We start from the raw sequence: 44,516 nt of genomic DNA on the forward strand, positions 1-44,516 counted from the left end.
TTAACTTTCGGTAGGGCAAGTTCTTTAGATATTTTTCATACCTTACATCTTGCAAATATTAATGTGGTTACAGAACCAACCCTTCTTAGTTTACAAACCGGAGAAGGTAATATTCAGGTCATAGGAATACCCTGGCCAACTAGAAATCAGTATCTTCAGAAAGAGGAATACAGGGATAGTGGTTTAAATTTAATTAATAAAAGGATACAGAAATGCCTCTTAAAAAAGATAAATGAGCTGATAAATCAACTGGACAATCAATTCCCCAAAATATTAGCAGGTCATCTGACAGTAGCTGAGGCAGTTTTTTCTGGTTCGGAAAACTATGCCTCTATCGGTAATGAACCAGTCATACCATTGCAGTTTTTTCAAAACACACCCCTTGATTATATTGCCCTGGGACATATTCATCGCTATCAGAATTTAAATACAACTGGCAATCCACCTATTGTTTATTGTGGTAGTATGGATCGAATTAATTTTGGAGAAGAAAAAGATGAGAAAGGGTTCTGCATAGGTAGTATTGATAAGCAGGGGAAAGTAGCTTATGAATTTATTTCCCTACCGGTTCGTAATATGTTGACTATTGAAGTAAAAATTGAATATAGCTCGGATCCTACCGAGGATTTTATAGCAGAAATTAGCAAGTACGATTTAAGAGATGCTATAGTACGAATAAATTATGAAGCTACTGAAGAGCAGAACCAAAGAATCGATTTTAAAAGGATTGAAGATATTCTGCAGGAAGCTTTTTTAGTAACAGGTATTAACAGAAACATTCAGAAAAAGTCGTCATTAAGAAGAAGCTCGCTTTCTGAAGAAATGGATTTATCTTCTGCTTTGAAAGAGTACATTCAATTGCAAAACTGGCAACCATGGGAGAAAGATTTGAATTACTTTACTCAAATATTAGAACAGGAATTATACCAGAAAGATATATCTTTGGGAAAGGATAACAAATGATCCCAGTAACTTTACAAATATGTAACTTTTTAAGCTATGGGAGAGATGTTCCTCCGCTGGATTTTACCCAGTTTAATATTGCCTGTCTTTCAGGTAGAAATGGCCAGGGGAAATCAGCCTTGCTGGATGCATTAACCTGGGCTCTATGGGGTGAGGGTAGAAAGGCGCAGCAAGAAAAAAAAGCAGATAAAGGCTTGCTGAAAATAGGGGAAAACCAGATGTGGGTTGACCTGGTCATTGATCTGGAAGGAGAGCGTTATAGAATTATCAGAAAATTTTCTCTGGTAAAAAATCGGAGTCATAGTGAATTAGAATTAATGGTGTTTGATTCACAAAAGGAGGAATTTATTTCTTTATCTGCTTCTTCCCTTCGGCAAACTCAACAAAGAATTAATGGTTTATTGAGAATGGATTATGATACTTTTATTAATTCTGCTTTTATTTTACAGGGAAGAGTTGATGAATTCACTCGCAAGAGTGCTCGTGAACGGAAACAAATTCTATCAGAAGTGTTAGGCCTTTCTCGTTATGAAGAGCTCTCGGTATTGGCTCGCAGGCATATAAGAGAGCTGGAGCAAGAGATTATTGCTTTAAGAAGTAGATTGGAGCAAATAAAAAAGGAAGTGTCCCAGAAATATATTGTGGTAGAGGAAATTAAAGCAATAGAGCAAGATGAACAAAAACAGATGACCATAATAAGAGATAAAAAAAATATTTTACAAAAATTGGAACAACAATACAATGGATTGCATCATGACCAGCAAAAGGCAGAAGAAATGGCTAGCAGGATTATAACCGAGCAAAGAGAGTTGCAGGAATTGGTAAAGAGAAAAGAAAGGATAGAACAAATCATTAAGGAATACAAACTGCTCTTATCTCAAGAGAAGGATATTTTATCTGCTTATGATATTTATGTAAATCTATCTCAGCAAAGCAAAGATATGTTAGAGCTAATGCAACAGTATCGCCAACTGGAGAAAGATAAAAGAGAAGTAGAGAATCACATTGAAAATTATAAAAGCCGCCTTTTACTACAAATAGAACATAAACAAGAAAAATATCATGAACTTCGCGAAAAAGCAATCTCCTTGGAATCAATGAAACAGGAAGTTAAGAACTTAGAGTTACAAATGAAAAATTTTCATGATTTACAGGAAAAGAAAGAGCAGATTGAACAGGAAGGTAATTTAATAAAAGTAACTATAGAGGGTAAAAACAACCAAGTAAAAAGATTGGGAGAGGAAATTGCTAATAATCAGGAGAAGGTAGCCTTGCTTAAAAAGGGTACCCAGGATTCCTGTCCCTTATGTCACTCACCTCTTGATAAGCAGAAAAAAGAACAGATAATATTAACTATAAAAAAGGAAATTACAAAAAATGAACTGGAAATAAGAGAATTAAGCAAAGATATTACTAACTTAAATGATAAAAAGAATGTCTTACAGCAAGAGTGGAAAAGAGTTCGTGATGAACTTACCAGAAAAGACAATATTCAAAATAGGCTTAATACCTGTAATTTATTGGCCAAAGAAGGAGAAAAAGCTTCCGAACAAATTAAAGAACTGGCTCAGGCTATAAAGACTCTCCAAATACAGATTAGTGAACAACATTTTGCTCTGAAGGAGAGAAAAAGACGATCTGAAATTGAAGAGGAGATTAGTAAGCAAAACTATAGTGATAAAAGATTTCTTGAGATTAACCAAAAATTAGAAATACTGAAAGAAATTCCGCTACAAAGGGGAAAATTGTTAGAGGCAAAAAAACTACTGGTCAAATTGAAACAGGAAAAAATGGAAATAAATGGACAATATGAGATTAAAGAAAGAAGCATTAACAAATTAAAGGAAAATCAAGAATCCTTAAAAAGGAATATAGATAAAATTTCTCATTTAAAAAAGAAAATAATAATAGAACAGGAAAATTTAGCTCAGTTGCAAAAAGCACAAGACCAATTATTTTTAAAAAAAGGAGCCAGTCAGGAAAAGTTATTAAAAATCAATCAATATCAGCAGGAACAAAAAGAGGTTGAAGAAACTGAAAAGAAACTCTCTTATCAGAAAGATATTTATGAAAGATTGACCATTGCCTTCGGTAAGAATGGTATCCCCTCTATGATTATAGAAAATGCTATACCTGAACTGGAAGAGGAAGCTAATGCTATTTTAGCCAGATTATCTGATGAACCTACTACAATTAGTCTGGAGCCATTAAGAGAATTACAGAGTGGAGAGAATAGAGAGACCTTAGACATCAAGATTCATGATGAAATAGGTATCAGGTCTTATGAACTCTATAGTGGGGGAGAGGCATTTCGTATTGATTTTGCCATCCGTATTGCCCTTTCTAAGTTATTAACCTATAGGTCTGGAGCTCGCCTGAGGACTCTGGTTATTGATGAAGGATTTGGAACCCAGGACGAGGAGGGATTACAGAAATTAATACAAGCTATCAATGCTATTCAGAGTGATTTTGATAAAATCCTGGTAATTACCCATCTTCCCATTTTAAAGGATACTTTTCCAGTAAGAATTGAAGTCTGGAAGGATCCAGTCTTAGGGTCGCAATTTCAGATGATTCATCTATAATTTTTGGTAATAACACTTTCTCTCTCTTTTAAGAGGGTAGCGCGCTGGATTAAGTAGGAGCCGTGTTTTTCACGAATTTTATCTACAGAAGAAATCAGTTTAGCCCATTTTTCTTCCCAATCTTGATTATCCAGAAAACTGAGTTGCCTTGGTTGATTTCCCTGTTGAAGTGAGGAGAGCTTGATGCCCAGTAGTCGTATTCCCGGTTGCTTGATACTAATGGAAGCTAAGAGTCCTCTAGCTTTTTGAAAGATTATATTATCAAGATTGGTAGTCCTCTCCAGAGTGATGGATTTTTGGATAGTTTTATAGGGAGCAAAGCGTATTTTTAAGGTAATAGTTTTACCTGAATATCCCCTTTTGCGGGCAGTATAGCCGATACATTGACTCAGTGCCAGGAGAATTTTTGTTAGTCTATCCCGGTCTATTATATTTTCTGGGAAGGTCATTTCTTTGCCGATTGATTTTACTTCCTCGGAACACACCACCGGGCTATGGTCGATACCCTGTGCCAGTAGTTTTACTTTAGGTCCATTCTCCCCTAAAATTCCCTGCAGGATAATATCCGGCATCATTATTAATTGCTTGATCTTAAAAATACCTGCCCGATTGAGTTTTTGTGCTGTTTTTTGTCCTATACCCCATAATTCGGAAATGGGTAGATTAGACAAAATGTCCATTGCTTTTTCATCTGGCAGAATGAAAAAACCGTCCGGTTTACCCAGATTGGTAGCTATTTTAGCCAGGAATTTATTAGAGGCAATTCCTGCTGACACTGGAAGATGCAGTTCTTCTTTAATTTTTATTTTAATCCTGTGGGCGATTTCCTCTACTGTACCAAACAGGGTTTCACAACTGGTAACATCCAGGAAGGCTTCATCAATGCTTATTGGCTCAACAAGAGGAGTATAGGCACTGCATATGCGGAAAAAGTATTGAGAGGCAATCTGATAGCGATTAACGCGTGCTGGAGTAAAAATTGCCCCGGGACATTTTTGTTGAGCTTCCCAGATAGGCATACCGGCACGAATACCGTATTTTCTAGCCTGATAGGAGGCAGAGCAGACTACTCCCCGTCGGGATAATTCCCCATTTTTCTTAAAAATACCACCTACAATAAGTGGTTTATGGCTATATACAGGATTATCCCGTTGTTCTACCGAAGCAAAGAAGGCGTCTAAATCCAGATGAATAATAGAGTGTTTTTTAGCAATAGCCATATGGTATTTATTCCTTTCTTAAATATCATAAGTTTATTCCTGGTATGTTTATCTGCAGGCAGGAATGGAGATTTTTAATTTCCTGGATTATTATTTTTTCTTCGCCGTTTTTATCACCGACCTTACCTTTGATAAGCAACAACGCCTCTTTAACCAAAAAGGAGAAATAATTCCGGAATACTTCAGGGAAGGCAATAGCTTCAAAGAGGCCTGTTTCGTCTTCCAGTAGTAAGAAAGCCATTACCTGCTGATGTCTGGTAAATTGTCTCCGGACCTGGATTAAGAGACCAGCAATCAGAATAGGTAGTCCTGCTCTTAGTTGCTCAATATGGTGACTCTGGATAAGAATTTGCCCCCTTCCCTTCTGGCTTGCTAACTCTTCTCGATAGAGGGATAGGGGATGAGCATGTGCATAGATACCCATTATTTCTTTTTCTATCTTCAGAAGCTCGGCAGGAGAAAAATGGTGAGCGGGAATAGAATTTTTAGGCAATGAATCAATAAGGCTGGTTTTTGTTTTAACTTTTATAAGGTTTGACATTGCTTTTCCTCCTTTTTAGTTTCCTGGATAACGAGTGGGAGCAGGTTTAGCAATACAGATCTAGGGTATCCTGTAAAATCAAAGGAACCGACTTTAATAAGATTTTCAATTACATTTCTGGTGGTTCTTAAAGAAGCAGTCCTGGCACAAAAATCGTAGAGAGAAAGAAAGGGACCATCTGTTTCTCTTATCCTCAAAATGCTATTTATCTGTTTCATCCCCATGCCTTTTATCCTTATCAGTCCGATCCGGATAGCCTTTCCTTCTACAGAAAAGCCAGCTTGGCTCTTGTTAATATCAGGCAGTAGGATTGAAATTCGAAAACGTCGTGCTTCCTGGATGTAGCGATCCAGATCGTAATAACCCATACCATAAGTAAGCAGTGCGGCTAAATAATGTTCCGGGTAATGCACTTTAAGGTAACAGCTGAGATAAGAAAGCAGGGCATAAGAGGTGCTATGAGCTTTATTAAAGCCATAATAGGCAAATTTGGCAATCAGGTTAAAGATATTCTGGGCTTCATGTGGACTGATTCCCTGCTGGGAAGATTTGGTCAAAAAATTCTGGTGCTGCTCTTCCATAATAGCAGGTGAACGTGAACTGATTGCCCTGCGAAATAGATCAGCTTCACCCGGGTTTAATCCGGCAATAGCCGAAACCACCTGCATAACCTGTTCCTGGTAAAGAATAACGCCGTAGGTATCCTTCAATATGTTCTGCAAACGTTCATGGGGATATTCAATCTGGGACTGACCACTTTTTCTCTTTAAATATTGCTCGGTCATTCCGCTGTCCAGCGGACCGGGACGGTAAAGAGAAAGTGCGGCAATTAAATCTTCCAGAGTAGAGGGTGATAGCTGTTTTAACAGGGAAGACATTCCTGAGCTTTCTACTTGAAAAACACCAAGGGTTTTTCCTTTTTTTAAATGGTAAAAAGTTAAGGGGTCATCTAAAGGTATTTGTCTTAAATTAATATGGATATCATGTTTGGTAAGACTTTGTAGAGTTTTTTGCATCACCGTTAAACTTCTGGATCCCAGTATATCAATCTTTAATAAACCCAATTCCTTGATACTCTCTTTTTCATACTGGCTGATAATCTCTCCTTCCGGACTGAGTGTCAATGGCACCAGGTTAGCCAGTGGCTGATCGGTAATAATTAGAGCAGAAGCATGAACCGCAAGATGGCGTGGTTTTCCTTCCATGAACTGGGCATAAGAAAATAGAGAACGCAGTGGTTCTTTTTGGTAAGGAAGCCGCTTTAATTCTGGTAGGTGCTTCAGGGAAGCTCTGATGACTCCCGGCGAAGAGAAGAAAGGCATCATTCGAGCAATTTTATTCAGCTCCTGATAAGAAAAACCCAGAGCCCTACCGGCATCTCTTACTGCAGAACGCGCAGCATAGGTGTTAATGGTGCAGACATGGGTTACCTGTTCGCATCCAAATCGCTGAAAAATATAAGCAATAACCTTATCTCTACCTATTTGTCCGAAATCAATGTCAATATCCGGCATATCAATGCGTTGGGGATTGAGAAATCGTTCAAAAAATAGTTTAGATTTTAAAGGGTCTACCTCGGTAATATTGAGCAGATAGGATACCAGACTGCCTGCTGCAGAGCCTTTACCGGGTCCGACCGGGATGTTGTTTCGTTTGGCAAAGCTTACAATATCTCTAACAATTAGAAAATAGCCGGCAAAATCCATCTGTTTGATAACTTCTAATTCATATTTCATACGGTAAAAAGCTTGACTGGAGGGGTCTGGATAGTATTTTTTTAAACCTTCCAGACATAATTTTTCTAAATATTCTGAAGCAGAATAGGGTTGAGGAGGCTGATAAGAAGGTAGCCTGATTTTACCAAGCTCCAGTTTAAGCTGGCATTGTTCGGCAATCTTTTCTGTATTCTTTAGTGCTTCGGGGATAAAAGAGAAAAGGTCTTTCATTTCCTGTCCTGATTTTAGATAAAACTGGTGATTGGGCAGGGGAGGATGGTGAAAACATTTCCGAGTGCCCTGGTTGGCAATGATATTGGCTATATTCTGAAAGGGAGCTTGTTCTTTTGTCGGATAGTGTACGTTATTGGTAGCTACCAGGGGGATAGTGAGTTTTTCTCCCAGATTGATAAGGTATTGATTAACAACTCTTTCTTCTTCCAATCCGTGAAATGATATCTCCAGGTAAAAATTTTCTGAATTAAATATATTTTTAAACCAGAGGGCAGTTCTTTCTGCTTTTTGATATTCTTTTTGAGTAATAAGCAGTGGAATTTCTCCCTTGAGACATCCGGATAGGACAATGAGGCCTTCCCGATAGCGGGAAAGCAGGTTACGGTCAATGGCTGGGATATTTTGTGGGTTGGACAGGTGTGCCTGGCTGACGAGTTGACAGAGATTGCGGTAGCCAGTATTATTTTCGATCAGAAGGATGAGGTGAGTTAAATGGTTGGGTAAAAAATCACTTTTGATTCGTATCTCACAACCAAGGATTGGCTGAATCCCTGCCTGAAGAGCTTTTTTATAGAATTCAATAGTGCCAATCAGGCTATCATGATCAGTAAGAGCCAGGGCTCTCATCTTTAATTTTTGTGCCAGGTCAATAATCTGGTCAACACTACCCAGTCCGTCCTGTAAACTGTATTGAGAGTGCAAGTGTAAATGGGTAAAGTTCATAAGTTATTCCCTTTCTTAATGTTCTTTAGTAAACATATGTTCGCTCTTTTATGAAAAAAAATAATTAATTTTGATTAATATTCTTTTGAAATATCCCAAATATCTCCGTTCATAGTAGTATTGATTGTCTTTATTTCCTGTCGTAGTAATTTCATCAGTATTAAGGCATTTTTGGTTGCCTTCCCTTTATAGTGATTATTCATAAAGATATACTGGTCGGTAGTTTGATTAACAATCTGTTTAATTTTGGGCAACCACTCTTGTAATTCTTCTTCGCTATAGAGATAATCGTAACGCTGGTAAGCATGTTCATGTTGCCACCATTTTTCTTTGTTGCGTCCGTGAAAACGTATATAACCCAGCTGAGAGGTTGCTATTGCTACTGGAGGGATTAATCCTTTTAAAGGTGGTTGATCTACCGCGCAAAATCCTATTTCATTTTTTTTGAGAAAATCGAGTACCCGATCTTTTACCCAGTAGCTGTTACGAAATTCTACAATCAGGGGAATATCGCTCATTTTTTCCTTTACATAGAGGAGATAGCCAAGGTTAGTACTGTTATAATGAAAAGAGTAGGGAAATTGGGCCAGGATACAACCCAGTTTATTGTTGTCCAAAATTGGTTGTAAGGAAGCTTTAAATTCTTGAAATACAGCATCATTTTTATCCCGGATATGAGTCATAACCTGATTTGCCTTTACTGCGAATTTGAAATTAGCCGGAACCTTACGCTGTAGACGATAGAAAACAGCTGCGGGTACAATTCGGTAATAAGAGGAATTAACTTCTACTGCATTAAATTGGCGGGCATATAGATTTAGCATATCTCCTTTATTAATATTTTCTGGATAAAATGGCCCAATCCAGTCCTGGTAACTAAAGCCGGAAGTTCCTATGTAAAGCATAATATTCTTTATTTCCTCCCGTTATACTTGCGGATAATCCCAATTACCTTGCCTAAAATTTTTATATCCCTGGTAATAATAGGCTGATATGCTGGGTTAGAAGGTTTTAGAGTTATTTTATCTCTGTTCTGGTATAATCTTTTGACAGTTACTTCTTCCTGGTTGAGCAGGGCTATAACAATGTCTCCATTATCAGCATAATTCTGGGGCTGGACTATCACATAGTCTCCATCCAGGATATGGTCACCGAGCATGCTGTCTCCCTCCACTCGAACCAGAAAGCTCCCTTCTGTACCAGCCAGTTCTTCTGGTACCGGAATTACCTCCGTGTATTCCTGTAAAGCTAGTAGGGGATTGCCGGCAGCAACTTTGCCGACTAGAGGGAGATTACGGGTCTGGGGCATTAATTTTATAGCCCTTGTTTTTTCTTTTTCCCTCTTAATATAGCCTTTCTTTTCTAGAATTTTTAAATACTTAAAGGCAGTGGCAGAGGAATGGACCCCCAGAGCTTTGCATAATTCCCGAACTGTTGGCGGATAACCAGTCTGTTGTATCTTAATACGAATAAGTTCTAAAGCTGTCTTCTGTTTTTTGGTAAGCGTTTCTTTCTGTAATATCATAACCTGTATTCCTCATAAATTTTTGGCCAATATCAGGTAATTTCATTATAAAGCAAACATATGTTTCCGTCAATAGCTCAGTAGAAAAATATTATATAATTTAATTTTCTATGAATCAGCAGTGAAACTAATATGGGTTATATTGTTATATTATTGAATAGAAAAAGAACCTTGAACATTAATAGGATGGATGAAATTATCATACATCGGTGAAGCCCTTAAGGCCAGGTTATGAACTTTTTCTATTTCTTCGTTAGAATGTTTTGTATTAACTATGATATTGTATTGAACGTTTTTAAAACCGGGTCTTTTATTTTTCTGTTCATCAAGCCAACCTCCAGGGACTGTTTCACCTTCAATATTTACTTTTAAGCCATCAATAGTGATGTTTAATTTATTTGTGGCATAAAGATAAGCAAAGATAAGGCAGCTACCCAAAGCCTGCAGCGAAACCTCCGCTGGCTTAGGTCCTAAATTTGTACCGTTTTCTTCTTCTGGTTTATCCATAAATATTTTAAATTCCCTCGTTTCACTATTAACCTGAGTTCCTCCTAACCAGGTTGCCTGTACTTTAAATAATTTTGACATGATGAAATACCCTCCTATTTTTAAATTTAGTTTCTATTTAATTATATATTATTTCCATAGCATTTGATAGAAAAAGCTATTCTTTAAAGAGAAGAAAAAAGGGGAATTCTTTGCTTAAAAAAATTTAATCTGCTTTTAGTTAAATAAGATATGTGTTTAGAAATAATATTTGCATGTGAGATAGCTAAAGTCCCGGATAATTGTTAAAATAAAATAAGAAATATTATAATAGATCAAAAAAATGAGCATATTTTTACCAATAAGGAAATTTTTATCTGGAGGATAGCTATGAAAAAGGAAGAAGGAAATATAGTGAATAGTTATACCGCCTGGAAATTATTAGAAGAGCACTATGAAAAGATAAAAAAAATACATCTGCGACAACTCTTTGTTGAGGATCCCCAACGCGGTGAAAAGATGGTATTAGAGGATGCAGGAATATATTTTGACTATTCCAAACACAGGATAACCACTAAAACTTTAAATTTACTGTTGCAATTAGCAGAACAAGCGGGTTTGCCTGATTATATTGAGGCTATGTTTCGGGGGGAAAGAATTAATGTCACGGAAAATAGAGCTGTTTTACATATAGCCTTACGTGCACCCAGAGAACATTCTCTTGTGGTTGATGGTAAAGATGTTGTAGTTAAGGTTCATGAAGTATTAGATAGAATGATACACTTTTCCAATCAGATTCGTAGCGGGCAATGGAGAGGATTTACCGGGAAGCCTATCAGAAATGTGCTTAATATCGGAATTGGAGGGTCTCATCTGGGTCCGGAAATGGCTTACGAAGCCTTACGTTATTACAGTTTACGTGATATACACTTCGCTTTTATCTCCAATGTGGATGGAACTGATTTTGCCGAGGCTGTAAATAGCCTTGATCCGGAAGAAACACTATTTATTATCTCCTCCAAAAGCTTTGCTACCACTGAAACAATGGCCAATGCCTATACTGCTCGAACCTGGCTTCTCAATCACCTCAAAGATAGTAAGGCAATAAGTAAACATTTTGTAGCAGTTTCCACCAATATTCGCCAGGTACAAGAATTTGGTATTGCACCTGAAAATATGTTTGTCTTCTGGGATTGGGTTGGTGGTCGATACTCACTTTGTTCGGCAATTGGTCTTTCAACTATGATTGCCATTGGTCCGGAGAATTTTTATTCCTTACTGGAAGGTTTTCACCAGATGGATGAACATTTTCACCACACCCCCCTGGAAAGAAACATACCTGTGCTCATGGCACTATTAGGTATCTGGTATAATAACTTCTTTGGAGCACAAACTACCACAGTCCTTCCCTATGAGCAATATCTAAAACTCTTTCCTGCTTATCTTCAACAATTAACTATGGAGAGTAATGGTAAAAATATTGACATTGAAGGCAGAAAGGTTTCTTATCAGACTGGACCAATTTACTGGGGAGAGGTTGGTACCAAAGGACAGCATTCTTTCTATCAATTAATTCACCAAGGAACCAAACTTATTCCCTGTGATTTTATTACTTTTTTAACACCATTACATAAAATAGGTAATCATCATGAACTTCTTATTTCTAATGTATATGCTCAGGCGGAGGCACTGGCTTTCGGTAAGGTAGAGGAAAAGTTAAGGGAAGAAGGAGTGAGCAAAGAGCTAATTCCTTATCGAACTTTTGAAGGAAATCGTCCTTCCAGTATAATAATGTTAAATAAGTTGACACCTGCTAACTTAGGCAAACTAATTGCTTTATATGAGCATACTGTCTTTACCCAGGGAGTAATCTGGAAAATTAATTCCTTTGATCAATGGGGAGTAGAATTGGGTAAGATATTGGCTGCTAAAATCGCAAGAGAACTTAAGGATCCCACTATACCAGAATTATATCATGATAGCTCTACCAATCAACTTATTCGGAAATACTGGAAAAGAAAAGAATGATTCATTCCAAGAAAGAGGATAATATTCATATAATTTTATATAGGATATCTCAGAGATTAACCTATCATGAATATGATTTTATTTAGATTTTTATCAGAGGAAATGGGAAGATTTTGTGTATATTGGGAAAGGTAATATAGAGACTTGACAATATGGTTAGGTAATATATATAATTAATATAGATTAAAATATGCTAATAGCATATATTGTTATTAACATTAAAGGTAGGGCATATGACTGAGAGCATTTTAAATCTTATTGCTAATTTGAAAATGAATAAAATACTCGATCAGGAATATATGCGGGTAACCTGTAATCTATCTATTGCTGAGTACCGGGGAATTATGTCTCAGGAGATAGGACGGGAAATGACCTGTTATGAGATGTCCCAAGTAATGGGATTATCACCTTCGCGTAGCAGTCGGGTTATCGATAATCTAGTCAGGAAAGGATATTTCATTCGCAGAATAGGCACTCATGACCGGCGTTCGGTAGCAGTCGCACTTTCCGAAAAAGGATTAGAGGTGAAGGAAAGGATTAGACAAAATCAGAAGGAGTTAGAGTATAATCTACAAAAAAGGTTTTCTGATGAAGAAGTAAAAATGATAAAGATCGCCTTGAAAATATTACTGGAATACTTTGATTAAAAGTTTTGAATAATATCAAGGATGTTTGAATTATGGATCTGATTCATTGGGGGCCAAGAGATCAACTCATTCGTAGTTTTTTTAATGATTTTTTTGACCTAATGGGAAGAACAGAAAGGTAGAGAAGGGGGAGATGGGAAGAGAGGAGAATCTGGTCCCCAGCTATGGATTTGTTAACCAGAAAGATGAATTAGTGGCTATAATTGAACTTCCAGGAGTTGACCAAAAGGACATAAAGATTTCTCTCAGTGATAATAATCTTACTGTACAAGAAGAGATTGAGCAGGACAAAGATATGAAAAGGGAAGATTATTACTGCTGTGAAAGAGCCTATGGCAAGTTTTCCAGAAGGATTTTTTACCTGTAGGAATAGATAAGGATAAAATTAAAGCAAAATATAAAAATGGAATATTGGAAGTCACCTTACCTAAGAAGATGGAAGAAAAAGCAAAAGAAATAATGATTGAAACAATTTAATAAAATATCTTTTAAACAATAAAGGGGAATTAAATCCCCCTTTATTGTTTAAGTTTCATCTATCGGGATTACTAATTATTTAATATCAATATTATTTATAGTGTAAAATATCTTTTTATTATATACTTTTAGTTTAGTTGGAGAAATTTTTACTATACTCTGACTCGAAGTAGTTTAAAGGGATTTTACTATTAAATTGTTTTAGGAGAGACTAAGAAAATACTGTATCAATAAATATTTGAATTACTTTAGCACCGCCAATAAAAGTACCAACCGAACTGCCGAGGTTGGCTAAAGCAACAACTAAAAGTATTTTGGTAACCCGGTTGCGAAAGAAATCACCAAAGGTGGTAATATTTCCTAAGTTTTCAAAATCTTCTACCTTTGGTTTTCTCATAATTGCTTCTACGATACCAGCAAACCAACCTGCTGCCAATAATGGATTCAAAGAGGTAATAGGTGCTGCCAAAAAGGCAGTTAGAATAGAAAGAGGGTGTGCAGCAGCCATTACAGTTCCAAGAGCAGCTAAAGAGCCATTCCAGATTAGCCACTGTGAGACTTGATTTATTCCACTGGGGGTAGATATTCTAAAGGTAGAAATTACAATTAAGATAATAGCAATAGGAATAGCCCATAAAATCAATTTTATCCAAGCAGCACTCTTGGGAATATAGGTCAATGAATTTAGATCATGATCTTTATATATTTCTTTTTTAATGCCAGGTATATGTCCAGCACCAACTACGGCAACTATTTTCCCACCAGGAGCATTCCTTATTTTTTCTGATAGATATTGATCACGTTCATCAATCAAGGTGTTCTTTAAACGAGGGAAAGAAATGGCTAAGTCATTTAAAGCAGCTGTAAGTACATCTTCAGATTTTAACCTTTCAATTTCTTCTTCCGAGATATCTTCCTTGTTGAATATACTAAGTAATAACATAAAAAATAGTCTTAATTTACCGAAAAAACCCAGCTTTTTCCATATTCTGGTGAAGGTTATCTGAATATCGCGGTCTGCCAAAACCAGGTTAATATTATTCTCTTTAGCTACTTGTATAGCCTCAATCATTTCCTGTCCTGGATTAAGACCTAACTGACGAGCCAGTCTTTTCTGAAAGGCAGAAAGTATTAGATTGACCAGCAATAATAGCGCTTTTTTTTGTTTGATAATGGTAATAATATCCATATTTTTCCATTTATCTGGATCGGTAATGGATTGAAAACGTGACTGGCATAACTCTATGCATACGGAATCTGGTTTTTCTTCAGAAATAAAATTTCTTACCGTTTCAGCGCTTGCTTTGGAAATATGAGCGGTACCGATTAAAAAAATATCTTTATTATCAAAAGAGATATGATGAATATCTTCATTGTTTACCAATGGATTGCTCCCTTATCCTGTTAAATAACAATCAACATTATAACATAACTGAACTTAATGGGGTAGAAAAAGTTGGCCTGTTTTGCTAAAATCAGAAATAAAGTTTTCTTTAACCATAGAAAGCCATCTTTGCACAAGATGGTAATGGTAAAACAAAAGGAGGGAATTGATGAAAAAATCAATAGGAGCAAAAACATTCTTAGCTGCGGTTCCGGTTTTGATTATAGGTAGTTATGATCAGAATGGAAAACCAAATTTAATGGCTTGTGCTTGGGGAGGTATCTGTTGTTCTAATCCTCCTTGTGTCAATATATCTTTGAGAAAAGCTACCTATTCTTATCATAATATTATTTCTCGCAAGGCTTTTACTGTTAATATTCTCTTTAGTGATAGGGTAAAAGAAGCAGATTTTTATGGTATTGTATCTGGTCGTAATTATAATAAATTTGAAAAAACCAGAATTACTCCAGTGAAGAGTGATATAGTGGATGCTCCTTATGGGAAGGAGTTTCCAATAGTTCTGGAGTGTAAAGTCATTCAGAACATCGAAATAGGATTACATACTGAATTTATAGGAGAAATAATGGATGTTAAAGTAGAAGAAAGTCTGCTTGATGAGGATGGAAAGGTGATTATGGAAAAGTTAGATCCAATCCTTTATACTCCTGTAATAGCAGCATATTTTGCTCACGGTAAGTATATTGGTCGAGGCTATACTTTAGGTAAAGACATTGCTTCATAAATAAGCGATGAAGAAGTAAGGAATCAAGCGCAGGATCAGTGATTCTGATCTATTTTTGATCATTCTGAGCCTGCGCTATTTCATCTTTAAAAGAGCCATTCCAATGAAAAATAAAAACCCTCTGAAGGTTTTAATAAACCCAATTTAGAGTTAGTGTCTCCTAACGCAAAAACATAGGAAAATGAGGCTAATATATTTTTACTTATTTGATAATCTATACCAATAACATTTCCCATGCTCATATCTTTCAAACTTAATACCCCGATATAATATGGGCTGAAATCAGAATTCGTAATCTCTTTATCAGCATTAAGATACAGGTAAGATGAGCATTGATCTTCTCTTTCAAAGGGAAGTCCATATATGAGTCCACCATTTAAATATAGATTTGAGTCAGTAGTATAATCTGCACTTAGCACTGCCTTCCAATAAGGTTTTTCTAGTATTGTTTCTCCCTGAAGTTGCCATAATCCCGGGATAATGTATGCCAAATCACCCCTTAAGGTGGCTCCTTCGATACCAGGGAAATTGCCTTGAAATTCCAATCCTAGTACTTGTTTGGCAGGATACCCTAAAGTCAATTCCATAATATTTTCAGAAGCATGTAAAGCTATATTTAAGTTAGCGGGGAAAGGATCCATATAGTATCCATGATAGTAACTCAAAGCTACATCGTAAGAGGAGAAAGAGTGGTGTAATTGCAGCCCCCAGATGAGATCTTTAGCTTTTTGATAGGAAATCTCCACTGAATCAATATTAATACCCTGTTCTTGATAGAAAGGACCATATTGAGTTAGGTAGGTGTCCTTTAAATATTGATCAGGATAGGGAGATGCCTTTAGTGAAGGAAGCAAAATAGCTTGGAGGCTAGTTAAATCGTCTATATAATAAGTGGCATTAATGCCTAATGCACCTAATTTTTCTTGATTATTGGTTAAAGATAGATTGGGAGGCATGGGATTAAAGTTATCAAGAGGACTAAAAAAGTCAGCTGCTCCCCACTTGTTGATAATTTTCCCTACCTTAAGGTCTAAATTGTCCAGGACATCATAGGCATTGAGATAAAGTTCGTTGGGTCCAATTACAAATGGTTTTGAATATTCCTTATTACTTAAGCGGATTATCAGATCTCCCTGAAAAAAGAGATCAGTGGAAATTTCTTCAAAATAGTCTATTTTTAGAGTAACAGTATGATTAAGTTTTTGTTGCTTTAGAGAATAAGAGCTCTGGTATAGTACTTTTTGTGAAAAGTCAAACCCCAGTGCCGATTGGGAAAAAATAAGAAAAAAAGATATAATAAATACAATACCAGTATCTGCTAGAAAATTAATTTTATTTATTCTAATCATACAGCATCTCCTCTAAAATTTATTTCTAAATTGTTAAGTTATAATCTTGGTTTTTGCATGGTGCGAATAGAAAAAAAGTCACCAGCCAGTTCCAGGTCATATTCAATTTCCTTAATATTCATAGTAGTTTTATGATTATCTATAATATTGGTTAATTCTATTTTTATTGGTGTAATTTTATTATTACTATCAAATTTAACTTCTTTAATTTCCAGTGTCTTGGTAAGTTGCTCTTCTAAATTATAAAATTCTACTTTTTCGACATAAAATTGCTCTTTATTAACATAAAGTAAAAACTTGCTATAGGATATATCTTCATCAGCAGGAATCACTTCAATTAAATATTGGGTTTCCGTCTCTTCTTTGAGTTCCTTTTGGTAATCTTCACTTTGATAGTCCATGCCCAAATCTTCGTAGGAAAAATCAGTTCCCATAAAGTTTTCTTTTTTAGAGGAACCGGCAATTCTTCTAGGTTTTTGATAGGCAGGCATGTAGACATATATTTTATCTCCATTTTCAGTACTTAATAGAGTAACGCCCTCTACATTTTTTGGCGATACAAAACGCATTAATATGTTTATTTTGTCATTTTCTTCTTTCTCATACATTATTATTTCTCTTTCTTCTGCCTTTCCATTTTTATCGATGATAATCATTTCTGCCTGTGTTTTACTGTTTTCATATTCAATCTGATTTTCTTTGACTTTATCGATAATCTCATCAGCAGTGAACTGTTCAGCGCAGACATTACCATTCAGAAAAAGAATGAGAATAAGTAAAAATAAAATATGAGAATATCTTTTATAATAACTCATTTAACTTCCTCCTTGATTTAATGCAATTACTTTTTTATATTTATAGTATAAAATATCTTGAATCAAATTTATTTCTTTATAATCCATTAATTCTTCCATTAAAGCTTTTCTGAGATTTTAAAAGTAATAAGATGTAAAAGCAAAGGTAATAAAAGAAGAGTATAGACCACACTTATCAGCATAACGCTACCTATTAATCCGGCGAATTCGGAAATCATGTCAATTTCTGAGAGTGTTAGAACAAATGCTCCTGCTGCTACAGATAAAGAATTAAAGACAACAGCTCTTCCTGTACCAGTTAAAGTGTTTTTCATTGCTTGAGTTGGTTCATTTTTATATTTAGTTAATTCCTGTCTATAGCGGTTAATAAAGTGAATGGTGTAATCAATTCCTGCTCCTATCGATATGCTGGCTACCATCATAGTACCAATATTAAGCGAAATTTTCGCTATACCCATTATACCAAAAGCAGTTAAAACGGTACAGGCAATAGGAATCATAGCCATTAACCCTATTAATAAGGAACTGAATTGCAATACTAATAAAATGAAAACTATTACAAACGCAATTACCATACTTTTTATCTGTCCTTGAAAAACACTATAATTCACTTCATTAATAATAACTGGAATGCCAGTTAATCGATAGGCAAAATGAATATCTCCCTGTTCATCAGGCAGATAGGCATATTCATCAGTAAGATACCATAAATACTCAGAACTCTTCTGTTCTAATTGATTCTTCAGAATATGTTCAATCTGTGTTCTGGCATATCTAATTTTTTCCCGTTCCCCAACAATCGTTAAAGAACTATCAAGGATTTCTTTTAAATACTGAGCATCATCCAAGTAAAGGTCTAATTCTTGCGCAAAGTAATCTATAAATTGGTTATCCCGAGAATGGCTTTCAAGGTACTTTAAGAGAGTAGGCTGCATTTCACTGGTTGATATACCTAGATCTTCCAGTTCAAGTATTGATATCTGCAAAATTTTTGCTATAAATTCATTTGTGGGATAATAAAAGTTTTCTATGGGCATTTTGGCAATTTGAATTAATTCTTCGTATAACTCTCGCTTTATATCTTCATTAATTTCCATACCATTGGCTTGCCAGGAAGAAATGATATCTTGAACAATATAGGGTAAGTATTGTTCCTGCTCCTGTGCCGATAATGAAGATACATCTACTTTCCTAACTCTATCGGGAATATTCTGGATAAATTTTTCTATTTCCTGAATAGCACTATCTACTGCCAAGGAAGTCATTTCTCGGGCGCGAATCTGTATTATAGTAGACCTGTTTTCATCAGCCAGCATAGAGTTTATATACTCATTATCACCGGTAAAAAACCATAGATTATCGATTTTGTCGGAATTAGCTGGAATAATTTTTTTATTTTCCATAGCATTATTGAGCTGAGCTAAAAAAGTAGTAATAGAAGAAGGTTGGGACAGAGAGGAAAGTTGACTGGCATAATTTTGGATTTTATCCATACTTCTTAGAACATAGGGATGTTTAACATTATCTGATGTTAGATAAATATAGAGAAAGTCAACTCCACCAAATTTTTCCTTGAAATAGTTCATAGACTTGGTGATGGGATTGTTAACTCCCAATCTGCTTTCAATAGACGAATCTGGTTTTACCTGCAAGATAAAAAAGCTCGAGATAACAATGGTAATAATAATAATTCCTAAAATTAAGCTTTTCTTATGGAAAATTGATTGAGCAATAATTTTCAGTATTTTGGTTACCAGATCATTAGCTTGATAAGAGAAATTTTGGGGAACTTTCTTAGGTATGAAAATGCTAAAAATTGCTCCTAATAAAAATATTGTTAGGAGGAAAGCTGCAAAAATGCCAATAGTAGCAAAGATACCAAATTCAGTCATAGGTCTTATAACCACAGTAGTTAATGAAGCAAAACCAGCAATAGTAGTAAGGGCACTCATTAGAATGGGAGTAAAAACCGAAACGATAGTTTTTCTAATTGCTTCCTGAGGGGTAAAAAGCTGTCTTTCTTCGTAATAGCGACTGATAAAATGAATGCCATATGCTGTCACCAGGGCAATCATCAAAACTGGAATGGCCGAAATCACAATAGTAACAGCTTTACCTGATGAGGCAACCGAACTTAAAAGCCAGAAAGAGGTAAGTAGGGCTATAGAAATTGGTAAGAAAGTTCCTTGTATGCTCCTAAAACAGTAAAAAAGAAGAGCCAATACCACTATAGTGGCAGTGAAGGCTAAAGACATATTGTCAAGAGCCATTTCGGTGATTTGTACTTCCATAATTGGTAGTCCAAAAAATTCTATATGTTCTATGTTGCCTTTATACTTATTTATAATGCCTTCCAGGTCTTTCCTTAAAAGAGATCCATCGATATTGCCTTGGGATTCTATCATGAGTAAAGCAACTTTACCATCGTTGGAGAGATAAGTTCCCTTTAACATATCATCTTCCAGGGCAGTTTTTTTCAGCTCTTGTACTTCTTTTTCGGTTTCAGGGAAAACTTCCACAAAATCTCTCACTTCGATGCCATAATCTGAAGCAATGATGTTAGGCATATTTAAAAAAGAATTAACAGATAGGATATAGTCAGAATTTTCTAATTGATCGGATATTAATTTAAAGTTCTGTAGGTTTTCTAAGGTGAATAATTCCTGATATTCCAGAGAGACTAAAGTAATGTTTTCATCAAATTTACCAAACTTATCGGAAATTTCTTGATAAAAAAGTATTTCTGGATCGTTTTCTGCAAGGTATTTAGTGATATCGTCTTCTACTTTTAGTTTTTGAATTTGGGTTATACCAAAGAGCGTTACAAGTGCTACAAATATTATAATTATTATAGCGTGCTTGCTAATAAACTGTGCTAATTTGTTCATATGTCCTGAATCTCCTATGATTTTTTCTCGGAAATATTTTTAAACTTTATTAACAAACTTTAGTGAAATTATCCTTAAATATAGCGTTGCTTAATATTTACTATTATCAGCATATAAAATCTATAAGTCTATTGCATTCCCGGGACTAGAAATACCATGCATAACTATTCTAGCCAGCATATCAATAACCTCTTCGGTAGAGTAAGATAGTTGTGATACTACTTCCGGAATAACAACAGATTTAATGGTATTAAGAATCATTAGGACAATAAGATCAAGATCGATATCCTGACAAACTGTCCCTTCTTTCTTCCCTTCCTGTAACAGCTTTCTTAATTCACTATTAATTAGTTTTTCCTCCAACTGGTTTATTATAAGCCATGCTCGGGGATTATTTTTTCGAATATCTTCAAAAGCCCATATGTTAAATTGGGAAATCTGAGCCTGCACTAAAGACATAAACTGTTTTAGTACGCCTATTCTCCTATTTTTTTTAGTTCTGATAATTTTATTTATCTTATTATGAAAATCCTGGAAAAAGTCATAGATAACTGATTCCAGTAAAAATTGTTTACTATTAAAAAATTGATAAAGGGTTTTTTTACTCATATGGAGTTCAGTAGCTAACTCATCCATGGTTGCCTTTGAGTAGCCCTGGGTAAAAAAATATTTCCTGGCAGTAGTAAGTATTCTTTTTTTTATGGGATTATTCTTTTTTTCTATCATTATTTTTTTTCCGAGACTCCAAACTTTATTTTTAGTCATTGTTATCTTCCCACTATTATCATAAAGAAATTAGCCTATGATGAAGTTGACTAAAAACAAGTGGTGTTTAAAATTAATCGTTACTTAATTTTTTGTATAATCTATCTTACCCTAATTTAGTAGTTATAGTGTTTTATTTAAAAAAGAATATTTATCAATAACAAAAGTTAAAAATTGTGGATACTGTAAAATGAAAAAACTATATTAGTTTTAATAGTTTCCTGTTACAATATATTACATTGTAGTATATATGTCAACACTATTCCCTATATTAGTATTTCTGTGCCTTTTTAAAAATCACTTTAGGAAAATATTAACTCTTGATAAAATTATTGGAATCAAAATGTTGATTCAAACAAGAAAAAATGTAAAATAATATAATAAGGAGATAAATATGAAATGTAACATGGACCAGAATAAGAAAAACTGTACCTGTACCTATATATCTTGTTCTCGAAGGGGAAGGTGCTGTGAATGTCTCAACTATCATTGGGAAATGATTGAGTTACCTGGATGCCTCTTTCCCCCGGAAATTGAAAAAACTTATGATCGTTCTTTAAAGAAATTTGTTGAAATATATAGGGATTAGTTAACTGAGATTAGCAATTTATGTTTAACCATATAAAGCAGTCTTCCTGGAATATGGTGATGATGAAAAGAATTGAATCTGTTTTACTGATTGTTCTAGAACTCACAATATGAGCAGACTATTTACTTTTGCAAAACAGGTATTTTTTAAAATAGTTGTTTAATTTTTAATAGATTTAAGTTATAATATAAAATTGTAATAATATATATCAAATATTTTAGCTATTTGCGAAATAGAGGAGTAGCTGTTATGAAAAATATTGGTGTTGTCTTATCAGGCTGTGGTGTAGAGGACGGTAGTGAAATTCATGAAGCAACACTAACTTTATATTTTCTGGATAAGTCTGGTGCTAAAGTGCAATGTTTTGCACCCAGAATAGCACAATGGCATATTATTGATCATTTTACCGGGAAAGTACAGGAAGAAGAACAACGACAGGTATTGGCAGAATCAGCTCGCATATCTAGAGGAGAAATTAAGGATTTATCACAGGCAGAAATCAACTCACTGGATGGATTAATATTTCCAGGAGGATTTGGAGCAGCAAAAAATCTATGTGACTATGCTTTGAAAGGCGAAAACTGTCAGGTTAATAAAGAAGTGGAGAAAATTATTCAGGCGATGCATAAAGAAGGTAAACCACAGGGATTTATTTGTATTGCCCCTGTTTTAGCAGCTAAGATTTTAGGTATGTTTCATCCTCGATTAACTATTGGAGAAGATCCCTCTACTGCTCGGATTTTAGAGCAGTGGGGAGCAAAGCATGTAATTTCCAGGGTAGATGAAATTGTATATGACCCCCAACAAAAAATTGTATCTACAGCCGCTTATATGTTAGGCCCAACTATATCTAAGATTGCTGTCGGGATTGAAAAGCTGGTGTTAAAGATTATGGAGGCTTAATATCTACAGAGCTATTATTTATACTATTTTCATTATTAGATGTATTTCTCTTAAAATTGTAATATTATTAAAATTTAAAAGAAAGGTTGTAAGGAGAACTTAAGTGATCGTTAAAAAGAATGAAAAAAAACGTTATTTTTCTTATGGAGATGATACTCATTCTATAAAAGATTTAATTGAGGAAAAGAGAAAAGAAATAAGAGAAATTGAATCACAAATCAAAAAATTACCCAAGATTGATACAATGGATAATGAAGGAGAAGAAACAGAAAGAGACAGTTTGAAAAGACAAATTAAACATTTAGAAAAAGAGATTAGGAATTTACAACGCAATTTGTAATTAAAATATTTCGTACTTATTAGTACATTTATAAATTAAATATGGAGTAGGTGTAAAATATTGGGGAAAAATGACAATTTAGACAATAAATATCTCTTGACTATGATGGTAGCTAAAAGGGCAAAACAACTAAATCAAGGATTTAAAGCGTTGGTGGAAACAAATGAGAAAAACATTCGGCTGACAGCATTAAAGGAAATAAGAGAAGGAAAGGTATATCAAAGAAGGGAAGAGGAGTAAGGTTTAACAGAATCATTTTATAGTGGATTATTTATATTGATAATTAATTAAAAAATATTTAACAGATGCTGAATCTGTTCTATCTATGTATAAGAGAGAATGGATTCAGCATTATTTTTTAATGATGTAGTCTACTTTAAATAATAATAAAAAAGTGTCATAATAAAAACATAGCAAAAAACAGGAAATCATTCTAAAGATAGGGGCAAGATAATGAAGAAAATATATTATTTAATCATAATATTAATTTTCTATCTCTTTATCCTCTTTATCTTGAGTTTAGCAGGGGAAGCAAGTGAAATTACAATGGGAGGACAGCTTAACGCCTCACTGACTACTGTTTATACAGAGCAAACAGGATTTGTCTTAGTACCCCAAGCAAATCTTGATCTGGAATTATTCTTACCCTCTTGGAATAATAATGAAATTAAATGTGCTGGTTATTTATTTACTGATGCGGTAGAAGGTAGAGTAGATTTTTTTTGGAAAAAACTATACTGGAAACATAGATTTGAAGATTTTCATCTTACAATTGGAAGACAGCCTATATCCTGGTCTTTTGGCTCTTTGTTAAATCCAGTAGATTACACTATTGGTGCAGTTGCTTTAGATAGAGAATATAATCCTAAATTTCAAAATGCTCTGGAAATTTATTATCCTATCAATTGGAATACCAGTTTATCGCTGGTTGCCTCCCTTCCGGGACAAGATATAACCTGGAAAGCAGGTTTAAGAGGAAGAACATTAATTAAAGATTTTGATGTAACCATCAATTATCTCCAGGAGCAGATAAAGGAAGGGGAAATCGGTGAATATCGTTTTGGTATTACTGCCAAAGGAGATTTAGGCTCTTGTGGAGTATACAGTGCCTTTGGATATTACTCAGAAGAAAAAACCTGTTCCCTTTTAGTTGGAGTAGATAATAGTTATTTCTTTCCGGCTGGTAATCAACTATATATACAGGCTGAATATTTAAATATACCACCAGAAATATTATCAAAAATTACAGGTTTCATGATGTCTCTTTCTGAAGAAGAGGAAGAAAAAAATATACATCTTTTAGCCAGTAATATTTCCTACAAAATTGATGAATTATCAAGCATAGGCGTAACCGCTCTATACAACCACAATAGTGGTTCAGCAATCTTAATGCCTGTCTATAGTAATCAGCTGAGTACTAACAGCACTATCAAAGTTCAAGGAGGTGTGATGACCAAATCCATGACGAAAGCTGAAGGATCTCCTTTAGAGGTGTTTTTTGGCAAACCAACACAAATCTTTTTAGAAATTAGCCTTAACCATTCTTTCTAAAAGAAGAAGCCTTTTATTAATTGTACCTCCAGTTAGAACATATTTTTACAGCAAGACAAATCAAAATCCATTTTTTCAAGGAGGATATATTTATATGAATTTAACCGGAGAAGAATTTATTAATAAGACAAAATATCAAAATATGAGCTTATCTGATCAGATGAAAGGGATTCCTCCACCTGACCTGCAATTGCCATATCCTGATACTGGAGAAGTTATCTCTTTACCAGAATGGGATAAGATAACTATTTCTGAGGAAAACATCGCTTCTATAATTAATCTAAGGCAGAGTATACGCAATTATGGTGAAGAAAATATTAACCTACCTGAATTGTCTTATTTACTCTGGTGTACCCAGGGAGTAAAAGAGGTTATCTCTAATATTGCAACCCTGAGAACTGTACCATCTGCTGGAGCTCGCCATGCCTTAGAAACTATTCTTTTAGTGAATAGAGTGCAGGGATTGGACTCCGGCCTTTATCGCTATTTAAGTCTGGAACATCAATTGGGAATTTTAAAAAGAGATAGTACCATAGCTGATGAAATTGTAAAAGCCAGTTTTGGTCAGGATTTTATTAAACACTCAGCTGTCACTTTTATCTGGATTGCAGTGATTTACAGGATGAAGTGGAGATATGGGGAGCGTGCCTATCGGTATATTTTTTTAGATGCCGGTCATGTTGCTCAGAATCTCTATCTCTCAGCTAAAGCAATTAATTGTGGGGTTTGTGCCATAGCTGCTTTTTCAGATGATGAATTGAACCATATTTTAAATCTGGATGGCAAGGAGCAGTTTGTGATATATATGGCAACAGTAGGGAAAAAGATATAATAAATGGAAAGGATATAAAGCAGATGAGAAGAAGAGATAGAGAAATAACTGATATAGAAGAAATAAAACAAATTATTAAGCAAGCTCTTTTTTGCCATGTAGCTATGTGTAGGGGTAATAATCCTTATCTGGTAGCAATGAATTTTGGATTTGATGGGCAATATATCTACCTTCATTCTGCTCCTGAAGGAATGAAGATTGACATTTTGAAAGAAAATCCCGCAGTATGTATTGAAATTGTTCAAAGCATACAATTTGTCCACTCATTGAATGTATGCCAGAGTAGTATGAGATATAACAGTGCCCTTATTTTTGGAAAAGTTGAATTTATTAAGGAAGAGAAGGAAAAGAAAAAAGCACTCACCTTTATTATAAGACAATATAACCAGAATATTGATGAGGAACGATTAAAATTTTCTGCATATGTTTTAGATAAATTAACTGTTTTAAAGGTAAAAATTGAGAAGATAAGTGGAAAACGTTCAGCTTAAATAGTAAACGTTTATGATTTAGATATAACAATATTAATATGATGAAGCCAAAATCTATTGATAGGAACTAATATTACATTTTCATTAACAATCAAGAGCAGGCAATACTGGAGGTATTATAAAAGTTGAAAAGGTGAGTTCATTTTTTTACTAGCAAACAACAAATCTTCAGGAATCTGTGCCCGAATTAGTTGTTCTTTAATTGCAGGAACAAAATATTTTTCAGTATAAAAATGTTCAATATCAATAATATTCAGTCCCATCTCTTTAGCGTTTAGTGCTTCATGATGCTTGATATCCCCGGTGATTAAGAGGTCTACTTTCTTCTGAATTGCCTTATTTATTAAAGATCCGCCATTTCCGGTGCATAGAGTAATAGTCTTAATTTTTCGTTTTTCTGTTTTGACCATTCTTAGATAGGGAATCTTTAATATGTTTTTAATTTTTTTACAGATTTTTTCCAAGCTTTGTTCCGAAGGCAATTTTGCAATTAAACCAATCCCAGTCTTTAAATTAGTTTTTAATTGATAAATATCATAAGCCGGTTCTTCATAAGGGTGATTTTTATAGATAGCTTCAATTACTTTATGCAAATCTCTTTCCATAAAAACTGTTTCAATCTTTATTTCAGTAACCGTTTTTCGTTTTCCAATTTTACCAATAAAAGGTTTTGCATCTTCCAGCGGCTTAAAGGAACCTTTGCCCGGAAAGCTAAAAGCTGTTTCGGAATAATTGCCAATATTCCCAGCGCCAGCCTGGAAAAGTGCGTTTAGAAGTTTTTCATGATACTTATCGGGAACATATACAGCTAACTTTAGTGTTTTTTCCTCAGATTCTTCCAGGCAACCAATTTTATTTAAATTAAGCAGATTACCAACATAATCATTCAAACCATTTTCTGCCAGATCGTAATTGGTATGAGCCGCAATTAGATTAAGACGGTGGTGCATTAATTGAAAAATTACTGGATTATCCTGTTTGGTAATTTTACTGAAAGGTTTAAAGAATAAAGGGTGATGAGATAGAATAGTATTACAATTTTTCTTTAATGCTTCTTCTATAGTTTCTGTTGTGATATCCAGACAAATTAACATTCTATTTATATTTTCATCAAGATCAGCATATTGTACTCCGCTATTATCAAAATCCTGCTGGAGAAAAAACGGAGCAATCTGATCAATAATATTTATCAGATCTTTAATTTTCATAAATAAGGTTTTTCAATTCCTTTCTGAAAGATGGTATAAAATAAAAATTATATTAATTTTGATTTATCATTTTTTATCTCTTCTAATACTCTTTTCAGCTCTTTAATATCTCGCCAAGTTAATTCCTTGGGACTACCAGGTGTGATTTCTTCATGTCTCAGTAAATAACTGGGATGAAACATAGGGAAAATCTTGATGTTGCCTATCCAGGGAAACCATTGACCTCTGAGTCTGGAAATAGGTTCTTCTGTATTTAAAAGAAATTTAGTGGATATGCTGCCCAGAGTGACAATAATCTTGGGATTGATAAGGGCAATTTGGCTTTCCAGATAGGGCAAGCAAAAATCAACTTCACTTTTATTAGGATTTCTATTACCAGGTGGTCTGCATTTAACTACATTGGTAATAAACACATTTTTTCTACTCATCTGCACAGATTGCAGTATTCGAGTAAGCAACTGACCGGCTTTGCCTATGAAAGGACGACCATGGATATCTTCATCTCCTCCTGGTGCCTCCCCTACAAACATTACTACACTATTACAGTCCCCTTCTCCCGGGACTGCTTTATTTCTAGTTTGAGATAAGAGACATTTCTGACAGTTTCTAATTGTTTCAGCAAGTTCATCCATGGTAAGTGTAGTAATTGGTATATCCATAAAAACACCTCGAAAAATATCAGTAGCCAAAGAGGTAAACATAAACCATATATAGCAGATATCTGCTATAATTTCTAAAAGTAGCAAAACTATTTATTAATTTCTGTTTGCTTTTCTTTTTCTTTTTGGTTTTTTCTTTCTTCTAATTGTATAATTAAAAGTAAGTACCAGCCACATTTCTAATTCTATATTTTATCATTGTCAAATTCAATAGACAAGCAAGGCCTGTATCTTTCTCAAATCAATATTTTATATTTAAGATAGTTCATTTAAAATATCAACTTTATTCAAGAAGGTGTATAATTTGTTTGCCTATTATTATGAAGTAACAGAAAAAAGTATAAGCAGAAGAGGTGTCAGTTTAATCAACTATATTGATAAAATTATCTGACACCTCTTCTTGGCATCTTTTATTTTGTTCAGTTATATTAAATTAGTCGTTAAGGCAATACCACTGTTATTGCTTCCGATTCATTGTTCATTTCATTGCTTTCATCCACTCGGCAATAATCAGGCATGAATTCATCACCACTGCAACTATCGGCCAGAGCCTTTAAAGAAACCGTTTCACCTCTAATGATAAAAAGGGCGTCTCCTTCAAAGGTTACTTCGTTTCCGGGAGAAAGGCTCGCAGTAGTGTAAGGATACCACAATTGACTCTGTCCTTCTACTTGAAAAGCAACACCAAATGTGCCTTGTGAGCCAGTGTAATGCAATGATACTTTGAAGGTTCCTGCATCAGCATTGCCTTGATTTTTAACTGTCACACGAACCGGGACTGTAACATTATCATCTTCACGGAAAAAGGGAGAACCGGTAGTCTCAAATTCAGTGATAACAAGATCAGGCAATTCAACGGGTGGAACACAACCACCAAGCATCAAGACTAAAATGCACATCAAAATTAATGATTTATAGAATTTCATTTACTACCTCCTCAAAATTTAAGAAATTTATAGGTATAAGAAAATTACCAGATTAAAAAGATTTATTTAGGTTATTTTTCAATGATTATTCTGCCCTGAATAAACCTCCTTTCTTTTTGATTTATGTAATCGAATGCCAGTTCCCTATTCATTTAGCATTACCTTGGAGCATACCTTAGAATACTGGAAAACATAAATAAAAAAGACAAAGTAAGATATGCTATCCAGCTCTGTCTTTTTACCTGAAAGATTCTTCCGAAAGGATTAGGAATCACACCCAAGCAGACCTTTCTAGGTCTTCCTAAAGCCTGGGAATTGCCTCTTCGGTGCTTTTCTATCCAAAAGCTCTCCAGAGTCCTGTCTGGTAACAGTCTCTTCTGCCTGCAAGTTTCGATACTTACTGTATCTTTCCTCTTCGGCGCTTCCCCTTAAAAAGAGAAAGACTCTACTGTTACCTTCTTACAGGTTACCATATTTAATTTTGATCTTTGAAGGTTAAGTATTGATCGTAAGTTTTGTTTAGACAAGATATATGTTTTTTGTTTATATTATACAACATTTATTGTGCAATATCTTTTTTAAGAGAAATATTTTTGAAGTTTTAGATTATTATCATGAGAATTAAAGATTACATGTTCTATTTTTGTTATACACTATTTTATCTTACTGGTTAGTTTTACTATTGAGAGATATTTGGTATTGCATCATATTTATTATAGTGTATATTGCTCCTAGTAAGGAAAGGAAGGAAAGATTAAAAAGATACAGGAGTAGCAGTTATTTTTTGTTCTCTTTATGGTATGATTATAAGGGAATATTAAAATTAAAATTTGAGTTAATAAAGTTGTGATAAGCTATGTTAAAGAATGTAGAATTTGCCAATATCTTTGCCAATATTGCCAAGATACTGAAAATAAAAGATGAAAATAGATTTAAAATAAGAGCTTATGAACGAGTAGCTGCTACTTTAGAAAATCTGCCGATGGAGGTGGAAACGCTTTATAATTCAGGAAAGTTGGATGAGATTCCAGGGGTAGGACCGGCAATTGCTAAAAAGATTGGAGAATTAGTTGAGACCGGCAAATTGGAATACTATGAAAATCTAAAAAATAGTATTCCGGCAGGAGTTCTAGAATTATTAAATGTTCCTGAGATAGGACCGCGTAAAGCAAAGCTTTTTTATGAGGAATTGGGAATTGATAGCGTGGGAAAATTAGAAGAAGCTGTGCTCAAACACCAATTACAGAATCTGCCTGGAATGGGCAAAAAAGCGGAAGAGAACATTATAAGAGGCATAGAATTATATAAAAAAAGAGAACAAAGAGCCTTACTTGGAGTAGCTTTACCTATTGCTGAAGAAATTGAGGAGGAATTAAAATGTCTTGATGAAGTCAAGCAGATTAGTATTGCCGGTAGTCTGAGGCGCAGAAAAGAGACTATTGGAGATATTGATATTCTAATTACTTCCAAAAGACCTGTAAAGGTAATGCAAAAGTTTGTTAATTTACCTCAAGTCAAAGAGATATTAGCAGAAGGATTAACCAAATCAGCCATCTTAACCCATCAGGATATTCATGTGGACTTGAGAGTAGTAGCTCCTGATAGTTTTGGTGCTGCTTTACAATACTTTACCGGTTCCCAGGCACACAATGTTCGTTTAAGAGAGATGGCAGTGAAACAAGGACTAAAAATTAATGAATATGGTGTATTTCAGACTAAAGATGATAAGAAGATTGCTGGAGAAGAGGAAGAAAAAATATATAGCATATTGGGATTATCCTATATTATGCCAGAACTGAGAGAGGATCGGGGTGAATTTGAGGCTGCCCAAAATAAGAAATTACCAAACCTGGTTGATCTAAATGATATAAAAGGGGACTTGCATATTCATACTAATGATAGTGATGGATTTAACAATATTGAGGAAATTATAGGAGCTACCAGAAAAAAGGGATATCAATATATTGCTATTACCGATCATTCTCAGTCTCTTCATATTGCTGGCGGATTAAATGAGCAGAGATTGATGGAACAGATAAAAAGGATTGAGCAAATCAATCAAGAAATTGATGGTTTGAAGGTTTTAAAAGGAATTGAAGTTGATATTAAATCAGATGGAACTCTGGATATTTCCGATAACATATTACAGAAGTTAGACATTGTTATTGCTGCCATCCATTCTGGATTGAAGCAGGAAAGAAAGAAATTGATGGATCGTTTGAGCAAAGCAATGAAAAATCCATTGGTTAATATTATTGCACATCCCACAGGGAGAATTATTGGTTATCGAGAAGCTTATGATATTGATATGCAGGAAATTATTAAGATAGCTGCTCAGACAAAGACGGCATTGGAAATCAATTCTTCTCCTGAAAGAATGGATTTAAATGATATTTATGTCAAGAGTGCTAAAGAGCAGGGTGTTTTACTGGCTATTGGTACTGATGCACATCAAATATCCGCTCTGGATTATATATCATTTGGAGTAGCGATTGCCAGACGTGGGTGGTTAGAAAAAACTAATATCTTGAATAGCCTTTCCCTTGATGACCTGAAACAGCGATTAAAGAAAAAGTAGAGGTCCCTCTAGTGCTTATGGAATAAATGGCATGACCATACTTATCATTTGACTTCAAAATTGAATAGAATTAAAATAAATATAATAATATTTGCTAAAAGAATGATATATTATAAGGGTAATAGCTTAGCTGTTAGTTAACTTAGAAGGGGGGGGTGAGTGTGAGTATTTATTGAATATTTATTTAGGTAAATAAAGATATTATGTAATAAAATATTTTGTAGGAGGTTTCAGATTATGAAAAAGATAATTTTGTTTTTAGTATTCGTTTTTTTGTTATCTATTTCTGCGTATGCCCAGCAGAATATTGAAATTACCTATTGGACCCATGAAGACCCCAACCGAACAGAGATTGAAAACCGCTACATTGAAGAATTTGAAGCAGCTAATCCCGGTGTTACTATTAACAGAGTGACTAATCCATCAAACAGAATGGCCGAAATTGTTTTAACAGCTTTTGCCGCTAATCAGGGACCGGATATGTTTAATTTACAGATTGAAGATGAATACGCCTATATTGTTAACAACCGTTTGGCTCCTATCGATTATCAAGCTGCTGGCTACGATAGCTTGGAAGAAGTTTACAAGGATTATATACCAGGAGTTCTGGATCCGGTTACCTATCAGGAGAATTTATATGGATTGCCTATGGAATTGACCAACTGGTGTATTTATCTAAATAAGAGAGTCTTTTGGGATGCTGGCCTGGATCCTGATAAAAACTATCCCAGAACCTGGGAGGAAATGGTAGAAGTATCTGAAAAAATTGTCATCAGGGATGGAGAAATTATTACCAGGAGAGGATTTGATTTTAGATATCCCTACTATCTAGTAGCCATGGTACCTATGGCGGAACAATTAGGGGGAAAGTTAATGAGCGATGATGGAAAAGAAGCCATTATTAATGATGATGCATGGTTAAAATTTTTGACTTTCATGCAGGAATGGGGACCAAATGGGAAAAATTTAGGATCTCCCACCTATACCAATGCCAGAAGTTTGTTCAATAAAGATAATAATGATATAGCAATGTGCCAATCTGGTCTCTATCAACAAGGAAGAATTCGAAATGACAATCCTGAATTTTATGAAAGCGGAGAGTGGTCAGTAATTCCTTACCCAGTATTTGAGGATGCTGTTCTGGATGTAGCAGGGGCTTATTATGGTCATTATTTTGTGGTCAATCAACAAAAACCGAAGGAAAATCAGGAAATGACCTGGAAATTTATCAGCTATATGTTAAATCATCCTGAAGAATACCTGGTCAAAGTTGGCTTGATTCAACCCAAAGTAAGATTAATGGAATCAGATGAATTTAAGAATATGCCTTATTCTGATGTGTTCAGGCAAGATATGGAGAGAGGTCATATTGTTTACTATGGTGAAAACAGCGCCATCATTCAGCAACATATCCGTGAGGCAGTAGAATCAGTGATGCTTGCCGGCAGGACACCTGAAGCCGCCCTACAGGTATTGAAATTGAAAGTTCAGGAAGTTTTGGAAGAAGAATAATAGTAATAACTGAGGGGCTAGGTTTCTGCCTAGCCCTTTTTGTTTTATTAAAGAAGGCCAAAATATATGAAATACCCTTTATTTAAATCCGGAATAGAACAAAAAAAATCAAGGTGGGGATTGTTTTTTGTTATTCCTTCTATTCTTTTTTTCTCTTTGTTTAGTTTTTATCCTATTTTTACAGCCCTTTATACCAGCTTCTTCCGGAAAAAGTTACTTTCTTTACAGCTACCTGATTTTATTGCTTTACAAAACTATGCTTATCTATTAAAGTCTCCTGATTTCTGGAACTCCATTAGAGCAACGGCTGTTTTCACGATTGGTACTTTTATCCCTATTGTAATACTTAGTTTAATCCTGGCTAATTTTATTGTTAGCAGAAAGAGATTTCAACAATTTTTTCAAATAGCTTATTATTCTCCTGCTGTATTATCTTCAGTAGTGGTAACTGTGATATGGTTATTAATATTTGATCCCAGAGGACTAGGTAACCAAGTTCTTAATTTCTTATTTAATTCACCAGGCGTTGATCATAAATTTCTGGCCAATTCCATAATGGTACAGATAGCAACCATGGTTGTTTATAGCTGGAAATATCTGGGGTATTTTACCATTATTTTTATTGTTGGTTTGACTACGATTCCCCAGTCAACTCATGAGGCTGCTCTCATTGACGGTGCCAGTAGCTGGCAGGATTTTTACTATATTACTCTACCTCTTTTAAAGCCAACTACTGTTCTGGTGTCGGTCATGTCCATGCTACAATGTTTAAAGACTTTCAGTACCCAATATTTATTTACTCAGGGTGGAGCTCCCATGGCTCCTATTAATGTAATTACCCTAAATATCTATCATACTGCAATTCGGGATCACCGAATCGGTAGAGCGAGCGCCATGAGTGTCATATTATTCTTCATTATGCTTATCTTTACCTGGTTACAGTTTAGAGTTTCTCGTTCTGAAGAAGTTAGTTACTAAGGATTGAATTATGCAGAAAAAATGGCAAACAAAAACTAAAAACAGTAATATTTCATCTATCATCATTAATAGCTTTATCTGGTTATTTTTAATCGTAACGGCAGCATTCATATTAGCCCCTTTAGTTTTCATGTTTGCAGCATCTGTAATGCCAGCCAGTGATGTAATGAAAATGCCTTTTCCCTGGATCCCTAAAGGTATTTACTGGCAGAATTACTGGCAGGGTATAAGAGGTAATGATGGTAGTTTTATTTATATTAGAAATATCTTAAACTCATTTATTGTTGCCGGCTCTGTAACGGTCACCACCGTCATACTTTCAGCAATAACCGGTTTTGGATTAGCCAAATATCATTTCTGGGGAAGGAATGTGGTATTTATGATGATTATGGCCACTTTTATGATTCCCTTTGAAGCGATTATGATTCCCCTTTATCTGGTTGTAACCAAATTAGGTTTACAGAATTCCTATCAGGGATTGATTATTCCTTTTTTAGTGAATGCCTTTGGTATATTTCTAATGAGACAATATTTTATTACCTTCCCCGATGAAATACTTGATGCGGCACGAATTGATGGTGCCAGCGAGATGATGATTTTTAGAACTATTATTGTTCCCAATAGCATACCAGCAATGGCAACGCTGGCGGTGCTGACATTTAAGTCACAATGGGATAATCTATTGTGGCCTTTACTGATTGTTCAAAGTGAAGAGATGAAGACAATTCCTCAATATATTGTCAGATTCATTTCTGAAAAACATACTGATGAAGGTGCCTTAATGGCAGTTGCTTCCATTGCCAGTATTCCTATTTTGATTTTGTTTTTAAGACTATCAAAATATTTTATCGGAGGTGCTGCCCTATTTTCCTCTCGCAAAGGTTAGGAAAGAGAGGTTTCTTGAACATGTTATTTATTTTTGATATGGGTGGTGTTGTGGCCAACCACACCAATGTAATTCCATCTATTGCTGAGCATTTAGAAATAAATGAGAAGCAATTTTTTGAATTAGCCGGGCAGAATTGGATAAATTTACTTTGTGGTAAAATAAGTAGTCAACAATTCTGGAAACAATTTTCTGAGGAAATAAAACAGAATATTAAAACAGATTTATTTAAAAAATATTTTTATCCTACCATCAATCAAGGAGTCACTTCCATTATTAGAGAATTGAGGAAGAATTACCGAGTTGTTTGTGGCACAAATACATTTCAGGTCCATTACCAGTTTCACTTAGAACGCGGAGATTACTGCTATTTTGATAATATTTACGCTTCTCATTTGCTGGGAATAGCTAAACCGGATCCAAAATTTTATCGCTATATTATAGATAAAGAAGATGCTACTGTAGACCGAACCATTTTTATTGATGATACTTTAGAAAATGTGATAGTTGCCCAGAGAATGGGAATCAAAGCCATCCTCTTTGTTGATAATTATTCCCTGAAAAATGAGCTACTAAAGTATACTAATATCAATAATCATGAATGATAGAGAAATGATTATGATTTTAAGTTATAAGTTGAAAACACTATAATGTTCCAAGATAATCCATTTTTAACATGATGAATTGATAAAAGATAGAAAAATAGTTTTTAAATCGTAAACAAATAATGTTTTAGTAGGATTTGAATAAATGCACTGAGATTTGTGAAAATAAAGCCAGTTGTTGTAAACGAAAACCAAAGTCTAGTAGAGAAATAATGGTAAATAATCCAAATATTAAAAAAGATTAACTAAATTCAAGAGATAATTTTTTTGATTATAAACAATATTGGTGGTTTTAAGCTATATCATAGTATGTGCTTTTCAGGTATTTATAATGCATTGATTTCTGCTAAATATTTGATGAAAATAAAACCAATAACAATAGATATGCTTTTGATAAAGATACTAGTATACCACTATGTCCCTCGTGACATCTAATTACTATCTAATTAGCATCATTATTTATTAAATATCTTCAAATGTGAGCAAGGTAAAAATATTTGACATTATAAAAAGGTATAGTATAATTTAGATATATTAAAATATTTTAATAAATAAAATATTTTAATAAATAAAATAAAGTGTTAATTTAGAAGGTAAACTATGATATCAGAAATTAAAAAGATACACCCCCTCATAAGAAGTCTTATACCCATTATAAAAACTATTGCTGAAACATTTGGTAAGAATTGTGAAGTTGTGTTGCACGATTTTAGCGGACCCCAGAATTCAATTATTGCTATTGAAAATGGTTATGTTACTGGGAGAAAAATAGGTGATCCCATAACGGATTTAGCTCTGTCATCCTGGCGCCAAGGTGGGTTTGGCAATAAACGTGAAGACAAAATGATAAATTATAAAAGTAAAACAAAAGATGGAAGAATCTTGAAATCTTCTAGTGTCTTTATTAAAGACCAAAATAATAAAATAGTTGGATGTTTATGTATAAATTATGACCTGACAGGGCATATGATGTTTGAAAAGATTATGGATGAGTTTTGCGCTATAAATGAATTAAACGGTGGAAAGGAAGAAACATTTACCAAAGATGTAGATGAAATTCTTAGTAGCATAATAGATGAAGCGATAAATGAAATACACAAACCCATCTCATTAATGCAGAAAGAAGATAATTTACGAGTAGTAGAAAAAGTTGATGAAAAAGGTGGATTTTTAATTAAAGGAGCAGTAGATCAACTTGCTTTTAAATTAAATGTTTCTCGTTATACTGTCTATAATTACCTGGAGGAAATAAAAGCGAGAAAAAAGAATCAAGAACAAGGTTAAAATACTATTTGCCTAATTTATTAAGAATAAAGAGGTTAAAAGATGCAAAAAGAAATTTTAGTTAATCCAAAAAGTCCGAAAGCTATCGGTCCTTATTCTACCGCTGTTAAAATCGATCGATTTGTCTTCCTTTCTGGTCAGTTGCCTATAGATGTCAAAACAGGGGAAATAGTACCTGGTGGCATCGAAAAACAAGCTAGGAAGTCATTAGATAATTTAATGGCTGCTTTAAAACCTTATCAATTGGAAGCTAATCATGTAGTTAAAGTAACTATATTTTTAAAAAATTTAGATCATTTTGCCAGTGTAAATCAGATTTATGGAGAATATTTTAATAGTGATTTTCCCGCTCGAAGCTGTGTTCAAGTAGTGAAATTACCTAAAGATGCTGATATTGAAATTGAAGCTATAGCCTATCAATAAATTTTGTTAATGTATCTATTCACTAAAATAAGAAGGAGATAATTCAATGAAGAAAGTTATGCCACCTTACCGAATTAAAGTTGTAGAACCTATTAAATGGAATACTCGTGAAGAAAGAGAAAAATTAATAAAACAGGCCGATTATTGCACTGGATTTTTAAAGGCAGAAGATATTCCTATCAACCTTGAGACAGATAGTGGTACTTCAGCTATGAGTCAAGATCAGTGGGCAGGGATGATGCAAGGTGATGAATCCTACTTTTGTGGTAAAAACTGGTATCATCTGGAAAAAGCTGTAGAAGAATTTACTGGTTATAAATATGTGTTAGCTGCACATCAGGGAAGAGCAGCGGAAAATATAGTATGCTCATGTTTAATTAGTGAGCCAGGTGGCTATACACCAGCTAATGCACATTTCGGAACGACTGAAGTACATGCCAGAAGATTAGGTATAGAGCCAATTAATCTATATCCAGAAGAAGCTCTTGATACCCAAATTAATAGACCTTTTAAAGGGAATATCGATTTGGATAAACTAGAAGACATGATAAGGAAAAGAGGAGCTAAGAATATTCCTTTCTTAAATATGGTTTTGACAAATAATTTTACTGCTGGCCAACCTGTTTCAATAGCTAATTTAAAAGAAGCTAGTAAGATAGCACGAAAGAATGGCATTAAGGTTGTTATTGATTCAGCCAGGGTAGCCGAAAATGCCTATTTTATTAAGCAAAGAGAACCAGGATATCAAGATAAGTCAATTCGAGAGATTTGCCGAGAGATTTATACTTATGGTGATATCATGCATATGAGTTCCAAAAAAGGTGCCCTGGTTAATATGGGAGGTTTGATTGCAACGAATGATAAAGAACTATATGAACGAATGGGCGCCATGTTAATCCAGTTTGAAGGATACATTACTTATGGAGGCTTATCCGGAAGAGACTTAGAAGCCTTAGCCATTGGATTAAATGAGGGTCTGGAATATGATTATTTACATCACCGGATTTCACAAGTAAAACTATTTGGTGATATGCTTCGAGAAAAAGGTGTACCCATTTATGAACCGGCTGGTGGACATGGAATTTATGTTGATGGGCTAAAAACATACCTACATATTCCTAAAGAAGAATTTGCTGCTCAGGCCTTATCTATCCAGGCCTATATTGAATCCGGAGTAATGGGTATAGAAAATCCATCCAGCCTGGGGTGGAGTAGAACTGATCCTGAAACAGGCAAGTTAACATCTCCTCCCTTTGAATTAGTCCGATATGCTATACCTCGTCGTGTTTATACTGATAGCCAGCTCGAGTATGCTGCCGAAGGAATTAAAGAAGCTATGGATTTAGGGGAAAAAGTTAAGGGCTTTAGAATAAAATGGGTGCCCAAGAATGAGTTTTTAAGAATATTTCAGTATCGATTAGAACGTTTAAGCTAAAAATAAGTATCGGAAGTATCGGTTTGTCAAATTTTTTCTATCTAAAAATCTAAATAAACAAGGAGGTAATTTTTTTCTAAAGAAATTAGAAATGATTATTTTAAAATAAAAAAGGAGGAAAAATATAATGAGTGGAAAATTTATTAAAACAGCTTCTGTGATTTTAATTCTAGTATTACTTTTGTCTCTTTCAAGTTTTGCTAAGCAACAAAAATGGAGAATCGGTACTCTTATTGCCGATTTTGTACCTGCTGGTGCAGGAATGGTTGAATTTGCAAAGTTGGTTGAGGAAAGAACAGATGGACAAATTACGATGGATTGCTATCCTGTTCAGCAATTAGGTTTCTGGATGGATGAATTTGATAATATTAGCAAAGGATCACAGGAGATGGGATTCATACCGCCCAGTCCCAGATATGAGCAATTTTCAGCAATCTATATGGATTTTGTAGTAACGAATTGGGATGATTTTGAAGAATATTATGGTCGGGATGGATTCTTATTTAAATATGTTGCAGAAGGATGCGAGCAATTAGGAATAAAATTACTTGGTTTTATGAATGTGGGATTTGAAGGCTATTCAGGGATGAAAGGACCCGTAGTCTATCCAGAAGATATTACTAAACTTAAGATCAAAACCCGTGTTGGTTATCCTACCAGTGTTGTGTATTATGAAAGTCTGGGACCAGTTGTTTCTGTTGATATGGGTGAAGTATTTACTGGCTTACAACTTGGTACTATTGATTGTCAGGCAAACCAAGCTGTAGAAACAGTTTATACCCAGTTTCATGATGTAACAAAATATTTTACCGATACTAATTCCATGCCAGCTTTTATCTCAATCCTAATCAATAAGCGGTTGTTCGATAGTCTTCCACTAGAAACGCAAGAAGTTATTGAGAAAACTGCAGATGAGATTGTAGAAAAGGTGAATAGAGAATCCAAGGAAAAAGAAGAAGAATATTACCAAAAATTTGAAGAAGAGGGTGTTGTTGTCACCAGATTAACTGCTGAACAAAGAGAATCATGGATTGAATTGGCTAAAAAACCAGGTGGTATGTGGGATAAAGCAAGAGAGACCCTTGGTGATGAGTCTATAGATTTTCTGTTAGATAATTTGGGGAAATAAAGATAATTAATAAAAACCTGTGTGGAGGTTAGAATGATCAGCAATAATTCAAATAAACAATCTAAACAATCTACAGTCCAAATCTTTTTAAAGTCAATTCAAATCATAGAAGATTATGGGTCACTCATAGCATTTATGATTATGATTATCTTGGTTAATCTGGCAATTTTCTTACGAATAACCATTAATTTTGAAAGTTCATCATGGGAAGAAATTGCTCGATTTTCTTCAATTTGGATGTATATGCTGGCAATAGCTGTTGCATCCCAAGAGGATTCACACCTCCGCGCAGGCTTTTTAGAAAAGTATATTCACTCTGAAAAGAAGAAGTATTTATTGGAAATTATTTTTAAGGTTATTATGATAATTTGCATTTTAATTTTCACTTGGTGGTCTATAGAGCAAATTAAATGGGTTTTTGAAACAAAACAGAAATCTCTAGTATTGCTAATTGATATGTGGTTAGTATACCTTGCCTTTGTAGTAGGTGGTTTCTTTGCCTTGATTCACACAATTTATTCTCTATATTATTATTCTCAAAAATATCTACAGTCACTAAAAGAGGTTATGAGATGAATAGTTTATTAATTATGGGACTTTTCATATTACTATTGATACTTCTTATCTTTATTGGTTTACCGCTGTTTGCTTGTTTTGCGATTACCTGTTTTGGGATGATTTATGCATTTGGTTTGAGAACAGATTTTACCATACCTGCTATCTTTGTGAATTTAAATTCCTTTACTCTTATGGCTATTCCATTCTTTGTTATTTCAGGCGGTCTCATGGCTGAGAGTGGAATGTCAAAAATGATCGTAAATTTCATAAATTCCATGATCGGGAAAATAAAAGGCGGACTTGGTTTTGTTCTTATTGTATCATGTGGTTTTTTCGGAGCAATAACAGGCTCTTCAGGGGCAGCAATTAGTGCAATTGGAACAGCAATCTTACCAGAAATGGATCAATATGGTTATCCTAGAAATTATTCAACTGCCTTGCTTGCCTGTTCAGGTTTATTGGGACAATTAATTCCGCCTAGTATTCCTCTAATTTTATTTGGAATGATTACCGGAACCTCCGTTGCTGCATGTTGGCTAAGCACGGTAATTCCAGGAATTATGCTCATCATTATCTATGGCATTATCAATTATGTGCAATGTAAAAATAATTTTCAGATAAAGGATGTTGAGGGTTTCTCATTTGGTAAACTAATGATCTCTGTAAAGAAAGGAGGATTTTCTTTATTATTCCCCGCTATTGTTTTAGGAGGAATATATAGCGGATTATTTACACCAACTGAAGGAGGGGCAGTGGGAGTTGCTTATGCAATATTAGTAGGATTTTTTATTTATCGATCATTAAATAGAAAAAGATTTTTTTCTATTATCAAAGACACCGTCAGCATTACAGGCTGTATTTATTTTATCATTATGTTTATTCTAATTATTAGTCGTATTTTTACTTTGGAGAGATTGCCTATGATGCTGGCTGAAGCTATCATGAATGTTTCTTCCAATCGAATTACTATTTTGTTACTTATCAATGTTATGTTATTAGTTATTGGAATGCTGATGGATGATATCAGTTCCATGTTAATCTGTGCTCCTCTGTTATTTCCTTTGTTTCAACAATTAGGAGTCACTCCAATACAAATGGCCGCAATTTTAGCTATCAATCAAGGGACTGGAATGCTAACCCCGCCTGTTGCAACAAATCTATTTATGGCGTCCAGAGTAGGAAAGGTTCCGGTGGCAAGTTTTATTAGATATACAATGATTTATCTGATCTTCGGGAATATACCTGTACTTCTATTGGTAACATTTATACCTCAGCTATCAATTTGGTTGCCAAAAATTATTTTATACAGATGATATTCTGCCATGATAATAAATGAATAATAATTATTGTTAATAGAATTTTCTTAGTATTTAAAGTATAAATAAAATATTTTAGACTGAAGAAAGAGCTTTTTGTTCTATTAGTATATTTGTGTATATTGCTTTTGTGTAAATAAAAAAGGCAGAAAATAATGATTAAATACAGACAAATATGGGATGCCGAAAAAGGCCATCCTATTTTAAAAGAAATAGATAAAAATGAAAGCTGGAGTTTTGATTTTGGAGAAAATATAGGCATGCTCTTATTTGGGCAATGGTTTCCAGCAATACGATATGGTCATCCATGTTATGTTGGAACCTTTGATTTTCCGATACGTTTAAAGTTTATTCAAAATCCACTGCCACCTCAAGAAGCTGACTTAAATAAAATAAAAAAAGCAAAAGGATGGAATTTGGAGGAATGGGTAAAATCTGCCCAAGAGTTAGAAAATGAAGGGGTAAAAGCCATTGTAACCGGATGTGGTATGACAGGCACCATGCAAAAAGACTTGTCACAAGCAGTTAATATACCTGTTTTTACCTCTACTATACAATTTATTCCTCAAATCTATTATTCAATGAAAAAGGATAAAAAAATTGGAATCTTAACAGCAAGTTCGAAATTACTTACCAGATGGGATAATCTTTTATTTCAGATGTGTGAAGTAGATCCTTCTATACCAGTAATTATAGAAGGAATGACTGAGAGTGAGTATGGTAATATCTGGTGGTCACAATTAGAGAAAGATTATGATCCAGAGAAGGTGGAATTATCATTATTTAAAGTAACAGAGAAAATGCTGAACGAAAATCCGGATATTGGAGCAATTATTTATGAATGCACTGAAATGCCTTTATATACTGGACTAATTAGAGAGAAAATGGGAATCCCTATTTTTGATGCTAATGATATGATTGAGTTTGTATATCAGCTAGTATCAAATTCAAAATAGAATCAATAAAATATGAAATAATAGTGAGAAACTTATTTTGGGTTTCAGTTAACATAAAGATAGAAAAAAATAATTAAAAAAATAATCAGGAGGATTAAAATGAACAATGAAGGATTTATAGCAGAACCTTATAGAATAAAGTCAGTGGAACCAATTAAATTAATTCCCAGAGAAGAACGGGAAAAAAAGATTAAAGAGGCTCATTATAATATTTTTAACTTGAAGGCAGAAGATGTTTATATCGATCTTTTAACAGATAGTGGCACTTCAGCAATGAGTCATCGTCAGTGGGGAGCTCTTATGATGGGGGATGAATCATATGCTGGAGCAAGAAGTTGGTTTAATTTTACTAAAGCAGTTCAGGATATCATGGGATTTGAATATGTTGTCCCGACTCATCAGGGGAGACCGGCGGAAAGTTTTCTTTTTAGAACATTAATGAAGAAAGGTGATATTATCCCATTTAATATGCCTTTCGATTCTACCGGAGCCCATGTGCTTGATAAGGGAGGAACTTTCGTTGAATGTGTAAAAGATATTGCTTATCAACCACTCGAGGAAGCTCCTTTTAAAGGTGATATAGATTTAGAAAAACTAGAAAAAGTGATTAAAAAAGAAGGAAAAGAAAGAATTCCTTTTGTTATGATCACTATAACAAATAATACCGGAGGCGGCCAACCAGTATCAATGAAAAATATAAGAGAAGTCCGCAAGTTGACTCAAAAATATGGTATATCCTTATATATTGATGCAGCTCGCTGTGCGGAAAATGCCTACTTTATACAGCAAAGAGAGCCAGGTTATAAAGAAAAAACTGTTGCTGAGATTGTAAAAGAACAATTTAGTTATGTCGATGGCTGCACCATGAGTGCCAAAAAAGATCCCCTTGTTAATATGGGTGGATTTATTGGTTTACATCAAAAGGATTTATATTTTAAGATACTTCCACATATTGTTTTGAATGAGGGTTTTGTTACCTATGGAGGAATGTCAGGACGAGACCTGGAAGCTCTAGCACAGGGTTTGCGCGAAATGGTTGATGATGCTTATATTGCTAATCGAGTGCGTCAGGTTCAATATCTAGGTGATCGATTATACGAAATTGGTATACCCATGGTTAGACCTATAGGCGGTCATGCTGTTTTCGTTGATGCGAAGGGATTTCTACCACATATTCCCTTGGATCGATATCCTTCTGAATCATTAGCAGTTGCACTATATATTGAAGCAGGCGTCAGAGGAATTGGCCTTGGAAAGTTAGCCTTTGGAGAAGAATCTCAAATGGAGCTACTTCGCTTGGCTATTCCACGCAGAGTATATACTGATCGACATATGGATGTTGTGGTTGAAGGATTCAAAAAGATTATAAAACAAAAGGATAAGGTAAAAGGAATCAAAATCGTTTCTGCGCCAGAAGTTTTAAAACATTTTCTTTGCCAGCTAGATTTGACCTAAGATAATTTTCATAACAGATACTCTTGAAGAAATAATTTATGCAAACATCTATTGTTTGATAAAATAGACAGCAGACCATATAAAAATAGGGATTCCAAGCGGTTTTGCTCCAGGTCAAGCCGCTTGGAATTGATTTAATAATTATTAGCTGGTATTTTTTCTAAGCAATACCTCAGAAGCAATAGAGGTAGTTAATCGATTTCCAGGATTTAAAAGTGCGCTTTATCATCCGATAATCCAGACAATCATTTAAACCACTTTTGCATTAAACCTCTATTGTTCTATAGATTGTATTAGGAAGCAAAGGAAGTTAATCTTTCTTCGAGGTAAAACATTTTAATGTATTTGAATATATCCTTTTGGTTTCATTTCAATTTCTTATTTTGCTCATAAAACATTTCTACTCTTAAAGCGCAGTATCACTTCTCCATCAGGACATTGCTTGGTTAATATTCTTGCCCAATAACGAAAAATATTATAGCCATTATGTCAACATAGACAATTAATAAAGTTTATGAAGTTTTGAATTACTCAATACTTCTTAGAATTATTAAATTTAGACCATCCTCTGGGTTTATTACTATCAAGATTTATAATAGGATTAGATAGAGATAGTATTAACTCATTACAAGATAAGCAAATTCAGCAATACAGAAGTATTGAATTTATTAACATTTTAGTAATATTATTTGTTGATAATTTTGGGCAATCATGTTCGCTACGGTAGTAGCCATCTGCCTGCTGGGAGAATCAAAGATCTGTTTGAGATAATCGGCCAATGTTGCTTTTTCCTTATAGGGAACATGGGATAACAC

40 protein-coding genes and 1 riboswitch are annotated in these 44,516 nt (G+C 34.4%); of the genes, 26 read left to right on the top strand and 14 right to left on the bottom strand.

Translation table 11 applies throughout. The annotated features are described in order from the left end of the window. Window positions 1-963, top strand: a 963-nt coding sequence (locus PHD84_04890) for a hypothetical protein (GenBank protein ID MDD5637136.1), incomplete at its 5' end; no start/stop codon positions are given. Beyond that, entirely contained in the window at window positions 960-3,548 is a 2,589-nt protein-coding gene (locus PHD84_04895) for an SMC family ATPase (protein ID MDD5637137.1), read from the top strand. The genes PHD84_04890 and PHD84_04895, both read left to right, overlap by 4 nt. Here the strand turns inward: PHD84_04895 and dinB are convergent. The 6 genes from dinB to PHD84_04925 all read right to left on the bottom strand — a co-directional run bounded on the left by dinB (window position 3,539) and on the right by PHD84_04925 (window position 10,094). Next, window positions 3,539-4,768 (bottom strand): DNA polymerase IV, encoded by a 1,230-nt coding sequence (dinB, locus tag PHD84_04900; protein ID MDD5637138.1) that lies wholly within the window; start codon window positions 4,766-4,768, stop codon window positions 3,539-3,541. The genes PHD84_04895 and dinB overlap by 10 nt on opposite strands. Before the next feature lie 25 nt (window positions 4,769-4,793). Further along, window positions 4,794-5,309, bottom strand: a complete 516-nt coding sequence (locus PHD84_04905) for an OB-fold nucleic acid binding domain-containing protein (GenBank protein ID MDD5637139.1) — start codon at window positions 5,307-5,309, stop codon at window positions 4,794-4,796. Continuing rightward, entirely contained in the window at window positions 5,294-7,981 is a 2,688-nt protein-coding gene (dnaE, locus tag PHD84_04910; GenBank protein ID MDD5637140.1) for a DNA polymerase III subunit alpha, read from the bottom strand. Before dnaE ends, PHD84_04905 begins: the two co-directional genes overlap by 16 nt. A 74-nt stretch (window positions 7,982-8,055) precedes the next feature. After that, window positions 8,056-8,886 (bottom strand): DUF72 domain-containing protein, encoded by an 831-nt coding sequence (locus PHD84_04915; GenBank protein MDD5637141.1) that lies wholly within the window; start codon window positions 8,884-8,886, stop codon window positions 8,056-8,058. Between the two features lie 8 nt (window positions 8,887-8,894). Beyond that, window positions 8,895-9,506 carry a transcriptional repressor LexA gene (lexA, locus tag PHD84_04920; protein ID MDD5637142.1) on the bottom strand — a complete coding sequence of 204 codons (612 nt, stop codon included), beginning with the start codon at window positions 9,504-9,506 and terminating at the stop codon, window positions 8,895-8,897. Window positions 9,507-9,656: 150 nt separating this feature from the next. Then, the gene (locus PHD84_04925) at window positions 9,657-10,094 is read right to left on the bottom strand and encodes an OsmC family protein (protein ID MDD5637143.1); all 438 of its coding nucleotides are present in this window, start codon (window positions 10,092-10,094) and stop codon (window positions 9,657-9,659) included. Between the two features lie 288 nt (window positions 10,095-10,382). On the opposite strand from PHD84_04925, the gene pgi reads away from it, so the two are divergent. The 3 genes from pgi (at window position 10,383) to PHD84_04940 (ending at window position 13,034) form a co-directional block, all read left to right on the top strand. Next, on the top strand, window positions 10,383-12,020 hold the full coding sequence (gene pgi / locus PHD84_04930) for a glucose-6-phosphate isomerase (protein ID MDD5637144.1): 1,638 nt from the start codon (window positions 10,383-10,385) through the stop codon (window positions 12,018-12,020). Between the two features lie 233 nt (window positions 12,021-12,253). Beyond that, window positions 12,254-12,667 (top strand): hypothetical protein, encoded by a 414-nt coding sequence (locus PHD84_04935; GenBank protein MDD5637145.1) that lies wholly within the window; start codon window positions 12,254-12,256, stop codon window positions 12,665-12,667. Window positions 12,668-12,800: 133 nt separating this feature from the next. After that, window positions 12,801-13,034: an Hsp20/alpha crystallin family protein gene (locus PHD84_04940; GenBank protein MDD5637146.1), complete on the top strand. Its 234-nt coding sequence runs from the start codon at window positions 12,801-12,803 to the stop codon at window positions 13,032-13,034. A 321-nt stretch (window positions 13,035-13,355) separates the two neighbouring features. On the opposite strand, the gene PHD84_04945 is transcribed toward PHD84_04940, so the two are convergent. Then, window positions 13,356-14,528 (bottom strand): TraB/GumN family protein, encoded by a 1,173-nt coding sequence (locus tag PHD84_04945; GenBank protein ID MDD5637147.1) that lies wholly within the window; start codon window positions 14,526-14,528, stop codon window positions 13,356-13,358. 169 nt (window positions 14,529-14,697) lie between these two features. Here PHD84_04945 and PHD84_04950 point away from each other — a divergent pair, with 169 nt between their 5' ends. Continuing rightward, on the top strand, window positions 14,698-15,270 hold the full coding sequence (locus tag PHD84_04950) for a flavin reductase family protein (GenBank protein MDD5637148.1): 573 nt from the start codon (window positions 14,698-14,700) through the stop codon (window positions 15,268-15,270). A gap of 86 nt (window positions 15,271-15,356) precedes the next feature. Here PHD84_04950 and PHD84_04955 read toward each other — a convergent pair whose 3' ends face one another. The 4 genes from PHD84_04955 to PHD84_04970 form a co-directional block, all read right to left on the bottom strand. Further along, window positions 15,357-16,619 carry a hypothetical protein gene (locus PHD84_04955; GenBank protein MDD5637149.1) on the bottom strand — a complete coding sequence of 421 codons (1,263 nt, stop codon included), beginning with the start codon at window positions 16,617-16,619 and terminating at the stop codon, window positions 15,357-15,359. Between the two features lie 38 nt (window positions 16,620-16,657). Next, window positions 16,658-17,434 (bottom strand): outer membrane lipoprotein-sorting protein, encoded by a 777-nt coding sequence (locus PHD84_04960; GenBank protein MDD5637150.1) that lies wholly within the window; start codon window positions 17,432-17,434, stop codon window positions 16,658-16,660. Between the two features lie 98 nt (window positions 17,435-17,532). Then, the gene (locus PHD84_04965) at window positions 17,533-20,322 is read right to left on the bottom strand and encodes an MMPL family transporter (protein MDD5637151.1); all 2,790 of its coding nucleotides are present in this window, start codon (window positions 20,320-20,322) and stop codon (window positions 17,533-17,535) included. Window positions 20,323-20,442: 120 nt separating this feature from the next. Beyond that, window positions 20,443-21,087: a TetR/AcrR family transcriptional regulator gene (locus PHD84_04970; GenBank protein ID MDD5637152.1), complete on the bottom strand. Its 645-nt coding sequence runs from the start codon at window positions 21,085-21,087 to the stop codon at window positions 20,443-20,445. A gap of 394 nt (window positions 21,088-21,481) precedes the next feature. Between PHD84_04970 and PHD84_04975 the strand changes: the two genes are divergently transcribed. From PHD84_04975 to PHD84_05005, 7 genes are all read left to right on the top strand, one after another. After that, complete coding sequence (locus PHD84_04975; GenBank protein MDD5637153.1) at window positions 21,482-21,676, top strand: DUF6485 family protein; 195 nt, start codon at window positions 21,482-21,484, stop codon at window positions 21,674-21,676. A 249-nt stretch (window positions 21,677-21,925) separates the two neighbouring features. Continuing rightward, window positions 21,926-22,579, top strand: coding sequence for an isoprenoid biosynthesis glyoxalase ElbB (elbB, locus tag PHD84_04980; GenBank protein MDD5637154.1), 654 nt, complete (start codon window positions 21,926-21,928; stop codon window positions 22,577-22,579). Between the two features lie 103 nt (window positions 22,580-22,682). After that, window positions 22,683-22,919 carry a hypothetical protein gene (locus tag PHD84_04985; GenBank protein MDD5637155.1) on the top strand — a complete coding sequence of 79 codons (237 nt, stop codon included), beginning with the start codon at window positions 22,683-22,685 and terminating at the stop codon, window positions 22,917-22,919. Between the two features lie 60 nt (window positions 22,920-22,979). Beyond that, window positions 22,980-23,159 (top strand): DNA-directed RNA polymerase subunit omega, encoded by a 180-nt coding sequence (gene rpoZ, locus PHD84_04990; protein MDD5637156.1) that lies wholly within the window; start codon window positions 22,980-22,982, stop codon window positions 23,157-23,159. A gap of 213 nt (window positions 23,160-23,372) precedes the next feature. Then, window positions 23,373-24,470, top strand: a complete 1,098-nt coding sequence (locus PHD84_04995; protein MDD5637157.1) for a hypothetical protein — start codon at window positions 23,373-23,375, stop codon at window positions 24,468-24,470. A 94-nt stretch (window positions 24,471-24,564) separates the two neighbouring features. Further along, window positions 24,565-25,302, top strand: coding sequence for a SagB/ThcOx family dehydrogenase (locus PHD84_05000; GenBank protein ID MDD5637158.1), 738 nt, complete (start codon window positions 24,565-24,567; stop codon window positions 25,300-25,302). 23 nt (window positions 25,303-25,325) lie between these two features. Continuing rightward, window positions 25,326-25,793, top strand: coding sequence for a pyridoxamine 5'-phosphate oxidase family protein (locus PHD84_05005; GenBank protein ID MDD5637159.1), 468 nt, complete (start codon window positions 25,326-25,328; stop codon window positions 25,791-25,793). A 116-nt stretch (window positions 25,794-25,909) separates the two neighbouring features. On the opposite strand, the gene PHD84_05010 is transcribed toward PHD84_05005, so the two are convergent. From PHD84_05010 to PHD84_05020, 3 genes are all read right to left on the bottom strand, one after another. Then, entirely contained in the window at window positions 25,910-27,001 is a 1,092-nt protein-coding gene (locus tag PHD84_05010) for a Nif3-like dinuclear metal center hexameric protein (protein ID MDD5637160.1), read from the bottom strand. 47 nt (window positions 27,002-27,048) lie between these two features. Next, a complete protein-coding gene (locus PHD84_05015) occupies window positions 27,049-27,660 on the bottom strand; it encodes a uracil-DNA glycosylase (protein MDD5637161.1) in 612 nt (203 codons plus the stop codon). A 440-nt stretch (window positions 27,661-28,100) separates the two neighbouring features. Continuing rightward, entirely contained in the window at window positions 28,101-28,586 is a 486-nt protein-coding gene (locus tag PHD84_05020) for a CARDB domain-containing protein (GenBank protein ID MDD5637162.1), read from the bottom strand. A 220-nt stretch (window positions 28,587-28,806) separates the two neighbouring features. Continuing rightward, window positions 28,807-28,949: riboswitch (glycine riboswitch) on the bottom strand. Between the two features lie 493 nt (window positions 28,950-29,442). Here PHD84_05020 and polX point away from each other — a divergent pair. From polX to PHD84_05085, 13 genes are all read left to right on the top strand, one after another. Continuing rightward, on the top strand, window positions 29,443-31,164 hold the full coding sequence (gene polX / locus PHD84_05025; GenBank protein MDD5637163.1) for a DNA polymerase/3'-5' exonuclease PolX: 1,722 nt from the start codon (window positions 29,443-29,445) through the stop codon (window positions 31,162-31,164). A gap of 237 nt (window positions 31,165-31,401) precedes the next feature. Continuing rightward, on the top strand, window positions 31,402-32,676 hold the full coding sequence (locus tag PHD84_05030) for an extracellular solute-binding protein (protein MDD5637164.1): 1,275 nt from the start codon (window positions 31,402-31,404) through the stop codon (window positions 32,674-32,676). A gap of 66 nt (window positions 32,677-32,742) precedes the next feature. Continuing rightward, window positions 32,743-33,654 carry a sugar ABC transporter permease gene (locus tag PHD84_05035; protein MDD5637165.1) on the top strand — a complete coding sequence of 304 codons (912 nt, stop codon included), beginning with the start codon at window positions 32,743-32,745 and terminating at the stop codon, window positions 33,652-33,654. Between the two features lie 10 nt (window positions 33,655-33,664). Beyond that, entirely contained in the window at window positions 33,665-34,540 is an 876-nt protein-coding gene (locus PHD84_05040; GenBank protein ID MDD5637166.1) for a carbohydrate ABC transporter permease, read from the top strand. A 20-nt stretch (window positions 34,541-34,560) separates the two neighbouring features. Beyond that, window positions 34,561-35,145 carry an HAD family phosphatase gene (locus PHD84_05045; GenBank protein MDD5637167.1) on the top strand — a complete coding sequence of 195 codons (585 nt, stop codon included), beginning with the start codon at window positions 34,561-34,563 and terminating at the stop codon, window positions 35,143-35,145. Window positions 35,146-35,745: 600 nt separating this feature from the next. Next, complete coding sequence (locus PHD84_05050; protein ID MDD5637168.1) at window positions 35,746-36,429, top strand: helix-turn-helix transcriptional regulator; 684 nt, start codon at window positions 35,746-35,748, stop codon at window positions 36,427-36,429. A gap of 42 nt (window positions 36,430-36,471) precedes the next feature. Further along, window positions 36,472-36,852, top strand: a complete 381-nt coding sequence (locus tag PHD84_05055) for a Rid family detoxifying hydrolase (GenBank protein MDD5637169.1) — start codon at window positions 36,472-36,474, stop codon at window positions 36,850-36,852. Window positions 36,853-36,898: 46 nt separating this feature from the next. Next, complete coding sequence (locus tag PHD84_05060) at window positions 36,899-38,287, top strand: tryptophanase (protein ID MDD5637170.1); 1,389 nt, start codon at window positions 36,899-36,901, stop codon at window positions 38,285-38,287. 127 nt (window positions 38,288-38,414) lie between these two features. Next, on the top strand, window positions 38,415-39,416 hold the full coding sequence (locus PHD84_05065; GenBank protein MDD5637171.1) for a TRAP transporter substrate-binding protein: 1,002 nt from the start codon (window positions 38,415-38,417) through the stop codon (window positions 39,414-39,416). A gap of 33 nt (window positions 39,417-39,449) precedes the next feature. After that, window positions 39,450-39,992 carry a TRAP transporter small permease subunit gene (locus tag PHD84_05070; protein ID MDD5637172.1) on the top strand — a complete coding sequence of 181 codons (543 nt, stop codon included), beginning with the start codon at window positions 39,450-39,452 and terminating at the stop codon, window positions 39,990-39,992. After that, on the top strand, window positions 39,989-41,287 hold the full coding sequence (locus PHD84_05075; protein ID MDD5637173.1) for a TRAP transporter large permease: 1,299 nt from the start codon (window positions 39,989-39,991) through the stop codon (window positions 41,285-41,287). The genes PHD84_05070 and PHD84_05075 overlap by 4 nt, the downstream gene beginning before the upstream one ends. 158 nt (window positions 41,288-41,445) lie before the next feature. Continuing rightward, window positions 41,446-42,246 carry a hypothetical protein gene (locus PHD84_05080; protein ID MDD5637174.1) on the top strand — a complete coding sequence of 267 codons (801 nt, stop codon included), beginning with the start codon at window positions 41,446-41,448 and terminating at the stop codon, window positions 42,244-42,246. 99 nt (window positions 42,247-42,345) lie between these two features. Beyond that, entirely contained in the window at window positions 42,346-43,701 is a 1,356-nt protein-coding gene (locus PHD84_05085) for a tryptophanase (protein MDD5637175.1), read from the top strand. Window positions 43,702-44,516: the final 815 nt, after the last annotated feature.

The sequence above is a fragment of the Atribacterota bacterium genome (assembly GCA_028717805.1).
In the GTDB taxonomy this organism is placed as follows: Bacteria; Atribacterota; Phoenicimicrobiia; order Phoenicimicrobiales; family Stramentimicrobiaceae; genus Stramentimicrobium.

Bases quoted from the DNA above. Each gene is read 5' to 3' on its own strand.
- PHD84_05020 (MDD5637162.1), bottom strand. From the start codon at position 28,586: ATGAAATTCTATAAATCATTAATTTTGATGTGCATTTTAGTCTTGATG.
- PHD84_05065 (MDD5637171.1), top strand. From the start codon at position 38,415: ATGAGTGGAAAATTTATTAAAACAGCTTCTGTGATTTTAATTCTAGTA.
- PHD84_05030 (MDD5637164.1), top strand. From the start codon at position 31,402: ATGAAAAAGATAATTTTGTTTTTAGTATTCGTTTTTTTGTTATCTATT.
- lexA (MDD5637142.1), bottom strand. From the start codon at position 9,506: ATGATATTACAGAAAGAAACGCTTACCAAAAAACAGAAGACAGCTTTA.
- PHD84_05010 (MDD5637160.1), bottom strand. From the start codon at position 27,001: ATGAAAATTAAAGATCTGATAAATATTATTGATCAGATTGCTCCGTTT.
- elbB (MDD5637154.1), top strand. From the start codon at position 21,926: ATGAAAAATATTGGTGTTGTCTTATCAGGCTGTGGTGTAGAGGACGGT.
- PHD84_05000 (MDD5637158.1), top strand. From the start codon at position 24,565: ATGAATTTAACCGGAGAAGAATTTATTAATAAGACAAAATATCAAAAT.
- dinB (MDD5637138.1), bottom strand. From the start codon at position 4,768: ATGGCTATTGCTAAAAAACACTCTATTATTCATCTGGATTTAGACGCC.
- PHD84_04935 (MDD5637145.1), top strand. From the start codon at position 12,254: ATGACTGAGAGCATTTTAAATCTTATTGCTAATTTGAAAATGAATAAA.
- PHD84_04975 (MDD5637153.1), top strand. From the start codon at position 21,482: ATGAAATGTAACATGGACCAGAATAAGAAAAACTGTACCTGTACCTAT.
- PHD84_05015 (MDD5637161.1), bottom strand. From the start codon at position 27,660: ATGGATATACCAATTACTACACTTACCATGGATGAACTTGCTGAAACA.
- PHD84_05060 (MDD5637170.1), top strand. From the start codon at position 36,899: ATGAAGAAAGTTATGCCACCTTACCGAATTAAAGTTGTAGAACCTATT.
- PHD84_05075 (MDD5637173.1), top strand. From the start codon at position 39,989: ATGAATAGTTTATTAATTATGGGACTTTTCATATTACTATTGATACTT.
- PHD84_05005 (MDD5637159.1), top strand. From the start codon at position 25,326: ATGAGAAGAAGAGATAGAGAAATAACTGATATAGAAGAAATAAAACAA.
- PHD84_04950 (MDD5637148.1), top strand. From the start codon at position 14,698: ATGAAAAAATCAATAGGAGCAAAAACATTCTTAGCTGCGGTTCCGGTT.
- PHD84_04940 (MDD5637146.1), top strand. From the start codon at position 12,801: ATGGGAAGAGAGGAGAATCTGGTCCCCAGCTATGGATTTGTTAACCAG.
- PHD84_04970 (MDD5637152.1), bottom strand. From the start codon at position 21,087: ATGACTAAAAATAAAGTTTGGAGTCTCGGAAAAAAAATAATGATAGAA.
- PHD84_04965 (MDD5637151.1), bottom strand. From the start codon at position 20,322: ATGAACAAATTAGCACAGTTTATTAGCAAGCACGCTATAATAATTATA.
- PHD84_05045 (MDD5637167.1), top strand. From the start codon at position 34,561: ATGTTATTTATTTTTGATATGGGTGGTGTTGTGGCCAACCACACCAAT.
- PHD84_05035 (MDD5637165.1), top strand. From the start codon at position 32,743: ATGAAATACCCTTTATTTAAATCCGGAATAGAACAAAAAAAATCAAGG.
- PHD84_05070 (MDD5637172.1), top strand. From the start codon at position 39,450: ATGATCAGCAATAATTCAAATAAACAATCTAAACAATCTACAGTCCAA.
- PHD84_05085 (MDD5637175.1), top strand. From the start codon at position 42,346: ATGAACAATGAAGGATTTATAGCAGAACCTTATAGAATAAAGTCAGTG.
- PHD84_04915 (MDD5637141.1), bottom strand. From the start codon at position 8,886: ATGCTTTACATAGGAACTTCCGGCTTTAGTTACCAGGACTGGATTGGG.
- polX (MDD5637163.1), top strand. From the start codon at position 29,443: ATGTTAAAGAATGTAGAATTTGCCAATATCTTTGCCAATATTGCCAAG.
- PHD84_04925 (MDD5637143.1), bottom strand. From the start codon at position 10,094: ATGTCAAAATTATTTAAAGTACAGGCAACCTGGTTAGGAGGAACTCAG.
- PHD84_05055 (MDD5637169.1), top strand. From the start codon at position 36,472: ATGCAAAAAGAAATTTTAGTTAATCCAAAAAGTCCGAAAGCTATCGGT.
- PHD84_05040 (MDD5637166.1), top strand. From the start codon at position 33,665: ATGCAGAAAAAATGGCAAACAAAAACTAAAAACAGTAATATTTCATCT.
- PHD84_04895 (MDD5637137.1), top strand. From the start codon at position 960: ATGATCCCAGTAACTTTACAAATATGTAACTTTTTAAGCTATGGGAGA.
- PHD84_04995 (MDD5637157.1), top strand. From the start codon at position 23,373: ATGAAGAAAATATATTATTTAATCATAATATTAATTTTCTATCTCTTT.
- PHD84_04960 (MDD5637150.1), bottom strand. From the start codon at position 17,434: ATGAGTTATTATAAAAGATATTCTCATATTTTATTTTTACTTATTCTC.
- pgi (MDD5637144.1), top strand. From the start codon at position 10,383: ATGAAAAAGGAAGAAGGAAATATAGTGAATAGTTATACCGCCTGGAAA.
- PHD84_04905 (MDD5637139.1), bottom strand. From the start codon at position 5,309: ATGTCAAACCTTATAAAAGTTAAAACAAAAACCAGCCTTATTGATTCA.
- PHD84_04955 (MDD5637149.1), bottom strand. From the start codon at position 16,619: ATGATTAGAATAAATAAAATTAATTTTCTAGCAGATACTGGTATTGTA.
- PHD84_05050 (MDD5637168.1), top strand. From the start codon at position 35,746: ATGATATCAGAAATTAAAAAGATACACCCCCTCATAAGAAGTCTTATA.
- PHD84_05080 (MDD5637174.1), top strand. From the start codon at position 41,446: ATGATTAAATACAGACAAATATGGGATGCCGAAAAAGGCCATCCTATT.
- dnaE (MDD5637140.1), bottom strand. From the start codon at position 7,981: ATGAACTTTACCCATTTACACTTGCACTCTCAATACAGTTTACAGGAC.